The organism is Neobacillus cucumis (assembly GCF_002860255.1).
In the GTDB taxonomy this organism is placed as follows: domain Bacteria; phylum Bacillota; class Bacilli; order Bacillales; family Cytobacillaceae; genus Neobacillus; species Neobacillus cucumis_A.
In genome coordinates this window covers 1-57,671 of the sequence record NZ_PGVE01000088.1, presented here as the reverse complement: position 1 = coordinate 57,671, position 57,671 = coordinate 1, and the positions used below count along the sequence as shown (strand labels likewise).

General features: G+C 36.5%; 61 protein-coding genes, 3 pseudogenes and 1 other annotated feature (1 of these 65 running past the window's edge). Of the genes and pseudogenes, 37 read left to right on the top strand and 27 right to left on the bottom strand.

The genetic code is table 11. The features are described 5' to 3' along the window. The 3 genes from CVD27_RS23140 to CVD27_RS23130 form a co-directional block, all read right to left on the bottom strand. Positions 1–432, bottom strand: the 5' portion of a protein-coding gene (locus CVD27_RS23140; RefSeq protein WP_101650844.1) for a Na+/H+ antiporter NhaC family protein. The gene continues 993 nt to the left of window position 1, outside the view; 432 of the gene's 1,425 nt are visible here — the first part of the coding sequence; the start codon lies at positions 430–432; its stop codon lies off the left edge, out of view. Positions 433–584: 152 nt separating this feature from the next. After that, positions 585–740, bottom strand: a complete 156-nt coding sequence (locus CVD27_RS23135) for an Arc family DNA-binding protein (protein WP_101650843.1) — start codon at positions 738–740, stop codon at positions 585–587. A gap of 13 nt (positions 741–753) precedes the next feature. After that, entirely contained in the window at positions 754–1,614 is an 861-nt protein-coding gene (locus CVD27_RS23130; RefSeq protein WP_101650842.1) for an SPFH domain-containing protein, read from the bottom strand. A gap of 233 nt (positions 1,615–1,847) precedes the next feature. Between CVD27_RS23130 and CVD27_RS23125 the strand changes: the two genes are divergently transcribed. From CVD27_RS23125 to glnA, 6 genes are all read left to right on the top strand, one after another. Continuing rightward, complete coding sequence (locus CVD27_RS23125) at positions 1,848–2,366, top strand: YfiT family bacillithiol transferase (protein ID WP_101650840.1); 519 nt, start codon at positions 1,848–1,850, stop codon at positions 2,364–2,366. A gap of 14 nt (positions 2,367–2,380) precedes the next feature. Further along, positions 2,381–2,899: a DinB family protein gene (locus CVD27_RS23120; RefSeq protein ID WP_219621329.1), complete on the top strand. Its 519-nt coding sequence runs from the start codon at positions 2,381–2,383 to the stop codon at positions 2,897–2,899. 69 nt (positions 2,900–2,968) lie between these two features. Continuing rightward, complete coding sequence (locus CVD27_RS23115) at positions 2,969–3,169, top strand: hypothetical protein (protein WP_142384129.1); 201 nt, start codon at positions 2,969–2,971, stop codon at positions 3,167–3,169. A 136-nt stretch (positions 3,170–3,305) separates the two neighbouring features. Further along, the gene (locus CVD27_RS23110) at positions 3,306–4,475 is read left to right on the top strand and encodes a DUF3800 domain-containing protein (protein WP_180960414.1); all 1,170 of its coding nucleotides are present in this window, start codon (positions 3,306–3,308) and stop codon (positions 4,473–4,475) included. 117 nt (positions 4,476–4,592) lie between these two features. Further along, positions 4,593–5,735 (top strand): YecA family protein, encoded by a 1,143-nt coding sequence (locus CVD27_RS23105; protein WP_101650834.1) that lies wholly within the window; start codon positions 4,593–4,595, stop codon positions 5,733–5,735. Between the two features lie 375 nt (positions 5,736–6,110). Beyond that, positions 6,111–7,457 carry a type I glutamate--ammonia ligase gene (gene glnA / locus CVD27_RS23100; protein ID WP_374703098.1) on the top strand — a complete coding sequence of 449 codons (1,347 nt, stop codon included), beginning with the start codon at positions 6,111–6,113 and terminating at the stop codon, positions 7,455–7,457. 145 nt (positions 7,458–7,602) lie between these two features. Here glnA and CVD27_RS23095 read toward each other — a convergent pair whose 3' ends face one another. Then, entirely contained in the window at positions 7,603–7,827 is a 225-nt protein-coding gene (locus CVD27_RS23095; RefSeq protein ID WP_101650830.1) for an ABC transporter, read from the bottom strand. Positions 7,828–8,259: 432 nt separating this feature from the next. Here CVD27_RS23095 and CVD27_RS23090 point away from each other — a divergent pair, with 432 nt between their 5' ends. Together CVD27_RS23090 and CVD27_RS23085 are read left to right on the top strand one after the other, a co-directional pair. Beyond that, positions 8,260–10,035, top strand: coding sequence for a PhoX family protein (locus tag CVD27_RS23090; protein WP_257984468.1), 1,776 nt, complete (start codon positions 8,260–8,262; stop codon positions 10,033–10,035). 174 nt (positions 10,036–10,209) lie between these two features. Next, complete coding sequence (locus CVD27_RS23085; RefSeq protein WP_101650828.1) at positions 10,210–10,581, top strand: MazG nucleotide pyrophosphohydrolase domain-containing protein; 372 nt, start codon at positions 10,210–10,212, stop codon at positions 10,579–10,581. Positions 10,582–10,710: 129 nt separating this feature from the next. Here CVD27_RS23085 and CVD27_RS23080 read toward each other — a convergent pair whose 3' ends face one another. The 5 genes from CVD27_RS23080 to CVD27_RS23060 form a co-directional block, all read right to left on the bottom strand. After that, positions 10,711–11,856, bottom strand: a complete 1,146-nt coding sequence (locus tag CVD27_RS23080; protein ID WP_101650826.1) for an ABC transporter permease — start codon at positions 11,854–11,856, stop codon at positions 10,711–10,713. Position 11,857: 1 nt separating this feature from the next. After that, positions 11,858–12,976, bottom strand: coding sequence for an ABC transporter permease (locus CVD27_RS23075; RefSeq protein WP_101650825.1), 1,119 nt, complete (start codon positions 12,974–12,976; stop codon positions 11,858–11,860). Positions 12,977–12,988: 12 nt separating this feature from the next. After that, positions 12,989–13,924: an ABC transporter ATP-binding protein gene (locus CVD27_RS23070; RefSeq protein ID WP_101650821.1), complete on the bottom strand. Its 936-nt coding sequence runs from the start codon at positions 13,922–13,924 to the stop codon at positions 12,989–12,991. A gap of 155 nt (positions 13,925–14,079) precedes the next feature. Next, entirely contained in the window at positions 14,080–15,186 is a 1,107-nt protein-coding gene (locus CVD27_RS23065) for a sensor histidine kinase (RefSeq protein ID WP_101650819.1), read from the bottom strand. A 12-nt stretch (positions 15,187–15,198) separates the two neighbouring features. Further along, the gene (locus CVD27_RS23060; protein WP_101650914.1) at positions 15,199–15,837 is read right to left on the bottom strand and encodes a response regulator; all 639 of its coding nucleotides are present in this window, start codon (positions 15,835–15,837) and stop codon (positions 15,199–15,201) included. 204 nt (positions 15,838–16,041) lie between these two features. Here CVD27_RS23060 and CVD27_RS23050 point away from each other — a divergent pair, with 204 nt between their 5' ends. From CVD27_RS23050 to CVD27_RS23025, 8 genes are all read left to right on the top strand, one after another. Further along, on the top strand, positions 16,042–16,659 hold the full coding sequence (locus CVD27_RS23050) for a peroxiredoxin (protein ID WP_257984467.1): 618 nt from the start codon (positions 16,042–16,044) through the stop codon (positions 16,657–16,659). Between the two features lie 127 nt (positions 16,660–16,786). Further along, on the top strand, positions 16,787–16,963 hold the full coding sequence (locus CVD27_RS28360) for a hypothetical protein (protein WP_180960413.1): 177 nt from the start codon (positions 16,787–16,789) through the stop codon (positions 16,961–16,963). Between the two features lie 226 nt (positions 16,964–17,189). After that, positions 17,190–17,555 carry a putative zinc-binding protein gene (locus CVD27_RS23045; RefSeq protein WP_101650814.1) on the top strand — a complete coding sequence of 122 codons (366 nt, stop codon included), beginning with the start codon at positions 17,190–17,192 and terminating at the stop codon, positions 17,553–17,555. Between the two features lie 120 nt (positions 17,556–17,675). Next, on the top strand, positions 17,676–17,819 hold the full coding sequence (locus CVD27_RS28355; protein WP_180960412.1) for a hypothetical protein: 144 nt from the start codon (positions 17,676–17,678) through the stop codon (positions 17,817–17,819). A 303-nt stretch (positions 17,820–18,122) separates the two neighbouring features. After that, a complete protein-coding gene (locus CVD27_RS23040) occupies positions 18,123–18,395 on the top strand; it encodes an autorepressor SdpR family transcription factor (protein ID WP_101650813.1) in 273 nt (90 codons plus the stop codon). A 1-nt stretch (position 18,396) separates the two neighbouring features. Beyond that, positions 18,397–19,023, top strand: coding sequence for an SdpI family protein (locus tag CVD27_RS23035; RefSeq protein WP_180960411.1), 627 nt, complete (start codon positions 18,397–18,399; stop codon positions 19,021–19,023). Between the two features lie 183 nt (positions 19,024–19,206). Then, positions 19,207–19,752, top strand: coding sequence for a YitT family protein (locus CVD27_RS23030; RefSeq protein ID WP_101650809.1), 546 nt, complete (start codon positions 19,207–19,209; stop codon positions 19,750–19,752). A 127-nt stretch (positions 19,753–19,879) separates the two neighbouring features. Next, on the top strand, positions 19,880–20,260 hold the full coding sequence (locus tag CVD27_RS23025) for a VOC family protein (protein ID WP_101650807.1): 381 nt from the start codon (positions 19,880–19,882) through the stop codon (positions 20,258–20,260). Positions 20,261–20,306: 46 nt separating this feature from the next. Here CVD27_RS23025 and CVD27_RS28350 read toward each other — a convergent pair whose 3' ends face one another. The 3 genes from CVD27_RS28350 to CVD27_RS23015 form a co-directional block, all read right to left on the bottom strand. Next, entirely contained in the window at positions 20,307–20,447 is a 141-nt protein-coding gene (locus CVD27_RS28350) for a hypothetical protein (RefSeq protein ID WP_180960410.1), read from the bottom strand. 189 nt (positions 20,448–20,636) lie between these two features. After that, positions 20,637–21,275, bottom strand: a complete 639-nt coding sequence (locus CVD27_RS23020) for a FusB/FusC family EF-G-binding protein (protein WP_101650805.1) — start codon at positions 21,273–21,275, stop codon at positions 20,637–20,639. Positions 21,276–21,406: 131 nt separating this feature from the next. Then, on the bottom strand, positions 21,407–21,670 hold the full coding sequence (locus tag CVD27_RS23015; RefSeq protein ID WP_101650803.1) for a CD3324 family protein: 264 nt from the start codon (positions 21,668–21,670) through the stop codon (positions 21,407–21,409). Between the two features lie 381 nt (positions 21,671–22,051). Here CVD27_RS23015 and CVD27_RS23010 point away from each other — a divergent pair, with 381 nt between their 5' ends. Then, positions 22,052–22,822, top strand: a complete 771-nt coding sequence (locus CVD27_RS23010; RefSeq protein ID WP_101650801.1) for a TatD family hydrolase — start codon at positions 22,052–22,054, stop codon at positions 22,820–22,822. Positions 22,823–22,998: 176 nt separating this feature from the next. Continuing rightward, a complete protein-coding gene (locus tag CVD27_RS23005) occupies positions 22,999–24,033 on the top strand; it encodes a DUF3231 family protein (RefSeq protein ID WP_101650799.1) in 1,035 nt (344 codons plus the stop codon). A 93-nt stretch (positions 24,034–24,126) separates the two neighbouring features. Here CVD27_RS23005 and CVD27_RS23000 read toward each other — a convergent pair whose 3' ends face one another. Next, the gene (locus tag CVD27_RS23000; RefSeq protein ID WP_101650798.1) at positions 24,127–24,462 is read right to left on the bottom strand and encodes a hypothetical protein; all 336 of its coding nucleotides are present in this window, start codon (positions 24,460–24,462) and stop codon (positions 24,127–24,129) included. 236 nt (positions 24,463–24,698) lie between these two features. Between CVD27_RS23000 and CVD27_RS22995 the strand changes: the two genes are divergently transcribed. Continuing rightward, complete coding sequence (locus tag CVD27_RS22995) at positions 24,699–25,982, top strand: MFS transporter (RefSeq protein WP_101650797.1); 1,284 nt, start codon at positions 24,699–24,701, stop codon at positions 25,980–25,982. Between the two features lie 102 nt (positions 25,983–26,084). On the opposite strand, the gene CVD27_RS22990 is transcribed toward CVD27_RS22995, so the two are convergent. Beyond that, the gene (locus CVD27_RS22990) at positions 26,085–26,921 is read right to left on the bottom strand and encodes a cobalamin-binding protein (RefSeq protein WP_101650795.1); all 837 of its coding nucleotides are present in this window, start codon (positions 26,919–26,921) and stop codon (positions 26,085–26,087) included. 443 nt (positions 26,922–27,364) lie between these two features. Here CVD27_RS22990 and CVD27_RS22985 point away from each other — a divergent pair, with 443 nt between their 5' ends. The 10 genes and pseudogenes from CVD27_RS22985 (at position 27,365) to CVD27_RS22940 (ending at position 40,259) form a co-directional block, all read left to right on the top strand. Then, a complete protein-coding gene (locus CVD27_RS22985) occupies positions 27,365–28,198 on the top strand; it encodes an RMD1 family protein (protein WP_101650794.1) in 834 nt (277 codons plus the stop codon). 75 nt (positions 28,199–28,273) lie between these two features. Then, positions 28,274–29,437: a DUF4317 domain-containing protein gene (locus tag CVD27_RS22980; RefSeq protein ID WP_101650792.1), complete on the top strand. Its 1,164-nt coding sequence runs from the start codon at positions 28,274–28,276 to the stop codon at positions 29,435–29,437. A gap of 567 nt (positions 29,438–30,004) precedes the next feature. Continuing rightward, positions 30,005–31,276, top strand: coding sequence for a cation:dicarboxylate symporter family transporter (locus CVD27_RS22975; RefSeq protein WP_101650790.1), 1,272 nt, complete (start codon positions 30,005–30,007; stop codon positions 31,274–31,276). A 26-nt stretch (positions 31,277–31,302) separates the two neighbouring features. Continuing rightward, complete coding sequence (aspA, locus tag CVD27_RS22970) at positions 31,303–32,739, top strand: aspartate ammonia-lyase (RefSeq protein WP_101650787.1); 1,437 nt, start codon at positions 31,303–31,305, stop codon at positions 32,737–32,739. Between the two features lie 139 nt (positions 32,740–32,878). After that, positions 32,879–34,192, top strand: coding sequence for an ATP-binding protein (locus CVD27_RS22965; RefSeq protein ID WP_308301816.1), 1,314 nt, complete (start codon positions 32,879–32,881; stop codon positions 34,190–34,192). Positions 34,193–34,196: 4 nt separating this feature from the next. After that, complete coding sequence (locus CVD27_RS22960) at positions 34,197–35,129, top strand: response regulator (RefSeq protein WP_101650783.1); 933 nt, start codon at positions 34,197–34,199, stop codon at positions 35,127–35,129. A 341-nt stretch (positions 35,130–35,470) separates the two neighbouring features. Further along, the gene (locus CVD27_RS22955; protein WP_101650782.1) at positions 35,471–36,814 is read left to right on the top strand and encodes an NAD-dependent malic enzyme; all 1,344 of its coding nucleotides are present in this window, start codon (positions 35,471–35,473) and stop codon (positions 36,812–36,814) included. A gap of 356 nt (positions 36,815–37,170) precedes the next feature. Beyond that, positions 37,171–37,362, top strand: a complete 192-nt coding sequence (locus CVD27_RS22950; RefSeq protein ID WP_101650780.1) for an IclR family transcriptional regulator domain-containing protein — start codon at positions 37,171–37,173, stop codon at positions 37,360–37,362. 68 nt (positions 37,363–37,430) lie between these two features. Beyond that, positions 37,431–37,748 (top strand): annotated as a pseudogene (locus CVD27_RS22945) (LmrA/YxaF family transcription factor); the annotation flags it as partial. 524 nt (positions 37,749–38,272) lie between these two features. Further along, positions 38,273–38,491 (top strand) — a binding site (T-box leader). 64 nt (positions 38,492–38,555) lie between these two features. Beyond that, positions 38,556–40,259, top strand: a complete 1,704-nt coding sequence (locus CVD27_RS22940; RefSeq protein ID WP_101650778.1) for a 2-isopropylmalate synthase — start codon at positions 38,556–38,558, stop codon at positions 40,257–40,259. Positions 40,260–40,333: 74 nt separating this feature from the next. Here the strand turns inward: CVD27_RS22940 and CVD27_RS28915 are convergent, their stop codons facing one another. The 4 genes from CVD27_RS28915 to CVD27_RS22925 form a co-directional block, all read right to left on the bottom strand. Beyond that, entirely contained in the window at positions 40,334–40,921 is a 588-nt protein-coding gene (locus tag CVD27_RS28915; protein ID WP_257984466.1) for a sensor histidine kinase, read from the bottom strand. A 50-nt stretch (positions 40,922–40,971) separates the two neighbouring features. Next, a complete protein-coding gene (locus CVD27_RS28910; RefSeq protein ID WP_257984465.1) occupies positions 40,972–41,379 on the bottom strand; it encodes a PAS domain-containing protein in 408 nt (135 codons plus the stop codon). 145 nt (positions 41,380–41,524) lie between these two features. Continuing rightward, the gene (locus CVD27_RS22930) at positions 41,525–43,009 is read right to left on the bottom strand and encodes a flavin monoamine oxidase family protein (protein ID WP_101650777.1); all 1,485 of its coding nucleotides are present in this window, start codon (positions 43,007–43,009) and stop codon (positions 41,525–41,527) included. A gap of 187 nt (positions 43,010–43,196) precedes the next feature. Then, entirely contained in the window at positions 43,197–44,114 is a 918-nt protein-coding gene (locus CVD27_RS22925; protein WP_101650775.1) for a DMT family transporter, read from the bottom strand. Positions 44,115–44,307: 193 nt separating this feature from the next. Here CVD27_RS22925 and CVD27_RS22920 point away from each other — a divergent pair, with 193 nt between their 5' ends. Beyond that, positions 44,308–44,520, top strand: coding sequence for a DUF1540 domain-containing protein (locus tag CVD27_RS22920; protein WP_101650773.1), 213 nt, complete (start codon positions 44,308–44,310; stop codon positions 44,518–44,520). A 49-nt stretch (positions 44,521–44,569) separates the two neighbouring features. On the opposite strand, the gene CVD27_RS22915 is transcribed toward CVD27_RS22920, so the two are convergent. Further along, complete coding sequence (locus CVD27_RS22915; RefSeq protein ID WP_101650772.1) at positions 44,570–45,781, bottom strand: 4-hydroxybenzoate 3-monooxygenase; 1,212 nt, start codon at positions 45,779–45,781, stop codon at positions 44,570–44,572. Positions 45,782–45,894: 113 nt separating this feature from the next. Here CVD27_RS22915 and CVD27_RS22910 point away from each other — a divergent pair, with 113 nt between their 5' ends. After that, positions 45,895–46,686 (top strand): IclR family transcriptional regulator, encoded by a 792-nt coding sequence (locus CVD27_RS22910; protein WP_101650770.1) that lies wholly within the window; start codon positions 45,895–45,897, stop codon positions 46,684–46,686. After that, the gene (locus CVD27_RS22905; protein WP_101650766.1) at positions 46,683–47,459 is read left to right on the top strand and encodes an IclR family transcriptional regulator; all 777 of its coding nucleotides are present in this window, start codon (positions 46,683–46,685) and stop codon (positions 47,457–47,459) included. The genes CVD27_RS22910 and CVD27_RS22905 overlap by 4 nt, the downstream gene beginning before the upstream one ends. A 30-nt stretch (positions 47,460–47,489) precedes the next feature. Here the strand turns inward: CVD27_RS22905 and CVD27_RS22900 are convergent, their stop codons facing one another. Then, positions 47,490–48,338: a GNAT family N-acetyltransferase gene (locus CVD27_RS22900; RefSeq protein ID WP_308301815.1), complete on the bottom strand. Its 849-nt coding sequence runs from the start codon at positions 48,336–48,338 to the stop codon at positions 47,490–47,492. Positions 48,339–48,550: 212 nt separating this feature from the next. On the opposite strand from CVD27_RS22900, the gene CVD27_RS22895 reads away from it, so the two are divergent. Continuing rightward, complete coding sequence (locus tag CVD27_RS22895; protein ID WP_101650761.1) at positions 48,551–50,623, top strand: DUF4179 domain-containing protein; 2,073 nt, start codon at positions 48,551–48,553, stop codon at positions 50,621–50,623. A 114-nt stretch (positions 50,624–50,737) separates the two neighbouring features. On the opposite strand, the gene CVD27_RS22890 is transcribed toward CVD27_RS22895, so the two are convergent. Then, a complete protein-coding gene (locus tag CVD27_RS22890; RefSeq protein WP_101650759.1) occupies positions 50,738–51,814 on the bottom strand; it encodes a GIY-YIG nuclease family protein in 1,077 nt (358 codons plus the stop codon). A 56-nt stretch (positions 51,815–51,870) separates the two neighbouring features. Next, entirely contained in the window at positions 51,871–52,236 is a 366-nt protein-coding gene (locus CVD27_RS22885; protein ID WP_101650757.1) for a DoxX family protein, read from the bottom strand. 133 nt (positions 52,237–52,369) lie between these two features. Between CVD27_RS22885 and CVD27_RS22880 the strand changes: the two genes are divergently transcribed. Further along, on the top strand, positions 52,370–52,525 hold the full coding sequence (locus CVD27_RS22880) for a DUF1540 domain-containing protein (protein ID WP_101650755.1): 156 nt from the start codon (positions 52,370–52,372) through the stop codon (positions 52,523–52,525). A gap of 205 nt (positions 52,526–52,730) precedes the next feature. Here the strand turns inward: CVD27_RS22880 and CVD27_RS28905 are convergent. Then, positions 52,731–52,909, bottom strand: a pseudogene (locus tag CVD27_RS28905) (DMT family transporter); the annotation flags it as partial. Positions 52,910–52,975: 66 nt separating this feature from the next. On the opposite strand from CVD27_RS28905, the gene CVD27_RS22870 reads away from it, so the two are divergent. Further along, positions 52,976–53,614, top strand: a complete 639-nt coding sequence (locus tag CVD27_RS22870; protein WP_101650753.1) for a DUF3885 domain-containing protein — start codon at positions 52,976–52,978, stop codon at positions 53,612–53,614. A 556-nt stretch (positions 53,615–54,170) separates the two neighbouring features. On the opposite strand, the gene CVD27_RS22865 is transcribed toward CVD27_RS22870, so the two are convergent. Together CVD27_RS22865 and CVD27_RS22860 are read right to left on the bottom strand one after the other, a co-directional pair. Then, the gene (locus CVD27_RS22865; protein ID WP_101650752.1) at positions 54,171–54,389 is read right to left on the bottom strand and encodes a helix-turn-helix domain-containing protein; all 219 of its coding nucleotides are present in this window, start codon (positions 54,387–54,389) and stop codon (positions 54,171–54,173) included. Positions 54,390–54,399: 10 nt separating this feature from the next. Next, complete coding sequence (locus tag CVD27_RS22860) at positions 54,400–54,888, bottom strand: DUF2975 domain-containing protein (protein ID WP_101650750.1); 489 nt, start codon at positions 54,886–54,888, stop codon at positions 54,400–54,402. Positions 54,889–54,917: 29 nt separating this feature from the next. Here CVD27_RS22860 and CVD27_RS28345 point away from each other — a divergent pair, with 29 nt between their 5' ends. After that, positions 54,918–55,220, top strand: a complete 303-nt coding sequence (locus CVD27_RS28345) for a hypothetical protein (RefSeq protein ID WP_101650749.1) — start codon at positions 54,918–54,920, stop codon at positions 55,218–55,220. 43 nt (positions 55,221–55,263) lie between these two features. Here CVD27_RS28345 and hcp read toward each other — a convergent pair whose 3' ends face one another. Next, positions 55,264–56,937: a hydroxylamine reductase gene (gene hcp, locus CVD27_RS22850; protein ID WP_374703097.1), complete on the bottom strand. Its 1,674-nt coding sequence runs from the start codon at positions 56,935–56,937 to the stop codon at positions 55,264–55,266. Positions 56,938–57,183: 246 nt separating this feature from the next. On the opposite strand from hcp, the gene CVD27_RS29120 reads away from it, so the two are divergent. Continuing rightward, positions 57,184–57,411: a GNAT family N-acetyltransferase gene (locus CVD27_RS29120; RefSeq protein WP_374703096.1), complete on the top strand. Its 228-nt coding sequence runs from the start codon at positions 57,184–57,186 to the stop codon at positions 57,409–57,411. A gap of 64 nt (positions 57,412–57,475) precedes the next feature. On the opposite strand, the pseudogene CVD27_RS22845 reads toward CVD27_RS29120, so the two are convergent. Next, positions 57,476–57,671: pseudogene (locus CVD27_RS22845) on the bottom strand (hypothetical protein); the annotation flags it as partial.

Sequence of the window (57,671 nt, the reverse complement as noted above, 5' to 3'; positions counted from 1 at the left end):
GCCAACCCGTTGCTTCGGAACATTTATTTTTTTAATAAGGGATTTAACGACGGGGCCAATCATCATAATTCGAAACATAGGCATCATAAATGTGAAAGGGAGGGTAAGCCAGATGAGACCAAGCAGTCCGCGCTCTGTTTTAATCCTTACTCCAATCCATTCGGAAAATCCTTTGATTCCGCCAGATATATTCATCATGCCTACCAGTCCGCCAAATAAATACAGAAACCCGATAATTTTAATATTGTTTCCATTGGACAGGGTGGTGACGATATAAGATACCGTTTGATAGGCACCATGTAATACATTAGTCTGAACAATAAACGCCCCGGCCAGTAAACCAACTACAAGCCCCGGCAGGATGTTTTTTAGCCATATGGACATGGCAATGACAATAATAAAAGGTAACAGAGAAAGCCAAGTATGCTCCAAAGTCTCTTCCTCCGGCAATTGATCTTAAACTATTTGTTTATTATTGCCAAGGTGGTGGACAATATGTTAAATATTTTTTGCTGGAGACAAAAAGAAGTCACACAAAAAAGCCCATATCTTACAAGAGATACAGGCTTTTGTTCACTTGATGTCTAATCTTTTTTCATTCTTCCCGCTTTTTTGGCAGCCTCTTTTAAAATAACTTCTATTTGGGCGTTTACACTTCGCAGCTCATCTTCGGCCCATTTTTCCAGTACTTCGTATAATTTTGGATCAATTCTAAGCGGAAAAGCTTTTCTTTTACTCATTTTCTACACAACCTTAATAAATACTTCCGGTATTAATGATTGGTTGTGTACCTTTCTCTGAAACAATCGCGACCATCAGGTTATTGACCATCTGCGCTTTTTTCTCTTCATCAAGATCCACAATAGCTTGTTCGGTAAGCTGGTCAATAGCTGCTTTGACAAGACCGACTGCACCATCAACGATAACTTTACGGGCGGATAAAACAGCTTGTGCCTGTTGTCGTTGAAGCATAGCAGATGCGATTTCGGAAGAGTAGGCAAGGTGCATTATTCGTGCTTCAATCACATCTACCCCAGCAACATCCAGTCTTTTTTGCAGGTCATGAACAAGTACATCAGCAACTTCATCGCTATTTTGTCGAAGTGTTAAAGTATTTCCGTTATTCTCGAACGAATCATAAGCATACGTACTGGCAATATGACGAATACCGGTTTCACTTTGAATCTGGATAAATTTTTCATAGTTTTCTACATCATACAATGCTTTGGCAGCATCTCTAACTTTATAGACAACAACAGCCGCAATTTCAATTGGATTACCTTCTAAATCATTAACTTTTAATTTCTCACTGTTAAAGTTGGTCACACGTAATGAAACACTTCTCTTAAACGTAAAGGGGATAGTAGCCCAAAGACCCTGATCGCGAATAACGCCAAGATAGGTACCGAAGAACGTTAAGACTTTAGCTTCATTTGGCTGAACAATGGTTAAACTTGTGGCAATAATTAAACCTAAGAGAAACACTAATACTCCACCTATTTTTTCAGCAATAGCAGCTCCGGTAACGATCAGGTAGATACCGAAACCAATACAAACTAGAGCGATGATCAACGCGGCAAAGCCATTCATTTTAATAATTGATTTTTCCCTCATTTAAAACCCCTCCCAAAAGGTAAAAGTGATATAAAAGTGATATCACTTTTATATCATTATACTATGAAATATAGAGTTAGTGAATATTTACCAAACGTTCTCTTTTACTTTTTTTTGAACTGCTTATTTATTCGATTAAATATCAAGGGAAAAAGGATTTAGAGGTATAAATAAAGAATTTTGTAATAATGTGAATTTAGAGTTACCTATAAACTTTATGGGAGGAGTACTTTGTGGACGAAAGATATCCTATTGGAAAATTTGATTTTAACGGTGAAATGACAAATGAAGTAACTAATGGTTGGATAAAGGAGATGGAAGAATTACCAGGACTTTTAAGAGATGCTGTAAAAAATCTCTCTAATGAACAGCTTGATACTCCATATCGTTCTGGTGGATGGACGGTTCGACAAGTAGTTCATCACCTTGCGGATAGCCATATGAATGCATATGCGCGTTTTAAATTAGCCCTCACCGAAGAAACTCCAACCATCAAACCTTATGAGGAAGGAAAATGGGCAGAGCTGCCCGATAGCCAATTACCAATAGAAGTTTCATTATCTCTTATTGATTCGTTACATAAACGGTTAGTTAGTCTTTTATATCATCTAAAGGCTGAAGATTTAAAAAAAACATTTATGCATCCAGAGTCAGGTGAAGTTTCAGTAGGTAAAAACATCGGCCTTTATGCTTGGCATGGCCGACATCATCTTGCACATATAACCTCTTTAAGTAGCCGAAAGGGCTGGTAGAGATTTCATGGTAAATGAATAAGAAATTAAATGGGGTGAACGAAAAAATGGAGGAGAATAAAAAGATTAGAGAAGAAGTTTTACATTCTGTAACTGGTTTGACAGATGAACAGCTAAATACTCAAGTACATGAGGGTCGTTGGTCCATTATGCAGGTGCTTCATCATCTATATTTGCTGGAGCGGGCCATTACTTATGCGATTTCAAACCAATTGGCAAATGGAGAGTCAAAGAATGTAAGTGATAAACCGATTCATTTAGCAGTTAACCGTTCAACAAAGGTAAATGCGCCTTCTGTTGTGCAGCCGTCGAATAAATTTATTTCGTTAAAAGAAATGAAGGAAAAGTTATCTCAATCACGAGAGGCATTATCGAAAGTGATTAATACAGCTGACCCATCATTATTAGAGCAGCGGGCCTATCCACATCCAATCTTTGGGGAATTAAGCTTAAAACAGTGGATCCCACTCATTGGTTTACATGAAAAAAGACATCTTGCACAAATTGAAGAATTGAAGGAAGAACTTACCTAGAATTTGGTTTAGATGAAATTTAATAATAATAAGGAGGTTTTAAACTTTAAATTAAAAGGAGGAAAAAGTTTGGCACGAGACAACTCTAACTCCAAATTTGCGAAAGAATCTTCTAAAACTGGTGAGGTCAACCAGCCTTTGATGTCAACAGGGACAACTGAACCTAGTTTTGATTGGGTTCCAAATGAAACAAATGCAACTACTGCCCCGAATATTGGGGATACGGTAATCGGTGAAAAAGAAAGAAATGGCAGTAACGACATAAAATGAAATCCTATTTGAAATGGACACTATACACTTAGTGTCCTTATTTTTGTAAAATACCAACTGCCAATAGGAGGTATCAATGAAATTTTGTTGAACTTGTATATAACAGACAAAATTTCATTTCTAGGTGGTGGGGAAATTGGAGGAAATCCAATATGCTTTTATAGATGAATTTGGTGACTATCGTTTTGATTTTGAAAGGGGTAATGGATCAACAAACTTTATTATTGTCTCTATTCTTATAAAAGAATCAAACAAAGAGCGGATTGAAAGAGAGCTCAAGCAGATTAGCCAAGAGTACTTTCAACCTGGAGAAATTGACCCAAACATCATTGAACAGAACCCAAACAAAACGATGCAGTTTTTAAATGATATAAAGGATTTACCATTTAGTGTGTATGCCTATGTTATTGATAAACGAAAAATAAGAGAAGATCATGGGATTCTGTACAAAACCCCATTTCTCAAATACCTAAATAGAAAAATTTATGATGACTTGAATCGAACATTTGAACAACTGGATCTGGCAGCAAATGTCCAAGAGTCCAAACTGTTTATTCGTGAATTCAAAACGTATATCAAAACACGTAATATTCCAGATCTATTCAATTATTCTACATTCGGGTTTAATAATACACATTCAGAAATTTTACTTCAGTTAGTAAACCTTATTACCAGGATTCTTGCAACAGGATATGAAAGGACTGCTTTTTCTAATCAATATCGTTCTTTTTCTAAAATCTTTAAAAGCAAGATTGCTGCCATTAACCTTTTGCCCCTAGACTACAAGAACTTTCTATTCGACTACCAAACAGAACATCATCATTCTAAATATGATGAAATAATTATCAAACAATCAGTAAATTTAACTTATAAATACATCGAAAAGCATCGAAAAAGTGAAGAAGAGGAAGAGAAACTTAAACTTGATTTTCTTAAATTTCTATTGTTCAATTTGAAAGAAAATCCGGATGAATATGTGTACACAGAAGAAATATTAGACAATCTTAATGCCATTCGAGATGTGAAATTGACTCCACATAGCTTTCGCTCATCCATTGTTTCGAAGCTGCGTGATAGTGGATTACTCATTGCCAGCAGTAATAAGGGCTACAAATTGCCCGTATCTCTTAACGATTTATATGATTTTGTAAACCTTTCGAGTCTGACTATTCATCCGATGATTCAAAGAATATCAAAGTGCAGGGACCAGATTCTTCTTACTACAAATAATGAAATCGATATTCTTGAGCAAAAAGAATACGATTATCTAAAAAGAATAATCGATTTTGGGAAACTTAAGATATAGTTTATTAGCTCAGTCATTTGGACTGGGCTATTGGTGTATTGCCTAACCCAATTTGGTAGTATTACTGAATTTTATCAAATATAATGAGTATAAGTTTTAAGTGAAAGGACTTATCCTATGACATTCTTAGAAAAAATTAAACCACATTTAATAAGTAAGGACCCCATAATCCAAGAAACAGTTCTTCATGCCCTACACGATTATCCGTGTGTACCCGAAGATTGGACAGTTGAATTACTAAAGGAAGCGTTTCAAAATATGTCGAAACTGACTTCCATTCTTATTTATGTAGAAAATCAAACCTTCAATGAAGAAGCAGTTAAGATTTTGTTGGAGAATATCCCCATGATGGACCCAGCTAGAGTGCATTTAGCAATGAATCTTATAGACCGTATTTCTCCGGAACTTGCACTAAAATGTAGGGGGCAGCTTGAAAAGTATATTAGTAAGGAAACATGGACGTTGTACGAACTAATCGTCAATGGGACGGAGGAAGAAGTATACAAGGAATATGGAGGGACACTATTTGATCTTGATCATGCAAAATCTTTCAATCATCCGTTATTTACTAAAGCAAAAAAACTTGCAGCCTGCATTGTCCGGAATGGCTGGGTAACTGAAAGAGAAATCGATTTGATCATAAAAGACGAATTAGAAGAAGACTGGTTTTCATTTAATGGAATTTTGACCGTTTATATGATTGGATTACTAAAATTAGAAAAGTATATTTCAACTTTAGCAAGTCTATTAAACCGTGATGATGATGTCTTGTTGGAAGAAGCTGCATTCGCGTTAATTGGTTTTCAATCGAATGAAGTTGTAAAAGAGGTTGCCCCATACCTTAGGAAAACTGAATCGATTATTTTTGCCAGTTCTGTAGTTGAAAATGTTAAAACGGATTTCGCCATCCAGGTTTTAAGAGAGGCATACCATGATGCTGAGGAATTAGATGATCAAGATTTACTTTTTGAGGCACTTTGCCATCAACTCTCTAAAGATGTTCTAACAGAAATTTCAGATCACCTGGAGAAGGAGTACACCTCAAACCTAGTCGATGTAGAACAGGCGGCCTATGGCTATTATTCCATTTTAGGGGAGCAGCACCCAGAGCTTAAGTTTTGGAGACAATCAGTATTAGAAAGAGAACTTGAAATGAATCAGGCAAGCATGCAAGTAACTGTCCCACAAGTTAAAGTAGGGCGGAATGATCCGTGTCCTTGTGAAAGCGGAAAAAAATATAAAAAATGCTGCGGGAAGTAGGAAGAAACTATTTATTTTTATAACAAAAAATGACCTATTCATCGTGTTGAATAGGTCATTTTACTATTAATACCCTCTAAAACATACTGCTCTTTTATAAACACACCAGAATCCGCAATACAAGTGTGTGTGTGATAGATAAGTTTGCATAATATCGCATAATTATTCAATCGAGTCAGCCTATAATATATAAATTACCTTAATATTCCTGAATGTTATTGAAAACGCTTTCTATTAAAATGGCATAAATATTCAAAAAAATATGTAAAAAAAGATTGTCAAACTATGATTTTTAAAATATAATCTAGTTATATAAAACGATGTAACAAAATATAACATGAAAATGAGAGGTAATGTGACGTGACTGAAACAGTAATTTCAAACTCATCTGTAGAAGCAACTTTAGAGCAAATCAAAGAAATTATCAAAGAAAAAAGTGTAGAACTATTACACTTGCAATTTGTCGATATTGAAGGGATTTTAAAACACGTCACTGTTACAAGTGCACAATTTGAAGATGTTGTCGAAGGGAAAATGATGTTTGATGGATCTTCTATCAAAGGTTTTTCTCCTATTAATAAATCTGACCTTTATCTTCAACCAGATTTAAATACATTTGCTGTACTTCCTTGGACAGTAGAAGAAGGATATTCAGAAGCTCGTTTCCTATGCTCAGCAGCAAATCCTGACGGAACTCCTTTTGAAGGAGATACTAGAAATGTTTTGAAAAAGACCGTAGAACGTGCAGCGGATAAAGGATATACCATTTCAGTAGGTCCTGAGTTAGAGTTTTTCTTATTTAAAAACGATGACAATGGATATGCAACTACGGAGTTAACGGATAAAGCGGGTTACTTTGAACCATCTCCACATGATCTTGGCGAGCGCGTTCGTTTAGAAATCTACCGTGCTTTAAAAGCAATGGGCTTTACTATTGAAGCTTCTCACCACGAAGTAGCAGAAGGACAACATGAAATTAACTTTAAATATTCAGATGTATTAACAGCAGCTGATCTTTCAACTACTTATAAATGGGTTGTAAAAACAGTAGCGAAGAAATTTGGCATGCATGCTACCTTTATGCCAAAGCCAGTATTCGGAATCAACGGTTCTGGTATGCACGTTAATATGTCCTTCTTCGAAGGAAGCGAAAATGCGTTCTTTGATCCATCTGATGAGATGCAATTATCTGAAAAAGCATACCAATTTATTGCGGGTGTATTAGAAAACGTAAAGGGCATTGCAGCGGTAACAAACCCGTTAGTAAACTCTTATAAGCGTTTAGTACCTGGTTACGAAGCTCCTTGTTATATCGCTTGGTCTGCATCAAACCGTTCAGCGTTAATTCGTATTCCAGCAAAACGTGGTCTTGCGACTCGTGTAGAATTACGTTGTCCAGATCCATCTTCTAACCCTTACTTAACATTTGCAATGATTGCATCTGCAGGTTTAGATGGAATTGAAAAAGGTCTTGAAGCACCAGCACCAATTAACGAAGACATCTTCCACATGAGCGAAGAACAAAGAGTATTCTTAGGTATCGATAACTTACCTGGAAGCTTAGCAGATGCAGTTAAGGAATTAGAAGCTGGGGAAATTGCTTTTAATACACTTGGCGAGCATGTTTATAATGAGTATGTTGCTATGAAAAAAGCGGAATGGGATAGCTACCGTACAGCCGTTCATACTTGGGAAATCGAGAACTATCATTCTAAATTCTAATTCTAAAATAAAAAGCGGGACAGGGCTAATCAAAGCTCCTGTTACCCGCTTTTTTTATTTGGTTTTGATAAACGTTGCCTCAAAAAATAGTAACTGTTTTTAGTAATTTAGTTATTGAATGATTACTAATTAACCCTTTGCTTGATTAGCCGCGGTTATGCCATGCCTTCTTAAATACGTAGTATCCAAAGATAAGAAAAGCAAGGATACCAATTAAGACAATTAGGAATTTAATAACCGTAACAATTAAACCGCCTAGACCAATGACTCCAAGCGCCGTACCAATCCACCCCAAATGGACAGATAGTATCCAAAATACCCCTGTTAAAAATCCAAGAAAAAGTGCCCAGGAAGAAGAATTCTGACTCATTTCATTTCACCTCCTGTCATCTGTTGTTCACCAACATTGTATGCGGTTTCTTTTTGAAATGTTTTATGAAAATAGAAAAAAAGGCAAAAGACCTAAAAAATAACTAAAACACCGAAAAACATAAACGCGTACAATAATTATATTAATTAATAAATAGTTCGTATTTTTTTGGAAATCATGCCTGAAATATGTAAAATGTAAAATATTATGGGCAAATAACAAATGATATGTAAGGAATGCAATAGTTTTGAAAATTGAAAAACAATACATATTGAATAACTTGTAGAATATAGGTATGAGGTAAGGATGTAAATTACATAAAAATAAAAAATTCTAAAAATTTACATAACTCAAACAAAGGATTAACTCGAACTTAATGTTTAGCTGGTACTGTTACAAGAGTAAAGCCAACACAAATAGGAGTGAGAGAAATTGAAAAAAGTAATCGTACCAGTGCTTGCCGCAACATTTACACTATCGTCTATGCATGGAGTATTGGCTTCATCCAATGAACCCAGTAAAATTAAGTCCGTTGAATTTTTCGGTATGAACGCACCGAAAACCCAGCAAGAAAAAGCGGAGTTAATGTATTCTAAGGCATCTGTGGAAGTGACATACAATAACGGAACTAAGAAGACAGTTCCTCTAAGCTATGAAACCTTGTTCAGACCTGGCGATGTGATTAACGGTAAAATCGCGGGAGTGACCATGAATGCCAAAGGACAAGTTATGACGAAATCCGATGGAACTCCGTATGTATCAACAGCACCTGATATGAATAGCTTGATGAAGGTCCCAGGGTTACCTGAGAATACATATTATCTGATTAGCCACTATGAATCCATGCCTAAAAATGAAAATGGACTAGAAAATCCAGGAACCATGAGTCTCAGCACCGTTAAGATGGATACGGCTACAGGTGAATTGACCGTTGTCGATATCAAACCTATTGATTTTTCAGCCGTTCATGGGATTTGGAAACCGTGTGCTGGATTATTAACTCCATGGAATACACATCTTGGCTCGGAAGAAACTGATCCAGATGCTAGAGCACATGAAAAAAATCCTTCTGCATCTGCCGTAACCAATTTCATGAAAAACTATTATAATGATCCAACTATTACTGGAAATCCTTACTACTACGGCCACGTTCCCGAAGTAACAGTGGACTCTAAAGGTGGAACAAAGGTGGTCAAACATTACAGTATGGGAAGAATGGCCTTCGAGCGAGTAAAGGTAATGCCAGATAATCGAACCGTTATTTATGGAGTCGACAGCAACCCTGGTGGAATGTTTATGTATGTGGCAGACAAAGAGAAGGATTTATCCGCTGGCACACTTTATGCGGCAAAATGGGTACAAACTGGCATGGAAAATGGCGGTTCGGCTAATCTTGAATGGATTAAGCTAGGACATGCAACTGACAAAGAGATAGAGAAGCTTGCTGACACCACCAAATTCAGTGATATCTTTGACGCAACAGACGATGCGGTAAAAGGAAAAGCGGAAGGATATAAAACCATCAAAACAGCAGCGAATGGCGGAAAAGTAGAGTGGGTAAAAGTGAAACAGGGAATGGAAACCGCCGCAGCGTTCTTAGAAACTCATCGCTATGCTGCATATCTCGGCGCAACTGTTGAATTTAATAAAATGGAAGGTCTTGATTTTAACGAAAAAGACAATAAAGCATACGTGGCTATCTCCTACCAGGAAAAAACGATGTTAGCTGACCCAACTGCCCCTGCAGATGATATTCAGCTTCCAAAGATTAGTGCAGGTGGAGTCTATGAACTTTCCTTCCAACCTAACAGAAATACTATGGATGGCAGGAAAATCAATAGTCATTATGTACCAGTTAGGATGCAAGGAAAGTTAATGGGGGAAGATCTTGCAACACCGGATGCAGAGGGTAATACTGCAAACGTTGATAAAATTGCAAATCCGGACAATGTTGTTTTTTCACAAGATATGAGAACCTTATTTATTGCTGAGGATTCTGATAAGCATGAAAATAACTATACTTGGGCTTACAATGTTGATACCAAAAAACTCTCCAGGATTTTATCCGTACCTGGCGGTGGGGAATCCACTGGTTTACAAATGGTCGAAAACCTTGACGGACATACGTATCTCATGAACAGCTCCCAAAATCCTGGATATGTTGGCTATCTTTCAGGGCTTCCGTTTATGGGGAAAGATAAAAAATAAGTTGATAAGTAGTCTTGATGGCAGTCTTGTTTTGCAAGGCTGTTTTTTATTTTATTAAACAACCACTTGACTTCCCGAAAGATTATATTCTTAAAAAGTAGTATATTAGATAGGGATGTTTAAGTGAAATGCTTAAGGTTAAGTAATAGAAAAAATCATCTTAGAGGTGCGGTTATGAGGGATATTCAATTATTTTTAAAAACGTTTCAAAAAGAGATGGACTGGGAAATATCGAACGAAAATTATAAGGAATCAAAATCATCCATATTAAATAACTATATGCTTCTTACTACTGAAGTCAGTGAGGTTGCGGAAGAATTTCGGTCGATTTTCAACAAAACTATTAAACTCGTAAAAGAGGAAGGTTATAGTGAAAATGAGGCATTCAAAACTGCTAAAGAAATGCATAAAGATAATATTGGAAAAGAAATATCCGATTGCATCGCCTATCTGGTGAAGTTCGCGAACTATCTCGATATTGATTTAGAGGATAGTTTTTACAGCAAAATGGAGGAAGTGAGGACAAGAGTCAATAAAGATCAGTAATTATAGAGATGGATACTGCACTTGATTTTTAAATATAAGTGTTTATCTGGTGGATCAGCTAGTGACTATTCAAGTACCATAATATGAAAACTCGCCGTCCATCCAAAACGGCGAGCATTTCTATCGTTTTTAAATAAAACTCCTCACATTATTATTCCTGCTAAACTTATATATCGCAATCATGAAGAACACAAGAGCGAAGGCCAATAAGGTTACCAGATTCAAGGACAAACTGCTAAGCGTATGTCCTTTTTGCAGCTCCGAAATGGTGTCAAGCAGCCATCTTTGCGGCAGAAAATCTGCAATTTTTTGTGCTGCCTTTGGCATAATTTCCACTGGCCAGAAGCAGCCGGCTAGCAAACAGGTAGGTGTCATGATTAGATTTTGCAAGGCGCTTGCGGAATTCGAGTTGGTGGCAAAGGCAGTAATAACCAATGATAAACCGACAGAGACAAGCGAGAAAAACATCATCACACCAATCATTTCCCAGAAAGGGACTCCAGCTGAAATGCCAAAGCCTTTTGTCATAACTGTTAAGGTGACAACCACTTGAATGGTCATAATGATCATATTGACAATCACATTAGATAGAACATACTGTTTACCGTCGATCGGTGCCGACATAATCCGGAAATAGGTGAGGTTTTCTTTTTCTTTTAAAATCAATTCAGAAAGGCCGCCTGCAGAGTTGAGCATGATCATCAGTAGAAAGCCAATCGTCTGAATGGTCATATCGTGGTTATTAGATGTATCTTTTAAAGAATGGGTAGATACTTTATACTTCGACTCTTGGTAATTTTGATAGAGAGTATTAAAAACCGTTACATCTCCATTGGCAGCAGTGCTTAAAGAGGAGAGGTTACCAATATAGTTGTTAAGGTAGGCCTTAATATAACTCGTGACCTGTGCCCCTTTAATCGAGACGATCTGCACCTCCGGCTTTTCACCGTTCATGATTGCTTGTGAAAAACCTCGTTCGAGGATAATCACACAATCCAAGGAGCCGGAAGAGATTTTATTTTTGACCTCAGATTCTACTAGTTTACTTGTCTTTACATTATTTAAACTGCCGATAAAACTGGCGGTATTTTTTGAAATGGCAGTCTGATCCAAATCAACGATACCAGTCTGGAGATAGGTGGGACCTGTTCTGCCGTATGCCAAGAAGGCAATGAAAATACCCAGTAAAGGCACAAGCACGTAAGCAAGGATTTTTCGCTTATTTAAAAAGATGGAACGTAATGAATTGGCCACCAGCCACATGATTTCTTTCATCCTAGAGCCCCTCCCGTTTTCTGAATGCAACAATGGCGATCAACAGGAAAACCAAAGCTATTCCTATATTTAATGAAATCGCAGGCAGTGCTGCGGTTAAATCATTGTTATAAATAATTTTTGTTAACGCATCTCTTGCCCATGTCAGTGGAGATAAATTCATCATGAGCTTCAGAACCCCGTCGGCGTTGTCAATCCTGAAATACGCCCCGCCAAAAAAGGCAGCAAGCTGCAGGACGACCATGACAATGGTTTGCATCCCTTGATCCGTTTTAATGATATAGCTGAGGCCGAGCCCAAAGCTGACGGCAAGAAACACGAGCGTGAATAGAATGAGCACTACCATTCCGGGATGACTGCCCCAATTGGCACCAAAAGCAAAACGGCTAAATGCCATTACTAGCAAGATGCAAACAAAGTTTATACCGATTCCTCCTAAAATTTTACCAAGAAAAATTTCCATTTTGTTGATAGGTGCTATGGCGAGTCGAATGGCTGTGTTCCGTCTTCTTTCCCCTCGGATCAGTGAACTGGCGGAAATGGCACTGTATAAGGCGATCATTGTCGTCATTGCCATCGCATAATAATCCATGGATCCAGGTGCTTTGTCTGCATTTAAGGAGGTTTCTTTTACATAGTTTCTCGAGGTACTGGCCAAAATGGCTTGCATTTGTTCGGGTTTTTCCTTTGCTACCTCGGTAATCAAATTGTATTTATCGGTAAAAGCTGTCAGCATGCCTTCGACGATACTTGCTTGGATGCTATTTCGCTCGCTTCCGTAAAATTGAATTCCTCTATCTGTTATTTCCACATAGGCATCATAGTGATTTTGCTTTACTTCAAGCTTTCCGTTTGTACTTTCAGAAGCTTTTAAGAAATGAATGTCTTGCTTTTTGGCTTCTTTAATAAAGTTTTGGAAAGGGGAAGAGAAGCTGTTATCATTTTTTTCGATATATAAAACATTGATTTTTCCTATTTTAACAGTCCTGTCAAAGGTATTGGATAAAGCAGTTCCGAGAATCAGCATTAACACGATAGGGAAGGCCAGCATAAACACCAATGTCCTTATATCTCGGATATTGCGTTTGAATTCATTAAGAGCAATATTGATGATATTCACGATAAATTCCTCCTAATCTCTTAAGTTTCTGCCGGTTAAAGTAAGAAAGACGGTTTCGAGGTTTGGTGCCTGCTCCTGGAGTGAGCGGATTTCCATTCCTCTATTAATGAAAAACTGAATCATTTGGTTTAAGTTGTTGACTTCAGATTGGGAGTTAATTTTCACAACGTTTTCCTCGATGGAAATGGAATTAACACCTTTAATCTCCTTTAAGGGAGTTTCATCAAGATTTTCTGTGTTTTTCACTTCTATCCAAATATCCTTTGTATCCGTAATGATCGCTTTCAACTGTGCCTTTGTACCTTCAGCAATCACCTTACCATGATCAACGATGGCAATCCTTGAACAAATTTCTTCTACTTCTTCCATGTAGTGGCTTGTGTAAATAACGGTACAGCCCATTTCATTCAATTTACGGACAGAGGTTAAAATGTAGTTTCGTGATTGTGGATCGATGCCAACTGTTGGTTCATCCATAATAATCAGCTTTGGCCGGTGGGCAATTGCACAAGCGATATTCAATCGTCGTTTCATCCCGCCGGAAAAGTTCTTTGGATGGCTTTTTTGTTTATCTAGCAGCCCGACAAACTCCAGTGCCTCTTCGACCCGTTCTTTCAATTCTGTTCCTCTCATTCCGTATAATCCTGCAAAAAATCTCACATTCTCGTAAGCTGTCATATCCTCATAAATGGCCAGATCCTGTGGTACAATCCCGATGTTCATCTTGGCAAACTTACTATGTGTAGCAATGTTCTTGCCAAGGATATGGATTTCCCCACTGTTACTTCGTAAAAGACCTGAAACCATATTAATCGTTGTACTCTTGCCAGCCCCATTGGATCCAAGAAAACCAAAAATCTCACCTTCTTGAATCGCTAAGGACATATTATCAACAGCAATAAAATCGCCAAATTTCTTCGTTAAATTTTTAATCTCCAACACGTGCATAAAACTCACCTCATATGGGATGGTGCCTTTCGCGGTGCCTGACACCATTTCCTGTATTTGTAATTTAATTATAAGGAAAAGGGTGAACTAACATAAGTGCATTAGTTCACCCTTTATACATGAGAAATTTCATGTTTTTCATATGAATGCTTTCATTAGGCGAGGGGGAGGAGGGTGGTGACAGAGAATCCATTGGTTCCATCGACGATAACTGTGCCTTTTATGGAGGCAGTCCGTTCTTCCATGCCTACGATGCCGAGCCCTTTTACCACTTTGCCGGAGCCAATCCCTTTACCGTTATCGCGGACCTCGACCCGAACTAGCTTATTCAATACCTGAATATCAATCGAAATTTCCGACGCACCAGAGTATTTTAATGAATTCGTGAGGGCTTCGGTGATATTCTCAGCCATAATATTCCATTGAATAGGGGTAATCAAATCGATGTTTCCTTTGTAAACAAACGGCATTCGCAACTGGTGCTGGATGGAAAACTCCTCAATAAACAGTTTTAGGCGCTGCAAGCCAATTTGTTCGGTTGGAGGCTTCATATTTTTCAAGGTAATCCTAATATCCTCGATTCCTTCTTTTGATATGTTTATCGCATTCTGAAGCAACTCCACGGCCTTAGTCTGATCAATTGCCATAAGAGTTTTTGCTGCCTCCATTTGAATCAGCGCACCAGACATGGAGTGTCCGATGCTGTCATGAATCTGCTGGGAAATTCGGTTGCGTTCCTCTAAGCGATAGGTATATTCCGATTGCCTTATGTATTCTTTATTTTCATTAAGGCTTTTGGAGAGCCGCTGCATATCAACTCGCATCTTATCAAGCGTATTCTCATATTTAATTAATCTTTTCGAGTAATGGCTGGCCATAAAATACACTACAAAGCAGAAAAGGGCTATTAGTCCGTATATCGTCTGTAGCTGAGGGACAAGGAATACCGGCAGCATTCCCACTAACAACAACCACCACTTTTTTTCAAAAAATGGCCAGGCAATCTCATAAACATTATTTGGAATAAGCATTAAGAATAACGAATCCACTTCCCGAAACGAAATAAAAATGAGTACCATTGACACGAGATGAATGCCTCTCTTCATATTTTCAGATGGTACAAGATAAAGGGTAATATTCATACTGATATAAAGTAATATTGAAAGGACAATCCAAGCTAGGTTACTGGTTTCTGATTGGACATAGGAAAAGCTGAGAAAAAGAATGATAATAAGCTTGCTGAAAATGATCCATAATTCCATCATTTGGTCCTCTTAATCTACTGAGCCAGTAAGAAAGTATATGGCAATTTGTGTTCGATGCTCCAAGCCAGTTTTACCTAGAATAGAGGTAATATAGTTGGCAACGGTGCCTTCCGATATAAACAGCTCCTTAGAGATCGCCTTGTTGGAATAACCCTTTGCAATCAATGTCATAATGTCCATTTCACGCTCGGTGAACAGGCTGGCATCCACCTTGGACTCCGGTTTTGTATTGCCAGTTATTTTGGATTTAACCTTTTCGAGCACAACATCCTGCATAACAGTGTTGCCAAAGTAAACACTTTTAATGGCATCGCGGATCCGTTCCGGGTCAGTATTTTTCAATAAGTAGCCTTTTGCACCATTCTTAATTGCATCCATAATGTACTCATCGTCATCAAAGGTTGTTAGAATCATCGGTTTCGTCTTTGTTGTTTCCATGAGAACCTTGGTCGCTTCAACTCCATTCATATGAGGCATCCTTACATCCAGAAGCGCAATGTCCACATGATGATTTTGACAATATTCAACGGCTTCCTTACCATCATCTACGGTTGCCAGCACTTCAAATTCTCCGTAAGTACTTAGAATAATCTTCATGCCTTCACGAATAAACGAATTATCATCTGCAATCAAAATTTTAATATTCATATTACAGCAGAACTTGTCTGCCATTCACATCCTTAAATTGGTATTCACTAATTTAAACATAACAGAAAGAGGGTTTTTTGAGGAGTAGTTATGAATCAAAAGTTAAATGAACAAAAAGAAATAGGCTCAATTGGACAATGACCCAAACATACAATATTTATTGAAAAATATCCCTATTCAGTTGAAAGGAATTGAGGTGGAAAAATGGAAAATAAAAGGGAAGATTATGTATTAGATGATAGTGTACAACCATTTTGTGCACAAACAACTGATTTTGCACCATCATTTATTGCAGAAGCATATGACAATGTTGCTAAGAAATTCAAAGAGGTTAATCTTGAAAGTTATCGTGGAAAATGGGTCATTTTATTTTTTTATCCCAGTAATTTTACATTTGTTTGACCAACAGAGCTGGCAGCGGTCGCTGCTATTTATGATCAACTGAAGTATATAAATACAGAAGTCCTTGCAATCAGTACTGACAGTGTATATTCCCACAAAATATTTACTGAGTTATCTCCTTCTGTTCAGAAGGTAACTTTTCCACTATTAAGTGACCGAACACATAAAATTAGTAAAGCATACAGAGTGCTTAATGACAAAGAGGGGGCTCCATTAAGAGCAACCATTATTATAGACCCAGAAGGAAAAATAGTGACCAAATTCGTAAATCCAATGGAAGTTGGCCGAAATGCATATGAAATTTTAAGGGTCATTCAAGGGATACAATATGCTAGAAGGACTCAAGAAGGGGTCCCAGCTAATTGGGTTCCAGGGCAGCCTGGAATTATTAGAGATCCAAATTACATTGGGAAAATTTAAAGCTATTTAAATTTTCCTTATTTCTTATTAAAATAGAAAAATATAAATCTATGTTCAAGCTAGCTCCTTAAAGAAACTTGTCTCATTGGTATTGTATCCCAGTAAAATTAGAAAAAGGTGTAAGTTTATGAAAGATTTCCATTGCTGCGCTACATGCCAGCATTTTAAAGCTGAGAAAAAAGCAGAAGGAATGAAATATTATTGTAGCCGCTTAGGTTATGAAACAAAAACGAACTATAAATTTAATTGTTGGACTCCAACGAAGCAAGTGATTAACTTAATGAATAAGAAAAATCCTTCATAAAAGTACAGTTAAATTAATATTAAGGTGAAGTGTGGTTGGGGGGACAATTGCTAGGTATTTCCGTTCCGTTTTCTGCGTTATAAAGTCCATTTTTACATTTTAATTTATTGAAAAGTGATATTATTCACGGAATTTAGAAAACTAATAGATTAAAATCATTCTTAGTTATTCTTTAGGGGCTTTTTTCCTGGAAGATAATAACAATGAAAAACGGAGGGAACAAACAATGAAAAAGACGGATCTACCTATAGTATATTCGTGTTCTGGCTGTTCGTCAGCTGCCCAAACTGCTAATTTGATTGCAATAAAAATGGATCGAGAAAAAGTGGCAGAAATGTCCTGTATTGCTGGTGTAGGCGGTGATGTCAAACCATTAGTCCGAACAGCAAAATCAGGAAGAGAGATCCTTGCCATTGATGGTTGTCCATTAGCCTGTTGTAAAAGTTCTTTAGCGAGACATAATGTCCAACCTAAACATCATTTTGTACTTTCTGACTTTGATGTACCTAAGATAAATGGTGAAGACCCTGATCCAAACTTGTATATAAGTACATACAAACGCATTATAGAACTTACGAATAATATTTCTTAATCTGTAATTTTTAATGAAAACATATTGTAAAAAATTTATTACATGATTGATATTAAAGTGACAAGCTGTTCCCTCATATATTCTAATGCGGAAGAATTAATTGGAAGGGAGCGATGAGTAATGGTTTTTCTTTGGCTATTACTTGCGATCGTAGTGGTTGGAATTGTATTTTCCTTCAGGATGAAAAAATCGAGAGTAAAGCAGGAAGAACTTCAAAGCGAGGAAACAATAGAAAGGCTGCCAAAATTTAAATTTGACGAATAAAAAAGCATTTAAGAGTGACAAAGTGATACCTAAAAAAGGGGATACTGAAATTTCAGTATCCCTTTTTTGTGGAAGTTTCAGAAAATCAAGGGGTTTATATACCGTAGAGTTTTCTGATTTCACACATATTTAGTATAACTAAAATAAACATTTATATTTATTTTTCTTAGTTAATAATAGATATTTAGAAAAATATCTAAATAATTATTTACTTTTTTTTACTGTAGACATATTATATATTTAGATAATTATCTAAATAACTAAGAAGGAAGTTAGTTTCTTTACAGGAAAAGAGGGTTTGACATGAATGATGCTTTTAAGGCATTGTCCGATCCAAGCAGAAGGAAAATTCTCCACTTATTAAAAAAGGAAGACCTTTCGGCAGGAGAAATTGCTGACCATTTTAATATGTCAAAGCCAAGCATTTCTCACCACTTAAATTTATTAAAACAAGCAAATTTAGTGGAATCGGAAAAAAAGGGGCAACAGATAATTTATTCCTTAAATACGAGTGTGTTTGAAGATGTGGTTACCTGGTTTATGGATTTTTTGAAAAAAGATGAAGAGGGGAATTAAAATGAAAAGGCACTGGTTTGGTTTCTTTTTAATAGTATTGGTTGTAATTGGCACATGTGTATCCTATCCATATTTACCTGAACAGGTGGGAACTCATTGGAACTATAAAGGAGTACCAGATCGATTTGCTAATAAATCTTACGGATTATTTTTATTGCCTGCGGTGATGCTTGTTTTGTATCTTCTAACCATGATATTGCCCAAAATTGATCCAAAGAAAAGTAATTATGAACGATTTCAAGTTACGTATTTTCGTATTATGAACGGTATTCTTATTTTTCTATTCCTATTTCAAGCTGCGCAAATTACAAGCAGTTTAGGAATAGTGAATCCAAAATACGTAGTTCCAGAACTTGTAGGCCTCTTATTTATGTTTATTGGCAATTTAAGTCCAAAATTTAAACCTAATTACTTTGTTGGAATTCGAACACCGTGGACGTTGGCAAGTGAAGAGGTATGGAAAAAAACCCATAGATTTGGCGGGAAGGTTTTTGTTATCTCGGGTTTGTTGCTGTTATTAGTTCCTGTTATCCCAGCTGGAATCCAAGCATACTACTGTTTGGCAGTTATTGTAATTTGTATAGCTTTAATGGTTTTATCTTCTTACTATTATTTTATTAAAATGTAGGCCCCCTTAATTGGGGGTTTTTTCGTACGTATGACTCTCAAAAACATAATAGAGTCATAACATAAAAATTAATTTTTATAACAGATTGTTATTACTTTTTTAACAATATTCTTAATTTCAAGATACCGACATATTTATAGAGTAAAAAGACAGGACAAGGTGATCGTTATTTTTCAGAGATTAATGGCTACTATTATTGGGAGCTTTCTTTTAGGAATTGGGGTAAACGGATTTCTTGTGCCTAATCATTTAATCGACGGTGGGCTCCTAGGAATTGCATTAATCCTTCATTACTTCTTTGATTTTCAGACTGGCATTACAATGGTGGCATTGAGTCTTCCTATCTGTTTAATCGCCTCAACAAATGAAAGAGGGTATTTTTTTAGCAATTTACAAGGGTTGTTGTTTTCTTCTTTATTTATTGATTTACTTGCTCCCCTTCGTTCTCAAATTTTCGTTTCAAACCTTTCAAGTGCATTAATAGGAGGAGTAATTATAGGGACGGGTGTAGGTCTATTGCTTCGATATAAGACAAGTACTGGAGGAACGGACTTACTCGCTAAAATGATTTCTGGAATTTTTTCACTAAATATAGCATTTGTCATCATTTTGATTGATGGACTAATTGTTTTGGCAGGTTTTACTGTCCTGTCATTAGATAGCTTTCTATATTCTTGCTTGGCTATTAGTACGGTTGGTTTTACAACATCCTTGATTGATGGGGATTGATCTTGTTAAGTTGAAGAACATAAAAACAGGGAGGAAGACAAACGATTAACTACATAATTACAGTAAATATTGGAAATAGATGTTAAAATTGATATAATTCAAGAAAGATGATAAGGGAGTGAAATAAATGATTAGCAAAGTTGGTCAAATCATGTTGTATGTAAATAACCAAGATGATGCAGTGAAATTTTGGACGGAAAATGTAGGATTTAGTGTAATTTCTGAAGAAGATAATGGTCAGGGAATGAGATGGATTGAAATTGCTCCAAAAAAGGATGCAGATACAAGTATCATTCTACACAATAAGGAATTCGTTGCTAAAATGTCACCTGGATTAAATCTTGGTACACCTTCTTTAATGTTTTTCACAGAGAATCTCGAACAATTACATAATGAATTAACAAATAAAAATATCACAGTGGGAGAAATTGTTAATATGCCCTCTGGAAGAGTATTTAATTTCGCAGATAGGGAAGAAAATTACTTTGCAGTAATGGAAAAAAAGTAAGTTACATGAAATTTTAATTTACGTTTACCTACGAGAAGAACACCAATCAGTGTCGCGGGAGCCAGAATACATCCAACCTATTTCGGTAGGTAACGGCAGCTGGTGGTACAGGTGGTGGTGGAATAATGGGACCGATTAGTGGTGTATGCCATGGGTGGTAGTGAGGTAAAATGATATAATAATACATGAAAATCCTCCTTTTATCTAGAGTCACAGTAGACTATGACCGTTCACCTGCATATGATTGGATGGAAGCCTAGATCTGATAGTTTTATCTGAATTTTCTAGACTTATAACTAATTGCATCAGAATGAAACAACCAGCTGTCTTTAGCAGCTGGTTGTTATTGAGTGATAAAAGCAGGTAATTATATTACTCATTTCATAATTAACGAAATAAAGTCAGTTAGCCTATCTAGAGACGTTAAATTAAAATTGCACTTATGGCTGTACTGGCAAATATAATTCCCTTTTTTGGTAAATGTACCTTGTATCGCTCCTTTTTTTTCAACCAAAAACATTCCTACTTCTTCTAATTTATTACATATGGTACAAATTCCTTTTTTATTTAATGGTTTAAAATGACCTTGGATACCTATAGGCCTATTATCAAGATAGGTGATAATATACTTTTTTTGTGAACCCTTATCATCAAAACCCAAGTACGATAATTCTAGTAAATTGGCGGAATCTAATGGTGGAAGCTTTAATTTTTTCACCTTAGGCAATAATTTTTTTGCTGTTTGGAGTGTTACATCTTTAAAGGGGATAACATATACACGTAATTTTCTTAAAAATGCCTCTGCTTGTTCTTTATTTTCAATTTCTATAATTGGGTGGATTAGCAATCTTTTCTCGATACTCATCTCAGGGAACAAACACATGACCTTTTCGTTAGTTAGTGATTTTAAAGCCTGTAAAACAGCTCGATCATTAACGGAAGAGTGGGCATTGATCAGTTTTTGTGTTTGTTCTTTTATATAATGAAATTGATCTGCTCTGATAAATGGTTCCATTTTATTCACTCCTATTAATTCCTCCTTTTACTCTATATAAATAAGTAAGTGAATAAAATGGAGAGTTTGATTATGAATCAAACTCACCATACGAATAAGCACCGATGAGAATTCATCAGTGCTTCGTACGTTTATTTGGTGTATACAATTTTTTTGATGGTTTCGGGAGAAAGGCAATATTGGTCAGCCAACTGTTCAATAGACCTTCCATTTTTAAATAATTTCTTTATAGCCATATTGCGTTCATCAAGCATTTTTCTAGACCCTGAACGAATTCCCCATTTTTGATAGGAGTCTTCAAGTTTAGGAATATAAATGGTTTCCCCTTGTACATACTTTTGAATTTCTGATATCAGCTCATCAGGCAAAATAGCTGTTGCTTTCACATACGCCATTGATCCCAGCTCCTTATTCTTTAGTTTGAAAAATAAGGTGCAAAGCTTGGGTATCAGAAAAGCTTACTTGGGCGATTAATAAAATCCCCTCATGCAAAGTATCGCCTTTCAAATACCAGGCTTTGCATGAGTAGCTGAAGTAACCGGCGTATTGTTTTTTCCTGCCATTACATCACCCCCTAAAATTTTCATTTCCTACACATTTAGAATGAATTCCATTATATAAAAATTTATAAATATTTTCTATAATTCCATAATTAAAGGAAGGAACTATTCTTAGAAAAAGAAACATATCCTATTATATATATGTGTTGTAAAATTAAGAGCAAGAATTTATATATTAAAGGTTTAGATAATAAAAAATTACACTGGTGAGAAACAATGAAAATGATTGATGCCCATATTCATTTAGATCAATATAAAAATAATGAAATTGAATTAATCGTAAAAGGTTCCGTCTCGATAGAAGCAGTACTGTCAGTTTCTAACAATCTCGAATCATGTAAGCGAAATCTTGAATTATCTAAAAAATATCTTCATGTAAAGCCTGCATTTGGGTTCCATCCGGAACAAAGTTTACCAACTGAAAATGAGTTCTACATGCTATTGGAATGGATGGTAGAACATCGGGACGAAATGAGTGCAGTGGGAGAGGTGGGTTTACCGTATTACTTAAGAAAAGAACAAAAGGTATCAAACCTGCAGTTCGGTCAATATATGGAATTACTTGAGGAGTTTATTGTATCCGCAAATAAATGGGAAAAGCCCATTGTTTTACATGCTGTATACGAGGATGCCCCGGTTGTTTGCAATCTATTAGAAAAGCACTCAGTGTCCAAGGCACATTTCCATTGGTTTAAGGGTGATGAAAAAACGATTAAGAGAATGATTCAAAATGGATATCACATCTCTGTTACTCCTGAGATTGTATATAAAGAAAAAATTCAAAAGTTAGTTCAAACGTATCCTTTAGAGCAAATGATGATTGAAACAGATGGACCATGGCCATTCGAAGGGCCTTTTTCGGGAAAATTGACTACCCCTGACATGATGAAGCATTCAATCTCTATGATTGCAAAAATAAAAAATCTTTCAGAAACAGAAGTTTCTGAAAGAGTATTTGAGAACACAAAAAATTTTTACCTCATTTAATTGGTCACTAAAGGTAACCAATAAAAATTAGCATGGTGAATAGGAAAACGAGTATTTGACACTAACATGTTTGATATTCGTTTTTTTCGTTTTACAAAGCCCAATATACAACTGAACAAAGAATAGATTTCCATTGGGAGAAAATACTAACCAAAAATGCAGTGAAGGGAGTTATCATGCAAACCATTAAACCAATTAAATTAAGTACAGGAAAGACAAGCGCTAAAGAAAAATTAACATCAGCGGAAATGGGGAAACTTTGGGCAACTTATACGGGAAACAGTATGGCCAAGTGTGTTATAAGCTATTACCTTCAGCATGTTGACGATAACGATATTAAAACGCTTCTAGAGAATGCATTAAAATTATGTGAAGAGTTCATGAGTATATCCAAAGAAATATTCGAAAAGGACAACTTCCCCATACCAAAAGGATTTAGTGAAGAGGACGTAAACCTTGGTGCTCCTCGTTTATTTGAAGATGAATTTTATGTTCATTACTTAAAATATGCTTCAAAAGCAGGAATGAGTATTTATAATGTAGGATTACCGCTTATTTTTAGAAAGGATGTCGTAGAGTTTTTTACTTATTGCATGCATTCAACCATGACTCTAATGGAACAAATTAAAGAAATTTTAATGAATAAAGGCTTTATTATCAAACCACCAATTATTCCTGTACCAGAGAAAGTTGAATTTGTTCATCAAGATTTTTTAAATGGTTTCTTCGGACATGTCCGGCCTCTGCATGCATTAGAAATTGCTCATTTTTACGATAATATTGAAAATAATGTAACGAGTAAAGCTCTCATTATGGCATTTGCTCAGGTCGCAAAGGATAAAAAGATTCGGGAATTGTTTGAAAAAGGAAGGGATCTTACAAGTAAAAATATTGAAGGCTATATGCAGAAGCTATCTGATCAAGGTTTACCTTCTCCATCCTATCTGGATCATCTGGTTTCAGATTCTACTTTTGCTCCCTTTTCAGATAAGTTAATGTTATTTCATAAGATGGATATGTTTTCAATGAAAATAAGGGCATTCGGTAATTCGGTAGCTGTGAATGGAAGGCATGATGTAGCTATGATCTATTCAAAATCCTTTATGAAAATTTCCCTATTTGTTGAAGAAGCAGCAAAATTGATGATCGAAAAAGGATGGATGGAACAACCGCCAAGAGCTGTTGATCGAAAAAATTTAGCTGCTAATTAAAGTTTTATACAAATAACATTTAATTACGTCATTCTTAAAGAGAGGAAATTTTATCTCTCTTTTTGTTTTGAGTAAGGAATTTTATTATTTTCTCTATCCTTTATAGAGAATAAAACTTGAGTACCGTTTTGGTAAATGATTTCTCCAATACTGGTGGAATTCATCCAAAACTTCTTTCGCAAATAAGTCTGCTCCTCCTTGGTCCCTTATCACACCATAATCCAATCTGCTTTGTTTAGTAGTTTCAGTAACATTTACACAATTTTCTATATCTAATTCAATATAAAATTGCACTTCAATACCTTCATAATTTGTTATGGCGGCAAGGTAATTTCCGAATTCTTCAATTAAAACCTCGACCATCCAACCTTTTTGCTCACAATCAATTAGAAATTCTTGGTATAATCTGATAAAAGTGTTTAAATCCATTGCCAGACACATCCTTTTTTGAATGTCGATTGTTATCTAATTCGAAAAATACCTCAAAGAAATATAAAGGCGGATGTTCACTCCGATCTTGACTCTTACATATCACACTATATGCTGCGTTATAAGCTTAAAGAAGTATTTCATCATAAATAATGGACAATAGAGGTATTTATTTAGAATAATTAAAAGGTTAACAGGATAGGATACACTAACTTTAAAAGAAGAGAGGACCGTTTATGGAGAATCCACAACATTCCCTTAGTGCTGACAAAGCCAGATCCCCCTTAAAGGTAAATCCGAAATACAATTATTATATTTTACTAAGTATCGTATTTGGCGGCTTTCTTATTTTTGGTTTATCAGAAAATATTAAAGGCCCTGCTATTCCTATCATACAAAATGAATTTAGCTTATCTCAGTCCCAAATTGGTATTTTATTAGCCTTGAATTCCTTTGGCTATCTTCTTGCCTGTTCATTTACATCAGCACTAAGCAATAGAATAGGGATAAAGAGGACCGGAATCCTTGCATTTTTATCTATGGCATTAGCTGGATTTGTTATTTATGCATCTTCTAACTATGCCTCTCTTTCTGCATCCTTCTTTTTACTATATATTGGTAACGGCGTACTTGAGATCGGTCTTGGAATCATGGCTGCTCGAATCTTCACTAGAAATACAGGGTTTATGATGAACCTATCACATTTTTTTTACGGACTAAGTTCAACTGTTGCTCCGACAATAGCGGCATCTTTAATGGGCTGGAATATTTTTGGGGGTGAGATGGGCTGGAGGGGCATGTACCTTTTTGTTTTATTGTTATCACTTCTGCCAATTGTTCCTTCCCTGTTAGGTAAATTCCCGGAAGAAACTCATGAAGAGGATGCAAAAACTACTTCCTATAATACTCTGCTTCGAGACCCGGTTGCATGGCTTATTGTAGCTGTTCTTTCTTTTGGGGTGGTTTCAGAACTGGCGGTGGGAAGTTGGCTTGTGCAATTCTTGGTTAAGGCCTATAGTTGGAACATCAAAGACGCTTCAAGGATGCTTTCAATGTTTTTCCTTTTCTTTATGCTAGCTAGGCTTGTATTAGGAACGGTTACTGATAAAATTGGTTTTACCTTATCAATTATTATTGCCTCAGCCTTTTCAGGCATTTGCAGTTTATCAGCCATTTTGCTTGGTGAAAAAGGAGCTATTTTATTTGCCATTTCAGGGGTGGGGATTGCTTTAATCTATCCAACTGTCATGGCACTCTTAGCGAAACGGTTCCCAAAGGGGACTGGGACAGCAATTACTTTTACTGTTACGTTAATGGGCATAGCCAGTGTAATAGGTAATCTTATAATAGGTTTTATTATCGATCTTGTTAGTAGGATGTTCAAAAGTGAAACTGGAGCAGCGAACGAAATCCTGGGTTTACAGGTAGGCTATGGATTTATCGGTTTTCTAGCTTTTTTATGTTCGGTATCCAGCATCTTTCTGTATATTATTCTAAAAAAGAAAAAGGAATTAATTTAAATTTTAATTTGTTTATATATTTGCATTTGCATATTAAGTAAAGCCAACCAAATGTTGGCTTTATCCTTTAATGCGCTTATCAAAGTATCGTTTTTCAACTGACTAGAGGGAGTTCTCGAGTTCAGAATTAATTAACAAGTCATCTCCCTCACTATATTTGGGATATATATCTGGATGAAGAAGATAGCCGATTTTAGCAAGCCCGTTCAATAGTCGAGGAGAGGGCCTGCAATAAAGCGGTTCATCAAGAATGTATAGTTGATTGTCTTTAACTGCGTTCATATGCTCCCAACCTGGGCGTTTTATTATGAGTTTCGGAGTGATTTTCTTTTTCTGAACGCCTACCCATACAACACAGATAACGTCTGGATTTCTCAGCCTGACATCTTCCCCATCTGTTTGGACGCTTGCAACGGTTTTATCTTCAAAAATGTTTCGTCCACCTGCGAGTCTGCTTACTTCTGTTAGCCAGTTTCCAGCTCCTGGGCTGAATATTGGTTTTGCCCACCACTCCCAATAAACGGTTTTTTCGTTTTCTACTTGAAGGCTTAAAGAATGGTAGTATTTAATTATACGGGTAAATCTTTCATAAAGTGTACTTGCCTTGTCATCTGTTTTCGTTACTTGACCAACAAACAATAGGCTTTCTCCGACTTCTTGTAAGGTTTGTGGATTTGGGACGATGACATAGGGGATCTTTCGTTTTTCCAGTTCCTTGATATTGCGTTCCATCCCTGGAACGGATAGGGAGGCTAAAACCAAATCTGGCTGCAATTCTTCTACCTTATCCATATCAATATCTAAATCTGGTCCCAACCTTGGTAAACTATTGATTTCTTCAGGCCAATCAGAAAAATTATCTATCCCTATCAGTGCCGTTGTTAACCCTAAATAGGCAACTAATTCGGTATTACTCGGACAAATAGAAATTAATTTCAATTGTATCCTCCTCTTAAGCCGTCCTACAACTAATTATAATAGAATGATTTCTTGAAGACTATCAGTTAAAAATAAATGACTCGTATTTTTTAACTTCCCAATGGTAAATATTTAGTTAAACAATTTGAAAAAATAAAGAAAGGGTCACAAAAAAAGAATGAAAACAACAGTGCCTTCCCACACTGGAGTTTTCATTCAAGAATAATGTCACAAATTCATTATAATTTTAATGTAACCCAATCCCAACAATTATGTTAGATTTACTAACACTATTTTTCGGAAAATAAGAAAAAGATGTTAAATTTTTTATTCGTTTATGTTTGAAGTAAATTTTTGCTTAATTAAATGTTAAATTTTCAACTTTTTCCAATAACGGATTGATTTGTTTAATAAAATAGAATTAAATGAAAGAATGACCAATTTGTGAAAGAGTGATATAAAAAATGATGGATATTTCCTTTAAAGCTATGGCAATCACGAATGAAATGGATCTGAATAAAATCGCTTTACAATGCGGAATTCCAAAAAAATTCACCTGGGAAGAACCTTTAATTTTAAAAGGCAGCATCCTTCAAGCGATTATTGGTAAGAAAGTAGACGAGTCGAAAAGTGTTCTAGTTTTTTCGTTTGGAAGTGTTGTATTTATAAATCACACTCCTGATGAGATGAAAGCAATTTTTAAATACCTGCATTCCTTCGAGCCTGAAATTGATATGAAAAATATAGACAGGTATACAGACGATTATAGTCTGCACATAAATGAAACGGAAAGCATTGAATTGACCGATGAATATGTCGTTGTTCCTGAATATGAGCTTTTTTACCCTGAATTAATTTCAACCGTCCTTGCAAAATCAGTAGCACTTGAAAAAACAGAGGAACAATTAGGAGTGATTCACGACAGGCTAGAGACCATGATTGACCGGCTAGAAAGAGGTAAATTAAGAATAGGGAATAAAGAACTGGCAAGGACAACCGCGAAAATCCTGCGTCATGATTATAACACCTTAGCCTACATCATGATTTTGGATAAACCTGATATCACTTGGACAAGCAGTAATGCGAGTGAGTTTTACGACAAAATGATGGATTTTTTTGAATTGAACGATCGTCATTTAATTTTAAAAAGCAAAACAGAAATTTTATATAACATAATCGAGGGTTTTTCTACCATTAGCCATTCCATTCGAGGTCTGTTTGTAGAATGGATTGTAGTGATACTTATTGTTATTGAAATCGTCATAACTATACTACAAATTGCGGGATGGCTTCCATGAGTTTTTGTTCAGGACTCTTTCCTTATTACTATTTTCACATCGGAACAGTATAATTAGGAATGGGAGTTGAATGAAATGAACAAAAAAGACATCGCTAATATTCGGAAGCAATTTAAATTAGACAATTATAACCTGCAAATTCGGGAAATCTTTAATGTGTATGTACAGAAAGAATCAGGAGAGATTTACCATCAAGTCAGTCAGCCGTTTCAAATGTTAGAACAGGAAGCGCAGGAATTATTTTTGGCCAACTTTAAAAAAGTGTTAACAGGTCAACTTGATGCAAAACTGTTTGAGCTGAAATTCATGCGGGATGTGGAAGACAGCACCCAAATGTTCCTTTTCGAAGGATTACAACAAGATACAACCGAAGATTGGAAAGAATACATGCTCGAAATCGTCGTGAAAATGTTTGCTGCCACGGTTTATGAATTCGATACTGTGGTAACGTTTATCCGGGGAGAATATCGAAAACCGACCAGGAAACGGAATGCGGAATCTGAAGAAGGCGGGGATGACCAGGTATATTCCAACGCGTTTATTCTTTGCAGTCTCAATAAAACGGATGTGCCGAAAAAAGCCTTGATGTTTGATTATATTGAGAAGGAATACAAATCCTACAACGTTTTTGATCCCATTATTAATTTAGATTCTCCATTAACAGGCTTTCTCTTCCCCGCTTTAAACGACAATGCAGCAGATGTAAACCATCTTCTCTATTATACAGGGAAAGCAAATCAACCGGATTTTAAATTTATGGAAGAAGTGCTCAATTGTGAAGAGATTATTACTGCTCAGGAAGATAAGGACTGCTTCGATTTCATTTTAAAAGAAGTGATAGGAGACGAGGTGGATTCCCGAGTCATTTCCAACGTGTATGAGGAAATCGATAAGCTGGTCCAGGAGAATCAAGAGAATGAAGAAAGTGAAATCCCTACGATAGATTCACGGGATATCGAACGCATCTTAACCGTAAGCGGCGTCGAAAATGTGGAGACGGCCAAATTGGAACATGCCTTTAAAGCAATCTTGGATGATGAAAAACATGAATTCAAAGCAACTAGTTTAGTTCCTAAAACCATCAAAATCGAGACAAAGGTGGCCAATGTAACGATTAATCCGAAAGACTTGAAATATGTAAAATACATTACATTCGAGGGAAAACGGTGCCTATTGTTGGAGGTCGATGAAGAAGTCATAGTGGAAGGATTTCGACTAGAAGAATCGGAAACACTTTAATATGGTTTAGCCAGGGAAGCCTAGTTAAAGGTTTCCCTGCTTTTTTATGTTTGTTCTAATTCTTTATATCCGAAACTATCTGAAATTTCCTTACTGCTTATAAACATGATTAAATCAGGAATTTCAACAGCAAGTGGAATGGCTCAATTAAGATATAAAAAAAATTATGAAAAGCACTTTTTCAATATTATGTCTGAAGTTATTGGAACTCTAGATGATCTTTAATTACAAGGGAAAATTAATAAGGAAATGAAGAAAGGAATTTGGCATTATTATTGCAACTAACTCATGATGTCTTTTATTTGAGAAAAAGCCCTTGCTTTGGCAAGGGTTTTTTGACGTACCCGAGTTAAGTCCAACATCGGCCTATCGTCCCAGCCAGCCCCCATTCAATCTCCAAAAAAAGATAGAAAATAGTAATAATTAAAAAAATGTTTTTTTATTTTTAGACTTTTTGTAGATTTTTGTGTAATCGAGTAGGTTTCTAATAGAGTAAAAACATAGCCTGTCATGTGTCCTGATAAAGATACAAAACATGCTTGAGAACAAATAAGGGGGAGCTTTTCAATGAAAAGATTTGGATTGGCTACACAAATTTTTGTTGCACTTATACTCGGGATTATCTTTGGTATCGTTTTTTATGGAAATGAGACAGCGATGGCCATATTAGCTCCTATAGGGGACATTTTTATCCATTTGATTAAGATGATTGTATTGCCAATTGTTATCGCGGCATTAATTGTTTCTATTGCTGGTGTGGGAGACATCAAAAAATTAGGAAAGTTAGGCGGAAAGACGCTATTTTATTTTGAAAGCGTTACAACTTTTGCTATTGCGATTGGATTATTGGCGGCAAATCTATTTCAGCCTGGGGCAGGTGTAGATACGAGCGCTCTTAAGGCAAATGACATTTCAAAGTATGAAGAAACAATGAAAACTACTGGAACTCCGAGTGTAGCAGAAACGATTGTACATCTGGTTCCGACAAACGTATTTGAATCTATGACTAAAGGTGATTTACTTCCAATCATTTTCTTTACTGTTTTCTTAGGATTGGGAATTGCAGCAATAGGAGAAAAGGGAAAGCCTGTTCTGACATTTTTTGAAGGTATATTGGAAGCGGTGTTTTGGGTAACGAATCTTATTATGAAATTAGCCCCTGTGGGAGTATTTGCACTCATTGGGGTGAACGTTGCAAAATTTGGAGCTGCCTCGTTACTTCCTCTTGGAAAACTGGTGCTGGCTGTTTACGTAACAATGATATTTTTTGTCCTCGTTGTTCTTGGTGTCATTGCGAAAATCTCTGGGACAAGTATTTTTGTTCTCATGAAGGTACTGAAAGATGAGCTCATTCTGGCGTTTACAACCGCAAGCTCTGAATCTGTTTTACCAAGACTTATGGATAAGATGGAGAAGTTTGGCTGCCCAAAATCAATTACTTCTTTTGTAATTCCAATAGGCTATACCTTTAACCTGGACGGCTCATCCATCTATCAAGCTCTTGCTTCACTTTTTGTAGCACAAATGTATGGAATTCATTTATCCGTTATGCAGCAAATTACGTTGCTGCTTGTGTTAATGCTTACATCAAAAGGAATGGCTGGGGTTCCAGGTGCGTCGTTTGTGGTCATTTTAACAACACTTGGCACAATGGGACTTCCTATAGAAGGCGTCGCGTTCATTGCTGGTATTGATCGTATTTTGGATATGATTAGGACGGCAGTTAACGTTCTTGGAAATTCTTTAGCGACAATCGTTATGTCAAAATGGGAAGGCAAATTTGACCAAGATAAAGCAAATCAATATGTGGATTCCATTAAAGAGTCAAATGTAGCGTAATTTTATTGAGAATAGGAGGGAGTATCATGTCAGCTTCTGAGACAAGTACTCAAGTACGAATAGAAAACGATTTTTTAGGATCTAAAAAAATCCCGGCAGATGCTTATTATGGCATACAAACACTGCGGGCAGTTGAAAATTTCCCGATTACAGGCTATCGTGTTCACGAACAGTTAATTAAAGCGCTGGCAATTGTCAAAAAAGCAGCTGCTTTAGCGAATATGGATACAAAACGGTTATATGAAGGAATCGGCAAGGTCATTGTTCAGGCAGCAGAAGAAATAATAGAAGGTAAGTGGCATGAACAATTTATCGTAGATCCCATTCAAGGCGGCGCAGGAACATCCATGAATATGAATATGAATGAAATCATTGCTAACCGTGCGCTCGAACTTCTTGGGAAAGAAAAAGGCGAGTATAAGAATGTAAGCCCGAATAGTCATGTGAATATGTCACAATCTACAAATGATGCGTTTCCAACCGCGATTCATATTGCTACTCTTCAATTAATTGAAAAGCTATTGGATACGATGCAGCAGATGCTGGCAGCTTTTAAACAGAAAGCACATCAATTTGATGATGTGATTAAAATGGGACGAACACATCTTCAGGATGCCGTGCCAATCCGTCTCGGTCAAGAGTTTGAAGCGTATAGCCGGGTCCTGGAGCGTGATATTAAACGGATCCAACAATCACGTCAGCACTTATATGAAATCAATATGGGGGCAACGGCAGTTGGTACGGGCTTAAATGCAGATCCCCGCTATACCGAAAATGTGGTCAAACATATAGCAGCTATTTCCGGACTCCCGCTTTTGGGGGCTGAACATCTTGTCGACGCCACTCAAAATACGGATGCTTACACTGAGGTATCGGCAGCGCTGAAAGTATGTATGATGAACATGTCCAAAATCGCGAATGATTTACGGCTAATGGCGTCAGGTCCCCGTGCAGGACTTGGGGAAATCGCATTACCAGCCCGTCAGCCAGGTTCATCTATTATGCCGGGCAAGGTTAACCCGGTCATGGCCGAGATGATTAACCAGGTAGCCTTTCAAGTAATTGGAAATGATCATACCATTTGCCTAGCATCCGAAGCAGGGCAGCTTGAATTAAATGTAATGGAACCTGTGCTTGTATTTAATTTGCTTGAATCTATCAGCATCATGAATAATGCCTTTCGTACGTTTACGGGTTACTGCCTGATGGGGATTGAAGCAAATAAGGAACAGTTAAAAGAATATGTTGAAAGAAGTGTGGGAGTCATTACCGCTGTTAATCCCCATATTGGATATGAAGTCGCTGCGCGTATTGCAAGAGAGGCCATTTTAACAGGTAAACCAGTACGTGAATTATGCTTGAAATATGATGTATTGACAGAGGAAGAGCTTGATCTGATTTTAAACCCTTACGAAATGACCAACCCAGGCATTTCCGGGGCATCGCTTTTGGACAGAGAATAAACTGTATTAAGTTGTCTTTTCTTTTTCACCATTGTATACTTTTCTAAACTTGCATAACGAATTCAGCATAGTTGGTATTTACCTGTGTTGGATTCGTTATTTATATTTATATTTTTTTTATCTGTGATATTAACAGGAAGTGAATCGTTTGAAAATCAACCAATTAATTAAAAGTAATATATTTGTCTTTATATTTATTCTAGTTGCAGTTCCGTTGGCGGGAGAGTTAAAATTTTATCCTTTTCATGATACATTCCGTGTTAGTCTGGGTACGCCAATTTTTTTCTTTTCTCTCTTATTATTGCGGGGCATTTCACCGATTTTACTCGGTATTTGTACAGCACTATCTATTCTTTCCTTTCGGGTAGGATTAGACTGGCTTACACAGGATCCTTTTGATTTGCTAGCTTCCGTTCAAACAAGCTATCCATCTTCCCTTTATTATTTTATGTTCGTACTCCTGTTTTATCTATTAAAATTGAATCAGTTCCACAGCCGTCCTTGGATTATCGGAGTATTAGGCATTACCATTGAAATTATATCCAGTTTAACGGAACTGATGTTTCGGCACGTGGCTGACGGAGACTACCTTTCCCTGTCAAAACTAACCCAGATCTTTATCATTGCCATTTTTCGCAGCTTTTTTGTGCTTTCCTTTTTTAGTATGATGAAGTTATATGAAGGAAAAATAAGAGAGAGGCAAATTCAGCAAAAAAACCATTACTTATTGATGCTGTTATCGAATTTGTATGTGGAATCCGTTCAGTTGAAAAAAGTACTAAAAAACGCAGAAAATATTACAATTACATCATACGATCTATATCGGGACATAAATGAATATATGAAACAAACAGGACTTTCCTTAGAGCCATTTAGTAACAGGGTATTACGAATTGCTGGAGAAGTACACGATATCAAAAAAGACAATCAACGGATTTTTGCCGGACTATTCAGGTTGATTGAAGACGAAAAGTTTTCCGATTACATGGATATCCATGAACTTGTCCCTGCCATTATCCGAACAAATGAACAATATGCCAGTTCATTAGGAAAGAAGATTGATTTTCGCTATCAAATTGATGGTGAACATCCGGAATATCATGCCTATTTGGTTTTATCGTTGATCAATAATTTAGTGGCAAATGCGGTAGAAGCTATTGAGGGGAAGGGAGCAATAGCTATTTATGTAAAACTGGAGAATCAGTTTGTATGGTTTCAAGTAGAGGACGATGGTCCCGGAGTATTTGAAAAGGATAAAAGCTATATCTTTAAACCAGGATTTACTTTAAAATTTGATCACGCCGGCACGCCATCAACAGGCATTGGTCTTTCTTATGTACAAGAAATTACCGAAGAACTTGGGGGATGTGTGGACCTTCAAAATGGTTCGGAAAATGCCGGAGCATTTTTTACCATAAAACTTCCGATAAATAGCCTAGTCGAAAGAGGGTAACTCGATGAAATTTTATATAGTAGATGATGATGAGGTGCATCGTTTAATGTTGGCGCGAATAATTGAAGATGAGGATCTGGGCGAGATTATCGGAGAAGCCGAAGATGGCTCCATGCTTGATAAAAACTTAATGGTCCTTAAGTACGTGGATATTCTATTTATCGATTTGTTAATGCCTGTTCGTGACGGAATTGAAACGATTCGCCGCTTAAAAGGGCAATTCACAGGTAAAATTATTATGATTTCACAAGTGGAATCAAAGGAATTAATCGGTGAAGCCTATTCACTTGATGTTGATTATTATATTTCAAAACCAATAAATCGCCTTGAAGTGTTGACTGTTATCCGAAAAGTTATGGAGCGAATCCAGTTAGAAAGGTCGATTGCAGATATTCAAAAATCATTAAATACCGTGTTTAATTTACAGCAGCCAAAACAGGAAACAGCAAATGCATTGAAGAAAACCAGTATCGTTACATCTGGTGAGTTTCTCTTATCTGAACTAGGTATCTTAGGTGAAAGCGGCAGCAAAGATTTACTGGATATCCTCCAATATTTAGATCAATATGAACAATATCATACGTACGAACAGCAATTTCCGCCTCTTAAAAAAATTTTTGTGCAAATTACTTTAAAAAAGATTGGGGCACCCACGGCACAAATTGATATCCAGCGGGAAGTAAAAGCCTCTGAACAAAGGGTAAGAAGAGCGATTTACCAATCGATCAATCATTTAGCGTCGCTCGGTTTAACAGATTTCTCAAATCCTAAGTTCGAAAATTATGCATCTAAGTTTTTTGATTTTACGATTGTACGCAAGAAGATGACCGAATTACAAAGAAATCCTAACTCTTCTCCTACCAGTACGCGAATTAATACAAAGAAATTTATCCAAGTTCTTTATTTCGAATCGAAGCGGCTCATTTTAGAGGATTAATTGGCAGAACTCTAAAATGGGTTTTTTTTTCAAGTACTTCTGGCCTCCCCCGAAATCGGTATCTTAAATGATTAACAAATAAGGTACCCCTTCTTACCTTGTATATGTCGAGTGTTTTCAAGTTAAATTTAAAATATAGCAAATTTTCGGACATGTGTATAAATTACCTTTGTAAGTTTTTGTAGAGTTTTGTTGTTCTATGTATATTAACTCTTATATTACGAATAGGAAATCATTTATAAATGGTCAAAAGGGATGGAAGAAAATGTTAACAGTCAAAGAGGAAAATAGGAGTCACTTCTTCCCTTCCCCATTCATAGACAAGTAGTTGGAGGAATTAGATGATGAGCAAACAAATCATTCGGACGTTGATGGTGGAAACGCCTTCAATCCCTGGTAATCTTGGGAAAGTAGCAACGACAATTGGTCTTGCAGGAGGAGATATAGGGGAAATACAAACGGTAAAAGTAGGTCCAAATTACACAATACGTAATATAACTGTTCAAGTCGATCATGAGGAGCAGATAGAAGAATTGGCAGACGCTCTCTCCCGGTTAGACGGGGGAATTCGTCTTCATGCTGTTTCAGATGAAGTCCTTCACGCACATGAAGGAGGGAAAATTCATATGAAAAGCAAAGTGGATCTTCAAACATTAGCCGACTTAAGAAGAGTTTATACACCAGGTGTGGCCAATGTTTGCCGAATCATCGAGAAAGAACCGGATAAAGCAAAAATTTATACGAGTATTGGTAATTCGGTAGCTATTGTAACAGATGGAACAGCGATTCTTGGCCTGGGAGACATCGGCCCTGTTGCCGGAATGCCAGTTATGGAGGGGAAGGCTGTACTCTTCGACCAATTAGCCGGCATTAATGGGATTCCGATTCTTCTAAATACGAAAGACCCGGATGAGATTGTACGGACGGTGAAGAATATTTCTCCTGGTTATAGTGGTATTTTACTCGAAGATATTGGGTCTCCACACTGTTTCGAGGTAGAAGAACGACTTAAGAAGGAACTGGATATTCCGGTTATGCATGATGATCAGCATGGAACTGCTGTTGTCACTCTGGCTGCAACGATTTCAGCATGTAAAAGTGCCGGTATTGACTTAAAAAATGCACAAGTTGGACAGATTGGCCTTGGAGCGGCAGGCTTGGCGATTTCTCGAATGCTTATGGCATACGGAGTAAAGGATGTTTTTGGAGCAGATAAAAGTCCGGATGCGAAGGTGCGGTTAGCGAACTATGGTGGTCATCCAGTTGATAGTATTGAAATGTTAATGAATACCTGTGACATCGTTATCGCAACGACAGGTGTACCTGGACTTATTCAAAAGCAATGGGTACGCCCAGGACAGGTGATTCTAGCCTTATCGAACCCAAAACCAGAGATTGAACCGGAAGTAGCCCTGCAAGCGGGAGCTGCTTATGCAGCAGATGGCCGTTCTGTTAACAATGTTCTTGGATTTCCCGGTATTTTTCGAGGAGTTTTAAACGCACAATCAAGTGAAATTACCCATCCTATGCTAGTCGCTGCTGCTGAAACGATCGCAGCATGTACCAAACCTGGAGATTTGGTACCGCATCCTTTAGATTTAAATGTTCATAAAATGGTGACAGAAGCGGTAGAAAGAGTAGCTGTTCAAGATAATAGGAAAGTAGAATATACTTGCTCCTTATAGATTTGCCAACCAATGATTTTGTGGTTCTGGTGAAAAACTAGTTTCCCTTAATTATGTTAAATAATTCGGTATTTATCAGTGATCTCCTGTATAATTTTACCTGTTCAAAAATTTTATACTCTAAAAAAGGACAAAAGGCATTCAAGGAATGGTCGTAGAATGCTTTTTGTCCTTCCTTTATTTATTGTGAAATTCCTGTAAAAGATAGGTAAATTCATTAATTAGAAAAGCAGGTATGTTCGATTTTACTGGATCTTGATAAATTCTGCAGATGACTGCCAATGTTGATGCTTAAAAATGATAGAATATGTTTGGTATAGATTTTATACAGGAGTCCTTAAAAAAATAAATTTGCTATTAGTTATAATAATTTTTCATCAGGAATAACTTCTGTTGCAGTCCCTGTGAAAAATAAACATAAGGAAATAATCGCAGCAGTTGAATTAATTGGCAATGAACAGCGTTTGAGACCAGTATCCATTCAGAAATATCTCAAACTTGTCATCGATGCAGCAGCTGAAATGGAAACCAGGTTGGTTGGATCCTGAGACTAGGATAGAATGAGGTAATGTTATTAATCTAAGCTTAACGGGACGTTACACAAGAAGCCACACAGGCGATGATTGAAAAACTAATAGACATCTTTAATCGAGAAGGGACGATTACTAGTTGTACTTTTATGAGTATCGTAAGCGAGATGGGGTCTTTAAGTGAACCCGTCCGTATTTCATGTTCTTCCCTTTATCTACAGATTCAAGAGATTTATTCGAACAAGTTGGTGGCAGACGGGTTCTCTAAAGAAACGGCTAATTCGATTGCACTCATGATGAACGCTTCCATTGAAGGGGGAATCATGCTTTGTTTAACAGAAAAAGCAAGCGAACCACTTAAAATAATTTCGGAATTATTACCAAATCTATTGAATAAGTTTTAATTTACGAAGAATAGATGACAACGGTTCCTTTTTAACATAGAAATAAACCCAAGAAAACCACACTCAAGGTTGAATACATTAGCCGTTTGTGTCAGAATGGCAATCCACAGTACAATTACCAGCATCATCACAAATAATATCACAATGAATGACGCGTAGATCAGAACCAAAGCAGACTAATGAGAAAAAAGGTCCAACACAAACTAATTGGCAGTTGTCTGGGATGTCTTTTATAGGTATTATTTGTACCTTAGAAAGGGAACATGGTTGTAATACTGGATTACAAATTTGATTACAGCAACAGCAATTTTTTTTCTTTTTTTTCTTCTTTGACATAGTTCTTTCATCTCCTTCATAACAATTTATTCAAAAAGAGGGACGAGGGTTAGTTGTTATTACGGGAATAAAGAAAATAGGTAAATAATTAGTACATAAACAGAAAAAATTTAGAAAAATACATATGGGTTTTATTAAATGGGTTGACTAATTTTTAAAAGAATAATAAAATAAGGAAAATTTAAAAAATAAACACAATGATTGGGAGTATTAAGGGACCCTTATTGTATAGAGAGCTGTCGGCTGGTGAAAGACAGTCAATAACTCCCCCAACTCACCCAGGAGTGGTAAGGCTGATATGTAGGTCTTAACGGTTGATCCCGTAATAAGGTCAATAAGTGGATTCGTTAGATTTTTTACGAGTCAAAAAGAGTGGTACCACGTAGGCAAAGCCTGTCGTCTCTTATGAGATGATAGGCTTTTTTATTTTAACCATGAAACCAATGAAATTTATAAAAGGTGGTCAACAGAATGAGAAATGTTGAAAAGTATTCCAGAGGTTATTTTATGCCCCCAGTAAAAAGCTTGAAATGGACCGAAAAAGAATATATTGAACAAGCTCCGACTTGGTGCAGTGTGGATTTGCGAGATGGAAATCAAGCCTTAATTGTGCCGATGAGTCTGGAGGAGAAGCTGGAATATTTTCAATTGCTGTTAGAGGTGGGATTCAAAGAAATAGAAGTGGGCTTTCCTGCCGCCTCTGAAACAGAATATACATTTTTACGCACATTGATTGAGCAGGATTTAATTCCAGAAGATGTGACGATTCAAGTGTTAACTCAGTCAAGAGAACATATAATTAAAAAGACCTTTGAATCGCTACAAGGTGTGAATAAAGCAGTGGTACACCTTTACAATTCAACCTCGGTTCCTCAGCGTGAACAGGTTTTCAAGAAGACGGAAGAAGAGATTATTGATATCGCTGTAACAGGAGCAAAATTGGTAAAGAAATACGCTGCTGAAACAGAAGGGAATTTCCAATTTCAGTATTCACCGGAAAGCTTTACAGGTACAGAAATGGAATTTGCCCTTGAAATCTGCAACAGCGTACTTGATGTTTGGCAGCCAACTGCCGGAAACAAGGTGATTATCAACCTTCCTGCGACGGTGTCCATGTCCATGCCGCATGTTTATGCTAGTCAAATTGAATACATGAGCGATCATCTGAACTACCGGGATCATGTCATTCTGTCACTTCATCCTCACAATGACAGAGGAACAGGGGTTGCTGATGCGGAACTAGGAATGCTTGCAGGAGCACAGAGGGTAGAGGGAACACTATTTGGGAATGGTGAGAGGACTGGAAACGTAGATATCGTAACGCTTGCTTTAAACATGTATTCGCACGGAGTGAATCCTAAGCTTAATTTTGAAAATATCTATCATATTCTTGCGAAGTATGAAAAATTAACAAGAATGAAGGTACATGAAAGACACCCATATGGCGGTGAGCTAGTGTTTACTGCATTCTCAGGATCGCATCAGGATGCCATTGCCAAAGGGATGAAGTGGCGTGAAGATAGAGAGAATGAATATTGGACCGTCCCTTATCTATTGATTGATCCAAAAGATATTGGCAGACAATATGAAGGAGATATTATTCGCATCAATAGCCAATCTGGTAAGGGAGGAATCGGGTATGTTCTTATGCAGAATTACGGCCTCGATTTGCCTATGGAGATGCGAGAAAGCTTTGGATATAGTGTAAAAGATATATCGGACCGTCTGCACAAGGAGCTTATGCCAAACGAAATCTATGAGATTTTCTTAAAAGAATATGTAAATATTAATAGCCCTGTCGAGTTTATCAATTACAAATATACACAAAATGAAAATTATGAAACGAGAGTATCCATTAAATTAAATAACGTAGGTCAGGAATTTACCAGTGTCGGGAAAGGAAGACTTGATGCGATCAGCAATGGACTTCGAGCCAAACTGGGTATCAATTTCAAAGATTTAGTTTATAAGGAACATGCATTAGAAATAGGTTCGGAATCAAATGCTGTATCATATGTTGGGTTTGCCGCTGCAGATGGTAGGGTTTATTGGGGTTGTGGAATAGATGCTGATATTATGACTTCCTCGATAAAAGCTTTGTTTAGCGCAGTTAATAAAATGATATCCTGCCCAAATAAAACGGTAGAAGAAGGATTTTCTCTTTTAAATAAGTAAGTGAAGTTAGAATGAAACAAAGACAACAAAAGCAGGGGAGGAAACTCCAGCTTTTGTTGTCTTTTTGTCATGAATTAAATATTTTTTACAGGAATTTGAACATGAATCGTAGTTCCTTTTCCCACTTGACTATGAAAAGCAATTGTCCCACCGTGATCGTGAATTGTTGTAAATACTTGCGTTAAGCCAAGACCTGTTCCTTCTGCTTTACTGGTAAAAAAAGGTGTTCCCAACAATTTTAGTTTTTCACGAGGAATCCCTACACCTGAGTCACTAATAATAACATGAACCATTTCATCATGATAAAAATGTTCAACCGAAATCTTACCTTTACCTTCAAGGGCCTCAATGGCATTCTTTATGAGATTAAAAAAAGCTTTTTGGAGTAAATTCTTTTTTCCACCAATCTTTTTATCTGAATCTCTGAAGTCCGTTCTCAATTCTATGTTATACAGTTTATCTTGAAATAGATTAATCAGGGAGGATAACTCATTGCATAAATTAATGATCGCAATGGGTTCATTTAATAAATCAGGCTTTGACACATGCAGTAAGCTCTCCAAAGTTGTCAAGGCTTTATCCAACTCATTTTCCATTATTGAAAAATATGGATTGGATTCGGATTCTCTAATGAGTTGTAAGAAACCTTTTACTGCCGTCAAAGGATTTTTTACCTCATGTGCGATACCAGCGGCTATTTGCCCAAGAGAAGCTAACTTTTCCCTATCATGTAAATGTTTTTGTGTAACTTATGGTCCGTTATGTTTTGCATTATAATCTGTGCGAATACTTGGTTTTCTAAATAAAAGGGTGCTGCAATTGATTCTATATCAATGATTTCTCCATTGTTCCTAATCATTTTTACTTCAGTGTTTATGGTTTCTTGATTAAGGAATACCTTTGTTAACCGCTCCATACATATTTTGTGAAAAGGAGGATGGATAAATTGGCAAACATTTTTAAAGATAATATCGGTAGTACTTTTGATGTTTAATAGGTCAAGACAAGCTTTATTACAATAAAGAATTTCACCTGTTGCTCCTACGATTAAAATTGAATTTAGTGAGCGTTCGACCAATTGGTGAAAATCTATAGGTTTGGAGTTAATTTCTAAAATCAAATAAACCACTCTTTCACTAAAAACTATAAAAATAGTATATCAAGAGACTTGCTAAACATAAATACAATGTTAATATTTAACATCTAAATGTCAAAAAATTTATTTTAAAATGGTTATTTAAAGCACTACAAAAAAGATGTTCCTTCTATTTAAAAAGCGTCTTAGGCAGGTTGTTCACCTCATGTGCTACCCTGATTCCCGATTGAATGGCACCTTCGACCCAAGCCGGATGGGGAGAGGTATGTTCACCTGCAAAATGTACTCGTCCTTCTGGTGCTGGAATATGGGGAAATAATTCTGATTCCTGACTAGGTTTAAACATAGAGAAAGCTCCGCCAGAATATGGATATTGACCCCAGCTGTGAGACACACCGGTAAGAAAATGATTATAAATATGGCTTCCATGTACTGTGGCTAGATTATCCAGTGCATTCCGAATTCGATCATTTTCTGGCAAATTGTCCCAAGATAAAGTTTCATCCTCCCAAGTATAACTGGCTAATATTACCCCTGAGCCAGATGTGCCTATAAGGTGGCTAGGATAGTATGCAAAACGGATCGGTAAGTCCGTCATCAATTTACCACTTAGAATACCTTCCTTTTCCCAAAATCGATGTTTAAACTGAAGTCCTATTTTAGTGGAGGATACATAGTGGAGATCTCGTATCGCACGTCTTTTAGAATGCGAAAATAAATCACGTGGTACAATTTCCACAAATGAAAGCAGAGAAAAAGGAATGGTAATAATGGCAAGATCCCCAGTAACTTGAAGTGGTCTTTGACTTACTGTTTGTGTGGAATGAATGGTCACTTGATGATTACGCTGTTCAATTTTTGTCATTTTGTAACCAAAGTAGAGGTTCTCTTTTAATTCAGGCAGAAAAGCATTCGGGAGTTTGTCATTCCCGCCTTCTACTTCATAAAAATGGATGTCAGGGTTAAATAAAGGTATTAATTCTCGAAGAATGGCAGGGAATGAAAGCTCAGGAAATCCCTCTAGATTAAGTAAGACTTCAATGCTTTCAATCGCACCGGAAGATAAGCTTATTCCGACTGGATTGTTTCTTAAAAAAAAGCTCATTGGATATTTATCAAATTCTCTTACAACGAATTCCCAATTCTTTATGGGATTTTGTCTAATGAAATCAACTACCGGCTTGATCGCAATTGTGAGGAGTTCTTCTGCCGTTTTTCCTCTTTCGTGAGGGGCAACAGGATAATTTAGGATATCTGGATTTCGTTGATATGTAGAGAGGTTTGTTTTAATACCATTTGCATAAATCAGGTCGTGGGGGGTTGTGTTATAAAAAGGATTGGCTTTTAATTTGTATTTTTTGATGTATTCTAATGCCAAAACATGATTACTTGGAATGCGCATAGCTCCAACATCCATGTACAAATTATCTGTAAACGGAGCTCTTAAAGTATACACACGGCCTCCAACTCTTTGAGTTGCTTCTAGAATCGTTATTTCGTGCCCTGCGTTCTTTAGAAGAGAGGCAGCCACTAAGCCAGACATACCAGCGCCAACAATGATAATTTTTTTGGGTGTTTGTGATAATCCAAGACCATTTCGAATCGTTAATAGCATTTGTTCTGTTGTCATAGATGGCATCCTGAAAATGGACATTCTTATTCCTCCACTCCAAATCTATTTTATAAAAGATATTGGTTTTAAGAGAGGGTTATTACAGGCTTAAAAATTAAATCATAATGATTTATTTCTGAAATTGATAATAAGGAATATAGAGGAGACATAACAACTAAAAAGGGCACTTTCCATTTAACGGAAAGTGCCATTGAAGGCCAGTAGGCCTTTACATGCTTTGTTTACTTTTATGATAGGCGGTGGGTAAGGTTTCATTCTTTTTTCTACCCATTATATTCACCAGCAATACTCCGGAGACAGTAACAATCCCGCCAATGATCGAGAAAGGACTTGGCCATTCCTGAAGCCAGATCCAAGCCACTAAAATAGCAAATACGGGCTCAATATATAAAATAGTTGAAACAGAGCTGGCATTTCCTAATGAAAGGGCAATAGCCCAAGTGACATAAGCTACGCCTGCCGGGAATATTCCTACATAGATTGCGGAAAAATTAGCTTGGAGCGTAGCATGCTGAATTCCATCCATTAACCCTGGTGAAAAAACTAGAAAAGGTATGGTTCCAGCCCAAGTAAAGTAAGCAGTTAATTCTATAGGCTTATAGCGGTCAAATAGCGATTTTTGTAAAACAAAAAACACGGAAGTGGCAAATGCGGCTATTAATACAAAGATGATTCCTGAGGAAATAGCAAAAGTATCATTTGATCCGACAGCAATAATAGCTATTCCTGCAAAACCAATGAAAAGTCCGATCCATCCCATTAGCTCAAGCCGTTCCTTTAATACAAACATGGCAATTATGGTCGTAAAAATAGGCGAAGATGCAACAAGCATGGCTGCTGTGCCTGCAGAGACAGTTTGAGAACCAAAGGTTACACCAATATGATAAGTGCTGATACCGATCCAACCCAAAAGTAAAATTCTAAACCAGTCTCTCTTGGCTGGAATTTGAAATTTAACTCCGGGAAGTAGTGCATAAATAACAAAAGACAAAGAGGCAATTATATAGCGAAATAACACCAAGTGGCCTGAGGTATAGCCACCTTGCAAACTAGCCCGAATGGCAGCAAAGGCGGAACCCCATATAATTACCGTTATCATTGCCATAGAAAATGCTTTTTTATTCATAAAAATCCCCTTTATACAGACCACTATTAATGAATGAAAGTGAAGCCAATTTATTATATCATGTATGACCAGTAGAAATATAAATAATCGTTTCCTCCCATCCATGGATTCATGACCTCTTGGCACTTTGCATGAAAAAATGTTTTTTGCAGAAAATAGAATATCCAAGGGTAATAAAAAGGGAGGTTTGAACATGCCCAAAGTAGAAGTTTCTTGTGCGATCTCAAACTGCACATTTTATGGAGAAGGAAATGTATGTACAGCTGAAAAAATTATGGTTGAACTAGATAGCCATGCGAGATATGATACAGAAATGTCTGGCGAGTTAGGAGAAAAAAATCATAAAGATAGAGCTGACCATTCAGCAGAAACTTGTTGTAAAACATTCAAATCGAAAAAAGGCTAATGCTATAAAAAAGGAATCTGACTTCTTGAGTCAAATTCCTTTTTCGATTTTATATGATTAAACTCTTGATGTCCCCAGCTTTCTCCCATTCAATTGGCAAGCCTACGTAATTTTCCGCAATAGTCCTTAATCCGGCTTCTGAAGATGTATAGTAATCAAGTTCTGCAAGCTGGACACCCCGTTCAAACGAATCATAGTTTGGATTGGTATGAAGAAGCCTTGTCATAAAATAAGAGAAGCGTTCGGCCTTCCAAACACGACGTAGACAAATCTCTGAATAACGATCAAGAATATAGGTACTGCCCTTTTGATAATACTCAGTAATTCCACGAGACATGACTTTCACATCTGTAGCGGCAAGATTGAGTCCTTTGGCGCCAGTAGGCGGAACGGTATGGGCGGCATCCCCCGCAATAAAGAGGCGGCCATATTGCATCGTCTCACAAACAAAACTCCTCATTTGAAAAATTCCTTTTGAGGTAATTGGTCCATCTGGTACCTGCCAGCCATCATTTGTTTTGGTTCGTGCGGTTAATTCAGACCAAATGCGGTCATCGGACCAATTGGCAATATCATCATAAGGGTCTACTTGAAGATAGTGACGTTGCAGGGTGGGGGTTCGTGTGCTTAGTAAGGCAAACCCTTGGTCATGATTAGAATAAATTAATTCATCTGCCGCTGGCGCGGAATCGGAGAGAATTCCTAACCAGCCAAATGGATAAAAATGAAGATGTTCTTTTCTAATATTTTCAGGAATGGCATGGCGGCTTGGTCCATGAAAACCGTCACATCCTGCGATAAAATCACAAACAAGCTCTTCGTCCAAGCCATTTTTACAGTATCTGATTTTGGGCTGGTTGGTATCAATTTCATGCAATGTCACATCTTCCACATCAAAGATAATGTCTTTGCCATTTTCATAGCGTGCGTTGACTAGGTCGATAATCGCTTCATGCTGCGGATAAACAACCACTTGCTTCCCACCAGAATATTTTTTTAAATCAATATGGCGTCTTTGTCCATTAAATTGAAAGTAGTTCCCATTATGAAAATGACCTTCACGATCCATACGACTGCCCACACCAATTTCTCGTAAGATATCAATCGTGGTTTGCTCTAAGATACCAGCTTTTACGGTACCCTCGATATTATTTCGTGATTTACGCTCTAATATAACTGAATCGATGCCTTGTAGTTGAAGAAGTTGTGCAAGGATAAGGCCAGCAGGTCCAGCCCCAATAATTCCTACTTGTGTTTTCAATATTTCCAGCTCCTTTAATTGAAAGCGTTTTATTTTTTATAAAGATATAATATAATTAAAATATTCTGAATTATAGTGTTAACTTCTTATATATGAAACAACGAGGTATTTTTATGAGCTTAACTAATAAAAAAACGTCTGTTTTACAATCGGTCCAAAATGGACTGCGAATTTTACAGCTATTTACGACAGAAAACCCCATTTGGGGGATTACAGAAATAGCAAACGCGCTTCAAATGAATAAAAGTACTGTTAGTCGGCTAGTATCTGATTTGATAATGGAAGGTTTTTTACAAAAAGAAGGAAGTAAATATCGACTTGGATTTTCGTTACTATCCATTAGTGGAGTAATTACTTCGCATTTAGAAATCCATCGAGAATCGAAGGATATATTAAAGAATTTAGTATCTGAATTAGGGGAGACAGCCCATATTTCCATATTAGAAGGAAAAGAAGTTACCTATGTCCATAAAATAGAATGCAAGAATCCTGTCCCGCTTTTGTCTTCGATTGGAAAAAGGAACCCGTTAACTTGTACAAGTTCTGGCAAAATTTTATTAGCTTTTCACAATAAGAATTTTATCGAAAGCATCCTTGCTGAAGGACTTCCCCGTATGGGACCTAACAGCGAGACAGACCCAGATCAATTAAAATCTCAATTAATCCAAATAAAAAAACAAGGGTACTCTATCTGTATTGATGAGATGCATGAGAATTCCGTAAGTATTGCAGCTCCAGTAAGGGATTATACGGAAGAAGTGGTAGCAGCGGTCAGCGTAGTTGGAACACGGGATCGGATTCAAAATAATAAAATTAATAGGTTTACAGAAAGAGTATTAGAGGCTGCAAATGAAGTTTCAATCAGATTAGGATATATTCCTGACAAGGAGTTGACGCTATATTGAGGTATCCTGCCATAAATAGTTATCAATACTCTTCCTTTAGAAATGCCCTGCGTCTTCTCCAGTTATTTTCTGTGGAAAAACCTGAAATACAGTTAGAGGATATTGCAGGTAAATTAGAAATTGGACCGAGTACGGCTTTTCGGTTAGTTCATACATTGATGGTGGAAGGATTTATTGTAAGAGATTCAGCTTCTAAATCTTATCGGCTTGCGGCATCTGTTTTGGCTTTTGGCCATACACTCCTAAAAAAAGAAAATCTCTATCATTTGTCCATAGAGATAATAGAAAAACTAGCAGAAAGAACGGGTGAAACGGCTCATATTGCGATATGTAAGGATGAACAGGTTTTGTATCTTCTTAAAATTGAAAGTACTCATCCTGTTCATTTACTCTCACATGCAGGAAGGAAAAATCCGCTTCATTGTACGAGTACAGGACAAGTTTTGTTAGCATTCCAAAAGGATTCATTAATTGAACGGGTAATTGATAGGGGACTTTCCTCGTATACTTTAAAAACCATAACAGATTCCAGTAAGTTAAAGGATTTACTACATACAATAAAAATGAAAGGATTTGCGGTTAGTAAGGAAGAATTGCATGAAGGTGTAGTATCAATAGCAGCTCCTGTCCTGAATAGAAAAAGCCATATAATGGCCGCTGTTAGTATTGCTGGTCCGGCCAGCAGGATCAATGATCGTACGATTCCTAAATTAACGAAACAAGTGCAACAGGCTGCTGATGAAGTGACGAAAAAGATGAAGAGCCTTTTTTAAGTGAGGACATAAAAAGGCTCTTATCATTAACTATCTTTGATATTCATAATAATCTTGAGAATGGTAGGTTCTGAATCCACATGATTCATAGAGCTTAAGGGCATGGGCATTTTTCGCCTCTACTTCTAGGAAAACAGACAAACCTTTTTGGTCCTCCATTTTGACAATCCTAGATAGAGCTCTTCTGCCTATGCCTTTTCCTTGCAATTCAGGAAAAACCGCAAACCCATAAATCCAAGCTTCTCCATCTGATTCTGCAACGCGCATTTTTCCAGCCGTTATCCCGTTAGCTTCAATAATGAAATTTTGTTCGGTGTTGTTTTCCCTGATTCGATTATTAAACTCACGAGCTTCATCTTCATTAAATCCAAAGGCCAAAACTTCCAGCTGAATCGCTGCTTCTAGGTCCTCCTTTGTCGCAGAAAGTCTAAGTGAAACGGAAGGGTCTTCGGTTAACTCTGTTTTCTGCCACTTCATTTGATATTCTGCGACCGCAAAGGTACAAGGAATGTTTTTTAAAAATTCTTTCGCGGCTTGAGAGTCAGTGGGGGCATTTAACAAAATCGTTTGAATGTTTCGTTTCTTGGTTTCCTCAAGTCCCATATCCAGCAATTTAGTAAAGATCCCTCTTCTACGGTAATCTGGGTGGACCATTCCGCAAAGCTCTATCTTATTGCCAAACCCATAGCGACCAAGAAATCCGACAAGTTTGCCTTCCTCATAATGAAAAAAGTCTTCCTTTTCAATTCCGTTTCTAGTTTCTAGCATGTCAAAATTAAGTTTTAGCTGGAATCCGCCGTCTTGTTCGCACACCTTTTGAAGTGCTTTTATAGAAGCTAATTCTTCTTTTGTTAGCATGTTATCACCTCTGTTCGTCATCCTCTCATTCTATTCTTTACTTCACTGCTTTTTTCCTTCTTTGATGGTCAAATTACGGAAATGTATCCTTTTAACTATGTTATTATAAGATAAATAATGTATTTTTTAACATATGTTTACATATTTGAAAGTAATAAATGGAATGATCTTAACTAATACGATAATAGTAGCAGCCAAAAGGTTGTGAAGATAGGAAAGGGGGGACCCTATTTATGATCCTAGCAAAAGAGAATTCCATTTCAATCACTACGATAAGAGAAAAAGACCTGGAATCCATCGTTGAATGGTTCGAACAGCATAAACAAACGTTCTATACACTTGGTTGGTCCTATCTTAAAAATCAACAGCAAATGGAAGAGCTATTTTATCAGTCCATTAAAAAGGTCCACAAGGAACTGCCTGGATTTAAAAGAGAAACGTCCGTCGAAACCTATGTTACCTCCATTTTCATACCTATCTGCCGTGAGCTTTCTAATAATAGAAGTATACAAGTTTCAGGGGAAAGTGAACCACGTCATGTTTTATTTGAGGCACTTGATCAATTGAAAGAGTGCGAGAAAGAAGCGATGCTTCTTACATATGTAAAGGGCTTTTCTAAGGAGGAAACGGCAAAGATTCTTCAAGTTTCAGTGGGAAAAATGAAAGAGCTTTTGTTTTCCGGTATACAGTCACTTAGAAAAGAATTGGAATACGGAGCCACCTTTAATGGCTGTGGGGAGTATCATAAGGTTTACATCGATTATTTAGAAAGAACTCTAGATCGGTCGATAAAGATAGATTTAGAGAAACATATTTATCATTGTCAAGAATGTCAGGAGGATTTGGCTACCTTTCAGGAAGTCATGTTAACTATGTCAAATCTTACTGAAACGATTCAAGATGTGCATGTGCCTTCTGGTTTCATGGAGAACGTCAAGGATAGGCTGGCAGAAGAGGAAAGGCACAAGCAACAGAAGAACAAGAAACGTAAAAGGAAGAGACTTATATATGCGGGTATTTTCGCATTATTAATGGGTTTAGGTTTTTTTACGAGGGTGTTTACCACCCTCTACTATTCATGGACAGAAGAAGATCAGCAATTACGTGCCTTTCTTCAACATGGCCTGGGTGAAGGGATGAACCTCGAAGCAGAAAACAAGGGGGTGAAAATTAAAATCAAGGGTGCGATTGCTGATGATGTTCAAACGATGGTTTTTTATGAAATAGAAGATACAAAAGAAGACAATCAATACATGATGCATTATCATGATGGGGCGTATGTAGCGAATGAACATGAAATCATGAGCAGTGAGGCAAATCAAAGATACGATCCACCTAATCTTGAATCGGATGTCAATAAAAAAGAAAAGAATGTCTATCGTGGAAAGATTAGTCTGCCGCCACTCACAAAGGATAACGCGACCATTAAACTGTGGATCACAAAGATTCAGAAGTTGGATCGTGAGTCTACTGATCCGAATGGTTATATGGCTGATGAGAATATAGAATATAAAACAGGGAAGTGGAACTTTGAGATCCCTGTAACAAAACAACCATCCCTCGAATATGCATTGGATGAAAAAACAGAAGTCGAGGGAATCCCGGTTCGATTTGATCAACTAACCATTGCTCCAACCACTACCATTTTGCAATATAGTCTTCTTAATGACCAGTCAAAAAAAAGGATAGAAATGCTCAATATTGACTCTCTAGAAGTGAATAGTAAGAAAGTGAAACCTGATTTGAATGGCGGCTCTTTTGCAGATTTACCACAAGACATAAATTGGACTACTTATCAAACAAACTTTGATTCTTTTTTTGGTGAAAAGCCAAAAGAGGTTAACGTTAAACTCGGTTCTATTTATTTAACTTTTGAAGAGCAAAAAAACATCGAACTGGATCCTTCTCAAAAATATCCTCAAACCTTTGAATATGCAGGAAGTACCATCTCCATCGACAAGGTGGAAGTTGGAAAGCCGGCCATTGTTGTCATAAGCAATCAAGAAATTGAGAATCGTGCATATGAGACACTTCAATTTCGAGTTGTAGAAGAGGGTGAGAATGAAGCTAGTTCAATGGAGATGAATTCTGACGGAGTGCTCATAGATAAAAACGGGGTGGAATACCATAACGATACGACTGTCCCATACGAAGAAATCAAGCAGCCCCGTTATTTTTTTACCGTTCAAACGATGAAGTTAAATAATGACATCCCTGGAGAAAAAGTAATTCCTAAAAGGCTGGAGATTTTTGGATACAATACAACAAAATATTTGACAGACGTGGTGAAGATTTCTTTGAAGTAAATATTTCAGTTATAGGTTATGTGACGAAGGGACTAGCTAGTCCAATAAATTTGATGGATAAGCCAGTCCCCGGTTCCAAAGTAGAATGTTCCTCAAGAACTTTTCGGTAGTTCTCTAATTAAAAGTACACATTTCTTTTAGTAATTCTTCAAGTACATGATCCATTAACGAATCAATCCCGGACTCAAGCCATTCATCAGGTATAATACGATAACGGCAATTACCGCTTTTCAAATAGGTATAAATAATTTGTGTCTCATCTAGTTCCTCTTTACTAACTACAATTGGAGAGTTGAGAGGACTTTGTTTAAAATAAGTTAATAGTTCTTTCCTTATGGTTCCTAGATTTGTTTGGTTATTTATTTTTTTACTATATAAAAGTTTGTTCCCCTTAATAAGAAAAAGTTTAATCGTAGATTCACCTATGGATTCAACCACCACAATATTTTGATTTTCCGCGGTAAATTCGATGACCTGCTCTTTATAAAGGAGGGCGTTAATCGAATCAAGGATGTTCCGATATTTTGCCGCGGCTTCAAACTGAAATTGTTCGGATGCAGCTGCCATTTTCTGTTTGATTTCTTCAAGTATTGCTGTGTCCTTCCCTTGCAACAAAGCAAAAATCTTGTCCAAAATTCGATTGTAATCTTCTAGAGCGGAACCATCTACACACATACCGATGCACAAACCTAATGAATAATTTAAACATGGTCCATTCTTCATGGATGGGTTGCTACAGCTTATTTTAAAAGCTTCTTTCAAACCATTGATCGCTTTTTCGACGGTGTACTTGTTGATAAATGGCCCGAAATATAGATTTCCGTCATTTTCCATTAACGAGTGGGATATTTCCAAGACCCGCTTTCCTTCATCAGTTTTTACCACGAGATAGGTGTACCTTTGAGGATTTTTCATTTTTTTATTAAAATGAGGCTTTAATTCCCTTATCAATTTACATTCGAGCAAAAAGGCTTCAAATTCCGTGTCCGTCAGGAGATAGTCAAAATCCTTTAGGTTAGACACCATCTTTTTGATCTTTTCAGAATGAGCCTTTGAATGTTGAAAATATGACTGCACTCGTCTCTTTAGATTTTTGGCTTTTCCGACATATATGATATTACCAAAGGAGTCTTTCATTAGATAAACGCCAGGAGTTAATGGCAGGGTTTTTACCTTTACTTTTAAGTTCATAAGTGTGTTCACTCACCAAATAATAATAGATATTATTATTTTAACACATGAGAGAATCACCTAGGAGATTGCTTGTATAGATAAACTAGGAGTACTAACATGACAATATCTAATCGAGCTTGAAAGGCGAATGTGATGATACTGGTTTGCATTAGGGGTACCTTTGTTAAAAGAAGTGCTACAATCATGATACCAATTAAAGGGACTACGGCATTTTTAACAGATTTATTGATTAATATTAAAACTCCGCAAACTAATTCTAGGAAAATGACAAGCTTTAACATAAGGTGAGGATAGGGCAGTCCTAATCCAAGAAAATGCTTCGCCAGGTTTGCACTCAGTAACTTCATCAGTCCAGATATGATAAAAACATAGGCAACTGCATATCGTATAAGTTTATTTGAAGAAAAGAAAATTTTCATAAAATATCCCCCTTTTACATCTTTATGCAGGAAAAGGGACAGCCCATTACAAAAAAACTCCAATTTAGAAAATGTTTACCTCATTTTCTTAAAGGGTATGGATTAATAAGACCATTTAAGGAGGTTACAAGAGATGAATTTAGAGGTAAAATGCAATGTTAAAAATTGTAAATATTGGGCAAAAGGCGACCAATGCATTGCTGACTCTATTTATGTGGTTGGCCCCAACGGTAGAGAAGTAGCGAATAATGTTGAAGAAACTGCTTGTAAGACTTTTGAAGAACGCTAATAGATCAAATACTGGACCTGATATTTACACGGCTACATTTATTTATACGGTGCAGGTTAACTCAATAAGGAATGTCAAATGGAGTCCTGCATCAGTAGGTTTATTGAACATAAAGTATAATAATAAATTTAAAATCTACAAGAAAAAGGATAATACCCAAATGAAGGTATTATCCTTTTTCTTTATTAAAATAGAGAATGTCCTTTTATTCGTTTATTTGTATTCTGCGGAACCTCATTTCACTAATAAAAGTGGAACCGAATAAAGAATCCCACCTATGGTTTGTAATACCATGAATTGCTCTCATAAAATGAAACCAGAGATTAAAATAGCTACAAATGGGTCAACATAACTCAACATAGCTATGCTCTGACCTTTTAATTTTGACCTAACGTTTCAGGTTAGTTAAAGTACGATGGGTTTAATGAATGAATCAAATGGGGTGCGGTAATGAAATTAAGCCACTTTATAAATAAGAATTTCCCCAATTTAGAGCTTAGACCACCTTTATTTTATAGTTGGGATATTGGAATACGTTTTGAACTAGGGGTGGAGTGGAAAAGAGAATATGATTTTCCCGACAACCCTTATATACTGGGGAGTTATAAAAGGGCTATTACTTTATTTAAAGCTGTGCATTCTCCAACAGAGGAAATACTTGTCGTGCTGGATGTAAATGATTTTGATAAAGGGAAAACCATTAGACATCAGTTAAAGAACTTTTCTCGCTATGTAGACAAATCATTATTGTTTAAGTTGGAACATCAAGTAATGCCTTATATATTCCCAGAGGATGATGAAGAAGGTACATATAAAACTCATAGATTTTCTCTAAACTGCAAAACATCTGATTTTAAATACATTCCATTGTTAAAAGCTATTTGCAACCAAGACTTAGGGTTAAAACCAAGTTTTTTCCATAGAGTTTACTTCATAAATATCAATAAGAAAACTATCTTTCACGTTTACGATGACAGAGGTTGTGATTTATTATCGACATCACCCGAAACAATTAAAGATATGTATAATAGATACAATGATTGGATTTTAGATTATGATAGGAATGATATAGACAAGATGTTTAAATAAAGATTATTCTTCTTCTTCTTCAAGTAACATGACAGTTATATGTATAATGACCTGGCGTAGTATTTAACGGTAATAATGTTAAATACTCCGCCCTTTTTGTCATTCCTGTTTTCAATTTTCTATAACTTCTATATAACATTGGAAAAGCTGAAAACACATTAAAGTCATTCTGTCATTATTTACGGTTTATAATTGCCCTAGATTAAATCTTGGTATTACGAAGGAATAAACAATTAAGTGTTTCATTTAGAACGAACTGGGTAGATACAGTTTACAAGTATGTAACACAGTATTGCACTTTTGTTGGTAAGTTGTTAGCTGAATACGATTCAGTGTACAAAGGAGGTGTAAACCATGGAGAAATATGAATACTTAAATGCATGGGCAAATATTAGTGAATTATTATATTATGCTGCACATGAAGAGTAGAAGGTCGGAAAAAAGACGTTTTTAATAAAAAATCCCGCCTTAAAATAAAGAGGCGGGAATATCTCAATGTAATCAACCCATAGTTCACTATCTAATCCCGTTGGTTGAAGAAAGTTGCTGTCTGTTTTTATTGAGTGTCTTCGTCTCTTTTGTACTCCAAAATATCACCTGGCTGACAATCCAAAGCCTTACATACCGCTTCTAATGTTGAAAAACGAACCGCTTTTGCTTTCCCATTTTTCAGAATGGAAAGATTCGCAATCGTAATTCCAACCCTCTCCGATAATTCTGTTACGCTCATTTTCCTTTTTGCCAACATCACATCAACATTGATGATAATCGCCATGATATTCATCTCAGATCGTTAAATCATTTTCTGATTTTATATTAATAGCTTCTTGTAAAAGTCTTTGAAGAACAGCAGCAAAAACGGCGATCACCTTTGAGGCGAAAATAATGACCAATCCGATTGGTATGATACTTGGTGGGTCAACTTTTTTCGCCATGAGATAGTAGAGTGGCATACCTAGCAGGTACAAGGTACTGATCGTTATGGCACAGAATTTTATTTTCTTTAAAGCCTTTACCGATAATTCCGAGAACGCTTGGTTCTTATCAATATAGCTTAAAAGTTTAAAAGCTTGATACAGAGCAAAGTAAAAAGGTATCGCTGCTGCGTACATATCGATTAAAACGAGAGATTTCATATAAGTGAAATGTGGATACAACTCTCCAGCAAAATTCCCGATCTTAGGCACCAAAAATATGCACAATGCAAGAACTGCAATTCCAGCCAGAAAAATAATTACCTTTAAGAAAGTGGTCGAACCTCGTTTAACATTCATTTAAAACACCTCACTTATTTAATGACAACATGATTTTATCATATAAATTTATTGTATTATTATTGTTAGAGGTAGTCCTTCGATATACTTCTTTCTTCGATCAATTTCATGAAGGGCATTCAAATGTTGACAGAAATGAACGTAGAACGTTTATTACACCCCCTTATAATAGTAGGATAGAACTCCAAGTAAACTTAGATGTAATAGACTCTTTGAATAATGGAATAAAAATAGAACTATTCCTGTTACAAAAGCAGATGCAGTGGCTGCAGAAGAAGGTTATGGTCATGGCAATGGAAATACAGTTATTAAGTGTTTTTAAATATAAATAAAAAAACCCCATTCCTTGATGCTTCGTTAGGAATGGGGCTATTATTAAACTAATGTACTTCCTTGAATTTCAATTGAGCTGTTCATGAACATTTCGATGTCGGCTTTTGTATTGGAAATGCCGCCTACACCAAAATTCTCAATTAAGAAGTTCGTTACGTTTGGTGATAAGAAAGCTGGTAATGTTGGTCCAACGTGAATATTTTTCACACCTAAGTAAAGTAAAGATAAGAAAACAATCACCGCTTTTTGCTCATACCATGCGATATTGTAATATAATGGTAATTCATTTACACTTTCTAATCCGAAGGCTTCTTTCAGCTTCAATGCAGTCATGACAAGAGAGTAGGAATCGTTACATTGACCGGCATCAAGGACCCTTGGAATTCCGTTAATATCACCTAAATCTAGCTTATTGTATCGATATTTTGCACAACCGGCTGTTAAAATGATCGTATCTTTTGGAAGCTCTTCGGCAAACTCTCTATAATAAGTTCTGCTCTTATGGCGACCATCACAGCCAGCCATTACAAAGAATCGTTTGATATCACCCTTTTTCACAGCTTCTACCACTTGATCAGCCACTTGAGCCACTTGATTATGCGCAAATCCTCCAATAATTTCACCTGTTTCAATTTCTACTGGTGGTTGGCATTTCATTGCATGCTCAATAATAACGGAGAAATCCTTTGTATCATCTTCATTTTTAGGAATATAGGTTACACCCTCAACAGCAGTTGCACCAGTTGTATACATTCTTCCTTTATAAGATTCCTTTGGTGGTACAATACAGTTTGTTGTCATTAAAATCGGACCGTTAAAGCTCTCGAATTCACGAGTTTGTTCCCACCATGCATTTCCGTAGTTACCGACAAAATGATCATATTTTTTGAATGCTGGATAATAGTGCGCTGGGAGCATTTCACTATGTGTATACACATCTACTCCTGTGCCTTCCGTTTGTTTTAATAACTGTTCCATATCTTTCAGGTCATGACCGCTAACTAAAATTCCCGGATTTTGACGTACACCAATGTTTACTTTCGTCATTTCAGGATGACCATATGTTGATGTATTTGCAGTATCTAAAAGCTCCATGGCATGAACGCCGTACTTTCCACATTCTATTGAAAGTTGAATCAATTGTTCCATACATACTGAATCATCTGTAATCATTGCAAGTGCTTTTTGTATAAATGCATTTAGCTCTTCATTTTCATAGCAAAGATTTGCCGCATGCTCTAAATAGGCAGCCATTCCCTTCAAACCGTAAGTCACTAATTCTCTTAATGAACGAATATCTTCATCTCTTGTAGCTAAAACACTAACTTCTTGAGAAGCAGATTTCATTTCAAGCTGGTTATTTGTTTCGCCGTACCAAGTGACAAAATCGCTATCGTTGTCTAAAGTGTAGCCTGCAGTTGTAATTGCCGCTTTAATTTCTTCCCGGAGGCTTAATCCTTCTCTTACGGTATTTAAAAATTCATTTTTATCCCAATTTGCATTTGTAATCGTCATAAAAAGACCATTTATGATAAACTGATCTGTTTTCTTTTGATTCAACCCGATTTCACGAGCCATTGAATTCACAATCGATACTCCCTTAATCGTGTAAATTAATAAATCTTGCATATTTGCTAAATCATCTTTTTTTCCACATACTCCAACAACTGTACAACCTGTTCCTTTTGCGGTTTCTTGACATTGAAAACAAAACATACTCATTTATAAATTCCTCCAGTGAATGATTTTCGATTTCTAATTTTTCTACATTAAACACATTTCTCTTATTAAGTTTGAATGATTGAATAAAGATCAAAAGCAATTAACAATATAATCATCTTGTTTACATTGTCATTATAGATTCATTGATTTTAAATTTGGAGTTCTTTAGGAATCTGTTCAAAAAGAAGTCAAAAAGAATTGAACACTTCGTGACAAAAAGGAAAAGTGGGGGAGGTTTGAATTAAACACCTGGTTGAAAACAATATAGTTGATATAGATGGTCAAATACTTGGATTTGGAAGAGCAATGACAGATGGAGTTTTTAACGCTGCAATATATGATGTAATAGTTCATCTAGGATTCCAAAAACAAGGGATAGCCAAACAAAGCTGTTTTGAAATGGTTACTGAAGTAAACCAGCAAATAGTTTGTCAATATTTTTCAATAAAATTTTTAAAAATCGCATGATATACTAAAAATGTGCATGCCAAATAACCTTCCGTTAATTCATTTTTGGAAGGTTTTGTGCTTTTTAGTTTAATTTAGGTTCTAAGCTATAATCTTGGAAGGTCGATTTGCTTTTTAATAAGGCAAAAATCCAATGTAAGAGCTTATTTACACAGGCGATAACAGCTACTTTAAAAGGTTTTCCTTCTTCACGTTTCTTATCATAAAACTCTCGTAATTTCTTATTACGAGGAATGATTTCATCGCTTGTTTTGCTCTTA

Coding starts and splice junctions, on each gene's coding strand:
- CVD27_RS23135 (WP_101650843.1), bottom strand. CDS start 740: ATGAGTAAAAGAAAAGCTTTTCCGCTTAGAATTGATCCAAAATTATAC.
- CVD27_RS23130 (WP_101650842.1), bottom strand. CDS start 1,614: ATGAGGGAAAAATCAATTATTAAAATGAATGGCTTTGCCGCGTTGATC.
- CVD27_RS23120 (WP_219621329.1), top strand. CDS start 2,381: ATGAATAAGAAATTAAATGGGGTGAACGAAAAAATGGAGGAGAATAAA.
- CVD27_RS23105 (WP_101650834.1), top strand. CDS start 4,593: ATGACATTCTTAGAAAAAATTAAACCACATTTAATAAGTAAGGACCCC.
- CVD27_RS23095 (WP_101650830.1), bottom strand. CDS start 7,827: ATGAGTCAGAATTCTTCTTCCTGGGCACTTTTTCTTGGATTTTTAACA.
- CVD27_RS23085 (WP_101650828.1), top strand. CDS start 10,210: ATGAGGGATATTCAATTATTTTTAAAAACGTTTCAAAAAGAGATGGAC.
- CVD27_RS23080 (WP_101650826.1), bottom strand. CDS start 11,856: ATGAAAGAAATCATGTGGCTGGTGGCCAATTCATTACGTTCCATCTTT.
- CVD27_RS23070 (WP_101650821.1), bottom strand. CDS start 13,924: ATGCACGTGTTGGAGATTAAAAATTTAACGAAGAAATTTGGCGATTTT.
- CVD27_RS23065 (WP_101650819.1), bottom strand. CDS start 15,186: ATGGAATTATGGATCATTTTCAGCAAGCTTATTATCATTCTTTTTCTC.
- CVD27_RS23060 (WP_101650914.1), bottom strand. CDS start 15,837: ATGAATATTAAAATTTTGATTGCAGATGATAATTCGTTTATTCGTGAA.
- CVD27_RS28360 (WP_180960413.1), top strand. CDS start 16,787: ATGAAAGATTTCCATTGCTGCGCTACATGCCAGCATTTTAAAGCTGAG.
- CVD27_RS23045 (WP_101650814.1), top strand. CDS start 17,190: ATGAAAAAGACGGATCTACCTATAGTATATTCGTGTTCTGGCTGTTCG.
- CVD27_RS28355 (WP_180960412.1), top strand. CDS start 17,676: ATGGTTTTTCTTTGGCTATTACTTGCGATCGTAGTGGTTGGAATTGTA.
- CVD27_RS23040 (WP_101650813.1), top strand. CDS start 18,123: ATGAATGATGCTTTTAAGGCATTGTCCGATCCAAGCAGAAGGAAAATT.
- CVD27_RS23035 (WP_180960411.1), top strand. CDS start 18,397: ATGAAAAGGCACTGGTTTGGTTTCTTTTTAATAGTATTGGTTGTAATT.
- CVD27_RS23030 (WP_101650809.1), top strand. CDS start 19,207: ATGGCTACTATTATTGGGAGCTTTCTTTTAGGAATTGGGGTAAACGGA.
- CVD27_RS23025 (WP_101650807.1), top strand. CDS start 19,880: ATGATTAGCAAAGTTGGTCAAATCATGTTGTATGTAAATAACCAAGAT.
- CVD27_RS28350 (WP_180960410.1), bottom strand. CDS start 20,447: ATGTATTATTATATCATTTTACCTCACTACCACCCATGGCATACACCA.
- CVD27_RS23020 (WP_101650805.1), bottom strand. CDS start 21,275: ATGGAACCATTTATCAGAGCAGATCAATTTCATTATATAAAAGAACAA.
- CVD27_RS23015 (WP_101650803.1), bottom strand. CDS start 21,670: ATGGCGTATGTGAAAGCAACAGCTATTTTGCCTGATGAGCTGATATCA.
- CVD27_RS23010 (WP_101650801.1), top strand. CDS start 22,052: ATGAAAATGATTGATGCCCATATTCATTTAGATCAATATAAAAATAAT.
- CVD27_RS23005 (WP_101650799.1), top strand. CDS start 22,999: ATGCAAACCATTAAACCAATTAAATTAAGTACAGGAAAGACAAGCGCT.
- CVD27_RS23000 (WP_101650798.1), bottom strand. CDS start 24,462: ATGGATTTAAACACTTTTATCAGATTATACCAAGAATTTCTAATTGAT.
- CVD27_RS22995 (WP_101650797.1), top strand. CDS start 24,699: ATGGAGAATCCACAACATTCCCTTAGTGCTGACAAAGCCAGATCCCCC.
- CVD27_RS22985 (WP_101650794.1), top strand. CDS start 27,365: ATGATGGATATTTCCTTTAAAGCTATGGCAATCACGAATGAAATGGAT.
- CVD27_RS22980 (WP_101650792.1), top strand. CDS start 28,274: ATGAACAAAAAAGACATCGCTAATATTCGGAAGCAATTTAAATTAGAC.
- CVD27_RS22975 (WP_101650790.1), top strand. CDS start 30,005: ATGAAAAGATTTGGATTGGCTACACAAATTTTTGTTGCACTTATACTC.
- aspA (WP_101650787.1), top strand. CDS start 31,303: ATGTCAGCTTCTGAGACAAGTACTCAAGTACGAATAGAAAACGATTTT.
- CVD27_RS22960 (WP_101650783.1), top strand. CDS start 34,197: ATGAAATTTTATATAGTAGATGATGATGAGGTGCATCGTTTAATGTTG.
- CVD27_RS22955 (WP_101650782.1), top strand. CDS start 35,471: ATGATGAGCAAACAAATCATTCGGACGTTGATGGTGGAAACGCCTTCA.
- CVD27_RS22940 (WP_101650778.1), top strand. CDS start 38,556: ATGAGAAATGTTGAAAAGTATTCCAGAGGTTATTTTATGCCCCCAGTA.
- CVD27_RS22930 (WP_101650777.1), bottom strand. CDS start 43,009: ATGTCCATTTTCAGGATGCCATCTATGACAACAGAACAAATGCTATTA.
- CVD27_RS22925 (WP_101650775.1), bottom strand. CDS start 44,114: ATGAATAAAAAAGCATTTTCTATGGCAATGATAACGGTAATTATATGG.
- CVD27_RS22920 (WP_101650773.1), top strand. CDS start 44,308: ATGCCCAAAGTAGAAGTTTCTTGTGCGATCTCAAACTGCACATTTTAT.
- CVD27_RS22910 (WP_101650770.1), top strand. CDS start 45,895: ATGAGCTTAACTAATAAAAAAACGTCTGTTTTACAATCGGTCCAAAAT.
- CVD27_RS22900 (WP_308301815.1), bottom strand. CDS start 48,338: ATGACGAACAGAGGTGATAACATGCTAACAAAAGAAGAATTAGCTTCT.
- CVD27_RS22895 (WP_101650761.1), top strand. CDS start 48,551: ATGATCCTAGCAAAAGAGAATTCCATTTCAATCACTACGATAAGAGAA.
- CVD27_RS22890 (WP_101650759.1), bottom strand. CDS start 51,814: ATGAACTTAAAAGTAAAGGTAAAAACCCTGCCATTAACTCCTGGCGTT.
- CVD27_RS22885 (WP_101650757.1), bottom strand. CDS start 52,236: ATGAAAATTTTCTTTTCTTCAAATAAACTTATACGATATGCAGTTGCC.
- CVD27_RS22880 (WP_101650755.1), top strand. CDS start 52,370: ATGAATTTAGAGGTAAAATGCAATGTTAAAAATTGTAAATATTGGGCA.
- CVD27_RS22870 (WP_101650753.1), top strand. CDS start 52,976: ATGAAATTAAGCCACTTTATAAATAAGAATTTCCCCAATTTAGAGCTT.
- CVD27_RS22865 (WP_101650752.1), bottom strand. CDS start 54,389: ATGGCGATTATCATCAATGTTGATGTGATGTTGGCAAAAAGGAAAATG.
- CVD27_RS22860 (WP_101650750.1), bottom strand. CDS start 54,888: ATGAATGTTAAACGAGGTTCGACCACTTTCTTAAAGGTAATTATTTTT.
- CVD27_RS28345 (WP_101650749.1), top strand. CDS start 54,918: ATGATTTTATCATATAAATTTATTGTATTATTATTGTTAGAGGTAGTC.
- hcp (WP_374703097.1), bottom strand. CDS start 56,937: ATGTTTTGTTTTCAATGTCAAGAAACCGCAAAAGGAACAGGTTGTACA.